Genomic DNA, 47,307 nt, shown 5'->3' on the forward strand with positions numbered 1-47,307 from the left:
CGGACGCGCAGGATGGTCAGCTGAGAAGTCGATTATCTCTTGACGAACAGCCTACTTACATTCTATTATTCAATTAATGAATTGAATATGAAAGGATGAACGAATATGGATTCTGTACCTGAGGCAATCCCTTCCGCAAAAGAATTTAAAAATGAACTATTTCAGCAGTTATCCCGTGTGGGGAAGTGCCTATCCAGCGACAAGCGGCTTGAAATCTTGAGTTTGCTTGCTCAGGGGCCTAAGTCGGTAGAGAAGCTGGCCCAAGTCACGGAGATGAGCGTGGCTAACGTATCCCGCCATCTGCAGGTTTTGCTCGATGCCAGGCTAGTGAAGTTCAGCAAGAAAGGTACATATGTCATCTATTCGTTGGCTGACCCTTCCATTGCCGCGTTTTTGTTTGCTTTGTGGCAAATTGGCGAGAGTCAGCTTGCGGAGGTTTCGCGGATTAGACAGGAATTTTCACACCACTATGAGGATGTGAGGACGCTTTCTTTAGAGGAAGCGAGGGCGAAGATAGAGACCGGAGAGATCATCCTACTTGATGTAAGATCGAGAGACGAATACGAGGCCGGTCATCTCTCGGGAGCCATCTCCGTACCGATGGAGGAGTTTGAACCTTATCTTCACAATCTGCCTAGGCCCGCTGAAGTTGTGGTGTATTGCAGAGGCCCCTACTGCATCAGTTCGACTCAGGCAGTTGCCAAGTTGCAGCGGGAGGGGATCACGGCGTACAAGCTGGAGGGGGGAGAGCATGAATGGCTGAAGGAAGCGAATTGATTAAAGAATACATTCATTCTCCTGAGAGACAGCAGCAGCTCTATCGAAGATCGCTAACGATCGTGATCATCGCCCAACTATTCGGCGGAGCGGGACTCGCGGCAGGCGTCACGGTCGGAGCACTGCTTGCTCAGGATATGCTCGGGACGGATAGCTTAGCTGGGGTTCCTTCGGCGCTGTTGACGCTGGGCGCGGCCTCGTCAGCACTGCTTGTCGGACGGCTTTCTGGGCGTCTCGGCCGTCGGGTAGGCCTAACCGCAGGTTTTTTTGCAGGGGGGATCGGCGCGATCGGAGTTGTATTTGCAGCTATTGCTGACAACCTTCCGCTTTTGTTTGCTTCGATGCTGATCTATGGCGCCGGCACGTCGACTAACCTGCAGGCGCGTTATGCGGGAACCGACTTAGCTCAGCCTAAGCAGCGTGCGAGAGCTGTTAGCTTAGCCATGGTATTCACGACCTTTGGTGCGGTTGCGGGGCCGAACCTGGTAGGGGTCATGGGACGATTAGCGACATCTGTCGGCGCCCCTGCTTTGGCGGGCCCGTTTATGCTGGCGGCAGTCGCTTTTATCCTGGCAGGTCTGGTGATATGGGCATTTCTCCGCCCAGATCCGTATATCGTCTCTAAAGCTATCGCCGAAGCGCATCAAGCGAATCCATCCAAAACGGCGGTTGATGCGGAAATCATGGCGCCAGCAGTCCGTAATCGGGGGATCATCATCGGGACGACCGTGATGGTCTTAACGCAGATGGTGATGGTCGCCATCATGACGATGACGCCTGTCCATATGAAGCATCACGGACATGGGTTGGGCGCGGTGGGCGTGGTGATCGGTATTCATGTCGCGGCGATGTTTCTGCCTTCCTTGGTAACGGGAGTTCTCGTGGACAAAGTCGGGCGTACGTTCATGTCCTACGCATCGGGGATCACGCTGCTGCTAGCCGGACTGCTTGCCGCATGGGCGCCGGCCGATTCGATGGTCTGGCTCATCGTCGCTCTGGCGCTGCTCGGACTCGGTTGGAACTTTGGTCTGATCAGCGGCACTGCGCAGATCATCGATGCGACATCCCCGGCTACGCGCGCCAAGACGCAAGGAACAGTAGATGTCCTTGTATCCTTGGCGGGGGCATCGGGCGGAGCGTTGTCGGGCATGGTCGTCGCCAATTCCAGCTTTGCCTTCCTCTCTCTTGCGGGCGGGTTCCTGTCACTGCTGCTGATCCCGGTTATGATCTGGTTGCGCAGGGATCGGTCGATAGATCAAAACGAGAAGAGATTAGCACAGTGATCTAGTGTTATAATCACGCTAGACTGACGGAATTAGAAGGGTGATAGACATGAGTGTAATTCGTTTGGAGAACGTCACTAAGAAATATGAAGAGTCCCTGATCTTTCGCGATATCTATTTTCGCGTGACCCAAGGAGAGCGAATCGGCCTTATCGGGCGGAACGGTGCCGGTAAGTCGACGGTTTTTAAGCTGATTATGGGTAAAGAAGAGCCAACGTTCGGAAAAGTGGACATAGATCCGCAGGTTAAAGTAGGGTACTTCTCCCAATTCTCGGAAATGCGCGGAAGCCTATCCGTACAGCAAGAGCTGGAAATGTGCTTCGAACAGGTTGTTCTTATCGAACGGGAGCTGCAGGAAGTTGGAGAAAAGCTGGGTTTGGTCACCGAAGACGGTGAAATGGATAGGCTGTTGACGAGGCAGGCAGAGCTATTCGAACAAATGGATCATTTGGATGGCTGGAACGTATCTGTCGAGATTAACACCGTTCTTACGAAGCTGGGGTTCAACGAGAGATCGCGCCATCAGCCTATCGACGAATTGTCCGGAGGTTGGAGAAACCGTGCTGCGCTTGCCAAGATGCTCATCGAGCTGCCTGATGTTGTTTTGCTCGACGAACCGACGAATTATTTGGATATGGAAGGTATAGCATGGTTGGAGCAGTGGTTGTATCGGTTCAAAGGCGCTATGATTCTAGTGTCACATGACCGGCAATTTATTGACAAAGTAGTCACGCGAACGATAGAGATCGAGAACTATCATTTTCAGGAATACGAAGGGAATTATACGGACTACATTCGCAAAAAGAAGATGCGCAAGAAGGAATTGGACCGCCAGTTCGAGTGGGAGGAAGATCTTCTTCTCATGGAGTCAGAAGCCATTGACAGCCGTGCAAGCAAAAAATCTTCAAAGGACCGTCTCTCCCGCCAGCTGGCGGATAACAAAAAGCGGATAGAGCCGCATCCCGTAAATGTTCTAATCACTGATATTTATGAGAAATTGCGCTTTCCGGACAAGCTGTGCGAAGTCAAGAATATTGGGCAGACCTACGATGATCGGCAAATCTTTCAGAACGTCAGCTTCGACATTCAGAAGGAAGACCGTTTAGTCATCGTTGGCCCTAACGGAAGCGGGAAGTCCACGCTCATTAAGGTGCTTACGGGTCAGGAGAAGCCTGAATCCGGCGAGGTGATTTGGGAGAAAGGCGTCAGCTACGCCTACTTCAACCGGATGTGGGAGGAGCTTAATCCTAAGGATACCGTCAGCCATGCGGTGAATACGTACGGTCTGGGATTGGATGCCCCGCGGAAAAAGGTGAACAAATTCCTATCCATGTTGCAATTCTCTGAGATGGATCTGAGCAAGTTCATCGGCAACCTGTCCGGCGGACAGAAGGCCCGGGTCGCGCTAGCGAAATGCCTTCTCTCCGGTGCGGCAGTCATCATATTGGATGAGCCAACCAATCATCTGGATTTAACGAGCATTCAGGTGATGGAGCAGGCGTTGATCCATTTTCCCGGCGCCGTCATAACGGTAAGTCATGACCGGTTCTTTATTGACAAAATTGGGACGAAAATGCTGGTTTTCGACCCGGCATTGGGAATAAGCGAGCAGAGTCTATAGGACAGAGGGATGGCTCCTATTATCATAGGGGCCATCTTTTTAATGTCCACTCCTAACTACCGCACCAACGTCCTTCCGGTCGTACGCTTCTTTTCACCAATGAAAAGCTCTGCGAGCAACAGATTCGGTATCCAACAAATCCAGGCGATAACGAAAAAAGTATCATTCGTATCGGTCAGTCCCAGAAATACCGCAGCCAGCGCTGTATAAATCCGTAGGGTGATTGCCGCACAGCTGAGCGCGTAATTACGTACCATCCAGCGGCCGTGATCGGCCTTGTCGCGATCGACGATGATGCTCTTTAGACTGCGGAAGAGTGTGTAAAGCCATAGGACTGACAGCGATCCGAAGCCAAGTTGCGCGAACCAACCGCCATTCGCATAGAAAGCTAAGTACAGACCAGTTAAGCCCCCGATTGTAATCATTGTGGAGTACATATAGCCGATCAAACGGTGAATGTTCGGAGCATGGTGGCGAAGCTTCTTGATAAACTGTAGCCAGCCTATTGCAAGTGCCACTCCAGCCGAGATGGCATGAGCCCAGAGGATGTTGTACCACAAATCGGGCAAACTGCCTTTTCCCGTTACGAACGGTTGCTTATGGAGGTGGTCTGGTGTCCCGTACATGACCAAAGCATAAGCTCCAATTGCCAAAGCCAAAAAAGCTAATACTCCAAATGCCCAAGCGCGAATCGTACTTCGTTGTACTCCCATTATTCATCCCTCGCATTCGGTCTTTTTATCATTGAGTTGATTCTATCATCAAGGTGAACATCTTCAAAAGCGACCTCAGACGGAGTGAAGGCCCCACCCAAAGTCGGGGATGGAGCTGCAATGAAGCCTTTTTTAGGGGGCATTTTTATAAATCACTTTATCTTGAATAAATAACTTAACACGTGTTAAGTTATTTACTGAAGTTAATTGTAATTATAGGAGATAACCCATGGACAGCTCAGCTATTTCATTAAGGGAACTAAAAAAGGCTAGAACCAAAGTGGCCTTGTATGAAGCCAGTTTGTCACTAATAGGAGACAAGATGTTTCGAGACATGATGCTCGACGATATTTGCCGCAAAGCGGAGGTATCCCGGGTTACGTTCTTTAAGTTTTATCAGAAAAAGGAAGACTTGCTCGTTTATTTTATGCGTGTTTGGTTAACGGAACGTATCATTGAGATCGAAGCGGAGGGTAAACGCGGGTTCTCGGTTATCCAGCATGTGCTTCATAAAGTGGCGGAAGAGACGGAGGAAAGAGCGGGATTAATGCCAAGCTTGATATCTTTTCTGGCAGAAATGAACATGCATCCTTGCATGCCGGAATTGAGTGAGGCAGAGGTTCATCTGCTGTTCCCTGATCATGTGGAAGTTGGCGCGCAGACACCTGATATGTTCAAACTTTTTCATCGCTGCATGACGGAGGCGGAGGCAGAAGGAAAGCTAAGAAAAGAATTTACGGTAGAAACAGCGGTAAAGGTTTTGTTTACGGTGTTTTACGGAGCATTTCTGACCGCTCAACTATATGGTTCCAAGGATATTAAGAGCTTTTATAACACCCATTTACAATTGCTTGAAAATAGGTAGAAGGAGCGATGAATACATGAGCAAAGTAATTCCGGGCAGATTTACGGCGCAGATGGATGGTCCTTTCGTTGTCTTTATCATCGGGATGAGAGTGAACAAATTGTGGGCTCTTCATAAGTGGCTGCCTGTGGCCAAGGCAATGAGTCCGATGCTTCAAGAATTGTATCGCAACCCTGAATTAGGCTTTTTGGATGCCAGTTTTCATCTCTCTTGGCGAGGCGTGACCCTTGTCCAGTATTGGAAAACGTTTGAGCAATTAGAGTACTATGCTAGGCATGGTGCAACCCATTTAGAAGCGTGGCGTAATTTTAATAAAAAGGTTGGAACGGACGGCGCGGTTGGGATCTACCATGAAACTTATCTGATTCCTGAAGGAAATTACGAGTGTGTGTATAACAACATGCCTATCTCTGGTCTTGCAAAGGCAGGAAGTCACGTCCCCGCTGTCGGAAAACGAGAAACGGCAAGCAGAAGGCTTGGGCGGGATGGAGAGCCGGCCGTTCCAACACCTTCTAATCCGGTATAAGTGATTTCGGCTGTAGATCGAATTGTCGGTCATGTTCCGAATCAAGACAATGCTTTGGATGCTCTTGCTGCTTGGAATTCAAGGCTGAATAAACATGTGCCAGATCCAGCCACCCTGGGAAAACCAAGTCATGTAAGCAGGTAAACCTGATCTTTGTTAACGTCGGTGTAGATCTTGGAGCGAGGTCGATATTCTGAAGCTTGAGGTTCAAGACTCGAGCTAAGTCATATTTCGACCATCATTATTTGGGTTCTCGAGCTGCTCCTGCTAAGCATTTATGGCTATAAATCCGTCAGATCTTATATTGGCAGTCGAAATTCACGTCGTAATACATATGGATATTAGTTGTGCGGTTTTGTAGGCTGTGATAGTTTGCCTTTGGGCAGGCTGCTGCAGCCTTTTTGTTTTGCGAAAGTCTTGAATTTCAAAACTTAATGAATAGCAAAAGAACCCCAAAGAAGGGGTTCGAAGAAGTGCTATGATGAAATAAAGCGGCTTGAACATCGTCCGTCTAAGCCCTCTTTTTCGGGTCAACTGGACGACTCTTCTTTAGCTCCAACTCCTCGTTATGGATCATACGATCTTGTTTAATGAAGAGGAACGGGATGAAAATACAGCCAATAATAAGGAGTGCCCGGTTCAAGCTCCAACGTCGTTGCACAAAAGCTTGCACCGCTGTTAAGATGTAAAGCACGAACATCACACCGTGAAACATACCTCCGATGGAAACGAGTTGAGGCTGGTCCAAAAAGTATTTAAACGGCATGGCTATAAGTAGAAGGAAAAGATAAGAAATACCTTCAATGTAGCTTGTTAGACGCAAACGTCCTAAGGATGTGGTTAGTATAATAATCGCTCCAATCTCGTTTTCAACGTTTAAATTAAGAGGTCAAATCGAGTTCTAATACGACAGGACAATGATCGCTGCCCAATATTTCACAGTCAATTTGTGCATCAATGATCTTAGGACCTAGTCTCGTAGAAGCAAGGAAATAGTCGATTCTCCATCCCACATTCCGCGCTCTTACGCCTGGCATATTAGACCACCACGAATAAACGTCTGTCCGATCTGGGTAGAGGTGTCGGAACGTATCGATAAATCCTGCATCTAGCAATTCCGTCATTTTGCCGCGTTCCTGCGGGGTAAAGCCCGAATTATTGAGATTCCCCTTCGCATTCTTGATGTCAATTTCATGGTGGGCAACATTCAAATCGCCGCAAACGATAACGGGCTTTTGGGCGTCCAATTGCAAGAGGTAGCTGCGAAAACGATCTTCCCACTCCACCCGGTAATCCAACCTAGAGAGATCACGCTTCGCATTAGGTGTGTATACGGTCACAAGGTAGAAATCGTCGAATTCCAACGTGAGTATCCGACCCTCCGGCTCTTCGTTCTCCTCCATACCATATCTCACTGAGAGCGGTTGAATTCTTGTGAAAACGGCGGTGCCGGAATACCCTTTTTTCACTGCATAATTCCAATATTGTGTATAGGCTTCGCCCAGTTCTAGGTTAATTTGTCCTTCCTGCAGCTTCGTCTCTTGAAGACAGAATATATCTGCATCCGTTTGTCCGAAATAATCAATAAACCCTTTATTGACACATGCTCTTAACCCATTAACGTTCCAGGATACTAGTTTCATTTTCATCTTTTCCCCTTGCTTCTTACCGTCATATATAGTTCAGTTTACCATAAGTTCATCCTCGTCGGCGATTTCTGAGGATCGGGGAAACTTTATCCATCCTTGCTTTCGCAAAAAGGCTAAAGGACGTTCTTCGTCTGTGGATATTATACGAAATCAGCATAATATAAGAAAATAGCGTACCAAACTATCAGCAGTATTGATTTATTTTTTCACTGGCATGCGTGATATACTGTATTTATCCGATTAAGTTCATGGGTTTAATATATAAAGGGAAGGCGAGGTTTTCTTATGACGAAAATTTATAGCAATTTGACAGAGTTAATCGGTAATACGCCGCTGCTCGAGCTCTGGAATTATAATAATCGGCATGGACTTGAGGCCAAAGTCGTTGCGAAGCTGGAGTATTTTAACCCGGCTGGCAGTGTAAAAGATCGTATCGGTTTCGCAATGATTAAAGAGGCTGAAAAATCAGGAAAGATCAATAAAGAGACTGTCATTATTGAGCCTACCAGCGGAAATACAGGAATCGCTCTTGCTTTTGCAGCGGCTGCGCTAGGGTATCGGTTAATCATTATATTGCCAGATTCTTTTAGTATAGAACGCAGGAAATTATTAAAGGCTCTAGGTGCAGAACTTGTTCTCACTCCAGCCTCTGAAGGCATGTTAGGCGCAATTCGAAAAGCAGAGGAATTAGCTGCCAAGATGCCAAACTCATTTATACCGCAACAATTCAGCAATCCAGCCAATCCGGAGATTCACAGAAATACCACGGCCGAAGAAATATGGAAAGATACAGACGGTAAAGTTGATATTTTTATCGCGGGAGTTGGTACGGGAGGGACGATCACGGGTGTGGGTGAGATACTGAAACAGAGAAATCCATCCATTCAAGTGATAGCCGTCGAGCCCGCGGATTCACCCGTTTTGTCAGGTGGCAGTCGTGGCGCACATCATATTCAGGGCATCGGTGCCGGGTTTGTTCCAGATAATTTCAAAAGTTCAGTTGTCGATGATATTTTTACAGTGAGCAATGAGGATGCCGTAATGACGGCCCGTGAACTGGCCAAAACGGAAGGTCTGCTGGTCGGTATCTCATCCGGCGCAGCTGCTTACGCAGCAAGTGAAATTGCCAAACGACCAGAGAATAAAGGGAAGACTATCGTGGTTATCCTGCCAGATACCGGTGAGCGGTATTTGTCTACGAATCTATTTGATGAGTAATAAGTTATAAAGCAAAAGAAAGACCAGGAATCCGCGGTAGATCTCTGGTCTTTTTGTGTTCAGCGGTTTTGAAGGAACTTGCCTTAAAGCCGCCTAATGCGATGCGACCGCGAACGTTTCTTTCTCCTTTTCGATCACATGCTTCTCTTTGCTCATGGCAAAAGCGGCTGCTAAAGCGAGTACTGCAGGGATAAGTCCCCACGCAAATGTGGCCACGATGGAGGAGGAGAGTCCTTCTGATATTTTCCCGAGGACTTGCTCCGGAATTTGAGTGCGAGTCGCCGGGTCAAGCAGAGCATGCGGGTCTTTAAAGTCTAAACCCTGCGGCATCGCGGATTGACCGTTCCCTGCAAAGGCATCCGATAAATGCCGGGTTAACGAATGGCTTTGAATAATACCGAAGATGGTGATTCCGATCGTCATGCCGAGTGAGCGAAGGAAATTCAGCGTAGAGTTCGCAGCCCCTCGTTGACTGGCAGGTACGGAATGAATAGCAGCGTTACTGAGCACAGAGAATGAAGCGCCGATTCCCAAGCCGACTAATATCATATAGGCCGTGATAAGCAAACGCGACGAAGCTGGGGTCAACGTAATCAGCAGTGCCATACCAGCCACAAGCAAAATGAGGGTGGAGATCAGGATGGCTCGATATGAAAATTTACTAATGAGGAAGCCGCCTGCGGTAGCTGTAACTACAGTGCCGAGCATCATAGGCAGAAGTACGAGACCGGAGTTCGTTGCACTTCCACCGAGAACACCTTGAATGAAGATCGGAATATAGACAGATGCCGTAATAAAGGCTGCGCCGCTTAACATCGCGATCGCATTGCTTGCCGAATAGAGGCGATCCCGAAACATCCGGAAGGAGATGATCGGTTCCTCTGCCCGCGTCTCCGCATAGAGGAAAATAACCGCGAGAAGAGCAAATCCAGTAAATAAGCTAATGATCTGAGCGGAGTTCCAGGCAAATTGCTTACCGCCAAGCTCCATGGCAAACATTAAGCAGACGATGGCACCTACAAGCGAGAATGCGCCGGCCCAGTCGATACGTTGTTTAGCATGCTGGAGGGATTCTTTATAGAAAATGGCAATCATCAGGAAGGAAATCAATCCAAGCGGTAAATTAATATAGAAAATCCATTCCCATTTGATATAGTCGGTCATATAAGCGCCAAGGAGCGGCCCGAAGATGCTGGACATACCGAATACCGCTCCAAACAATCCCATTAGCTTGCCTCTGCTTTCCGGTTTAACGGCATCGAACATGATTGTGAAAGCGATGGGTACCAATGCGCCGCCGCCAATGCCTTGTATAGCCCGGTACAAGCTTAACTGTACGATTGAGGTAGCTGTTCCACAAAGAGCAGATCCTAGCATAAACATTAAGATACCAAAGATGAAAAAACGCTTACGTCCATACATATCCGATAATTTACCAAAAATCGGCATTCCTGCCATTTCAGCGACCATGTAAGCCGATGTGACCCAAACGAACTTATCGAGTCCACCGAGGTCTGCGATAATGGAGCCCATGGCGGTTGCAACGATGGTATTGTCCATCGAAGCCATTAGAATGGCTAGCAGTAATCCGGCTATAACAATGCCGGTTTGATTCGTTGATTTCGTCATGTGATCATTTCCCTTCTTTACTCATTCATTTGTATAAACCGATTATAAACAAGTAACCCTGACAAGAGTCTGTCAGGGTTGAAAACCGAGTGTGGAAAAGAATTGTGGAAAAGAATGTTTTGTAGAAGTAGTCTATGAAATCGTCTTACGCTTCGGAAAGAGCGTTCGGTAAAGTAATAAATGGATAGATTGCAAAAATAAATAGATCGGTATGGAATAAACGAGCTGATACCCGTGCTTGTAATGAAAAACACCAACGAGTACACTAAGCCACTCGACACCTATGCCCATAGACGTCCAGAGTAAGATGTAGGGTATCGTGTAAAAACCGCGTACACCCCATTTTTCGTAAAAATAAATAAATATATAACCAAATGGTGCATACATCAAATAGGAGAAAATATCAAACGGCTGATAACGGGATTCGTCACCCACATCGTAGAAATCAAAGGGCGGGACGGCAATGGTATGATCAAACATAAGACCAAAAACGACCCCAATCAACAAATTAAACAAGCTCTGTGTTAAGGTAAACTTTTTCGGTAATAGCCAAATAGCAAGGGTCCCTATGACAATAATCGCAATGACGAACCATTCATTTCCGTTAAATCTATTATCGTAAATGATTACGTCGTTCATAGAGATTGCTCCTTTTGCTGTAGGTGTTGTAACATACGGCCGATCCAATAACTGAGAACCATCATTGATACAATGAGTAAGCATTCATAGAAAATGTTCCATCTCTCATAGGTTAATGCACCATTGAATCTTAGGAATTGGCCTGTGCAGAAGAGATAAGAGAATGTATACAGAGAAATGCCTACTTTTGTACTTCGTTTCCATGTGGTCAGGTAGACATTGGCAAAAGTGAGAAGAGTTATTGAAAAGGTGAAGTCCCTATGTAAAATCATCGAAAGGAATTCAGGAACCTTTCTGCTGAGTTGGAAAACTTCTAAAGTATCACTAAGAATCGTTAATTTGTTAATATCCACGACAGCTAAGAGCATGTAAAGCAATACGTTCGTTATGATAGACAACTTATTGGGCAGGAAAGCGAATATAAGGATACTAAACCAAACAAAAAGCAGGCAAATGACTAGAATCAAGGCAGGGCTCCTTTGCGACAAAATAGTCGAATAGCGTAAAAAGATGCAAATCAGTATTGACTCCTATTTTTACCTTTATTGCGTTGTTTAAACCATCTATTAGGTGGGAGCAGTTGACCTCTAAGTAAACAAAAAAGATTGCCTTCAACCCTTCCTTTCTTGGCCAGGTGGTTGGCAATCTTTTCAGTTCGGACAAAATCCTGGAGTCTTAGCGTATAACTGCTTCGTGAAGCGGGGATCCAGCTTGGCAAGTTCATTGAAATAGTTGCTAATCGAGTGATTAGCGGTGACGGAGCCTCTTTGAAAAGTTAATTCAACTCCCTTTTTTACATGAATATAATGATAAACCTGATCCGTTCGAGGAGATTTATAAATGAAGGGCGGAAGTAAAGGGACGAAGTCGTTGGTATTATAGATCCGATAGTGAGGCCCGGTCCTGCGGTCGAAAAGACTAGCGAATGCCTGATTTCCAACGCGCGGTGAAGCATAAGTATACACGGAAGGATTTTTAAATTTCGTGTTTGTGGAAATATCGGCCGCGCATAAAGCAGCGAGAGCTCCTCCAAGACTGTGGCCTGTGATGTATAGCGTTTTCTCCGTAGAAAGTTTGTTTAGTGTTGTCACAATCGATTTGCGGGCTGATCGGTAGATGTCGAGAAAACCCTCGTGTACGAGGCACTGCTCTTTGGAGTAAGGAAACTGGGTTTGCCTAGCAATGGCATCGGAAATCCAATCGGAAGTCGTATGCGTGCCTCGAAATACGATGACAATTTGTCGATCAGATTCGGCAATAAAGCCGAAAAACTTTTTTTCACTCAGGATGGAAGTCGCCTTGAAGGAGGAAACCATCCGGTAATCGTTTGGCAAGATAACGCTTTCGGGACCATTTTCAAATTGACCATAGCTTTGGCTGCACATAGCTGCTAGAAAGATAGCCGTCCGTGTATCTAATGAGTTGCTGAGCATAAGTCCATTCCTCCATACACACAGGATGCCGTTTCCCTATATATATGAAAAGATTGGACACCTGTCCTCGGACAATGGCCTATTTTCTAGAAAGCATTCAGCTGGCAGACCCTATCAGGTATAATAGGCGAAGGAAGGTGGGGATACATGTGTTAAAACGCTTTTTTTCGTATTATCGGCCCTATAAGCACTTATTTATTTTGGATTTTACCTGTGCGGTTGTGGCTGGGCTCCTAGAACTGGGTTTCCCGCTTGCTGTTAATCAGGTCGTTGATAAATTGCTTCCTGCCGGGAATTGGAATTGGATTCTTTGGGCTTGCGCGGGTTTGCTTGCTGTCTACGGACTCAACACGGTGCTAAATTTCATAGTCACGTATTGGGGGCATAAGCTAGGGATTAATATCGAGACGGATATGCGAAAAAAGATGTTCGATCATCTGCAGAAGCTCTCATTTCGGTTCTACGACAATAACAAAACGGGTCAATTGATGTCCCGAATGGCAAACGATCTGCTTGAAATAGGTGAAGTTGCGCATCATGGTCCGGAGGACTTGTTCATTGCGGTAATGACGCTGATCGGTGCACTTCTGCTTATGCTTCATATTAATATGAAGTTAGCGCTCTTAACCTTTGTTATCGTCCCATTTTTGCTATGGATAGCGGTGTATTTTAATCAAAAAATGACCAAGACGTTCCGTCGAATGATGGGTGACCTCGCCGATATTAACGCAAGAGTCGAAGATAATATTGGAGGGATTCGTGTCGTTCAAGCTTTTGCAAATGAGTCCTATGAGAAGAAGCTGTTTGAAGATAACAATGGACGGTTCCGGCTGACAAAGCTGCTGTCCTATAAAATTATGGCGTGGAATGTCTCGCTGAGTTACATTTTGATGCGTTTGGTAACGGTTTTCGTCCTTATTTGCGGCACTTGGTTCGTAATCGACAAGCAGATTACCTATGGTGAATTTATTGCTTTTGTTCTCTTAACGAATGTTTTTCTAGGCCCTATTCAGAAAATTAATAATGTCATTGAAAGCTACCCAAAGGGAATTGCCGGCTTTAAACGGTATGTGGAAGTCATTGATACGGAGCCTGAGGTAGCTGATCAGCCGAATGCTGTGAAGGTTAGTCATCTCGAAGGTCAAATTACGTTCGACTCTGTGTCATTCGGCTACGGGGATGAAGCCCGTGTATTGAATGAGATCAGCTTATCCATTCGCGCGGGAGAAACCGTTGCTTTCGTGGGACCATCGGGCGCTGGGAAGACCACGATCTGCAGCTTGCTGCCCCGATTCTACGATGTGAGCGCGGGCAGCATTTCCATTGATGGCCTCGATATTCGCGGCATCCAGTTGGAGTCGCTGCGCCGTCAGATCGGCATCGTGCAGCAGGATGTGTTCCTGTTCTCCGGCACGTTGCGGGAGAACATTGCGTACGGCAAGCTTGGCGCGACGGATGAGGAAATCTGGGAAGCTGCGCGGCGCGCGCAGCTGGCGGGTTATATCCAGACGCAGCCGAAGGGGCTGGATACGGTTGTCGGAGAGCGCGGCGTCAAGCTCTCTGGCGGTCAGAAGCAGCGCCTCGCGATCGCGCGGATGTTCTTGAAGAATCCGCCGATTCTCATCCTCGATGAGGCGACGTCGGCGCTCGACACGGAGACAGAGTCGGCGATTCAGCAGTCGCTGGCCGAGCTGTCGCGTGGCCGCACGACGCTAGTCATTGCTCACCGGCTGGCGACGATCAAGAATGCCGATCGTATCGTCGTCGTGACGGAGCAAGGCATTACCGAGCAGGGCGGACACGAGGAGCTTATCGCTGTGGGCGGTGTGTACAGCCGCTTACACCAAGCGCAGTTCAGCTCTTAAGCCGGGTTGCAGCGAACTAGCTTTGGTTAGTTTCGTTGCGGCCTCTTTTTATTTCCAAGTATAGGATAGAACTTCCAAATGAATCGTGATAAACTATGAAAATAGTTATCTACCATCGGTGAATAATAGAACGAGGTGACAATAGTTGAAGTCGATAATTCGGTGGCTGTTGCTTGGCTTATTTACACTCGTGTGCATTTTCTTTCTAAGCAATATCCGTAATGCCTTCTTATCTGCGCAGCCGGATCAGATTCGGGTCGCAATAGGTCCGGATACGAGCATCCAGAAAATAAGTGAGCAGCTGCCTGGCAGTCAAGTTCTAAATGAAAAAGCGGGCATACTGTCTGTTCCTTATGGAAAGTCGTGGGACTATATCGGAAAGACATTGTCGATCAAAGGCATATTTCGTGCGACCACTGTGCCTCTCGAGCATCCCATTATTTCCTGGCGTTATTACGGTTATTCACTGAAAGAGCAAATCAAAGGATTCGCACAGGGGGATTTAGGCAAATTCCGCAGTCCTTTCAATAGAAAAGAGGTTGCTGTTCTTGGGGAACTCCCCAACATGCTTCTTCGTACATGCACTTATTTCATTCCTGGTTTATTGCTCGCGATTGTGCTTAGTGTGATATTTGCGATGATAGCATCCATGTTCCGCCGATTAGGTGCCTTGATGGATGGTACGCATGGCCTACTTGTCGGCTTGCCTGATTTTTTCTTAATCGTTCTCATCCAATTGGGGGCGATCTATGCGACGAAATATTTGGGGCATTTTGTGCTGCTTATTGTTCAAGTCGGCGATAAAACGCCGTTCCTCATCCCGTTTCTTACGATCGCACTGATTCCCTCGGTCACCATCTACGGCACCCTTCGCATTGCGATTGCGCGTGAGCTTGGGCAGGATTATGTCGTTACCGCATTAGCCAAAGGGTTAACCCGCAGAGAGGTGCTCGTTTCTCACGTTATGCGAAATGTAATGCCTGATTTGCTGGCAATCTTGCCCAAAGCGACCACTTTGGCACTCGCCAGTATGGCTGTTGCGGAAGCAATCTGCGGAATCTCAGGTTTGGGAGGCTTTATTGTATCCCCAGCTTTACAGAGTGTTTCTTCCATGTCGGCTATCTGTATGGCGCTTGCACTAGTCGCTATGGCTTTTCATGTGTTCTACGCACTCTTGCGTAGGAAGTTTATTGTTCGTACAGGGGAGGCGGTTTGAAGATGATGAAACGCTCCTCAACGGCTTACTACTGTTCGATTGCACTCATCGTGCTCATTCTGCTTGTGATGATATTCGGCACATGGCTTGCGCCCCATGGGATTACGCCAGATGACAAGATTAATATGATCCAATATCAAGAGGACGGTAAAACGAGATACAGCATTCCGCCATATGCGCCGAACAGCACCTTCTTGCTGGGCACCGATCATAGGGGCTTTGATGTGCTGAGCTTATTGCTGAACGGGTTGAAATATACATTGGGTACGGCGTTAGCGTTAACCTTGTTTCGCTTTGTTTTTGCCCTCCCATGGGGATTGTGGAGCGGAACCACAGGCAAAGGATGGGGCATTCTTCGCTCCATGCAGTGGGTCGTTTCCTCGATGCCTGCGTTTGTCTTCTTGTTCCCGCCTTTAGCAGGTATGTACTTTGGGCTGCGGCTTGATCAAGGGCTGAAGGCAGACCCGCATTACCAGCTGCTGTTCTCGGTTACTTTTGTCAGCCTAGTCACATTCATTGGGATATTCCCTTTAGCCCATCAGGTGGCAGATCGGACACGTTATTATAATGAACGGCTATTTATTGAAGTGTCCCGTTTGATGGGCGGTTCTTTCTTCCACCGAACGATGCGACATTTGGCTCCCTGTATGAGAAATGAAATGTTGTTCATCTTCCTAAGCGAATTCATGCAGGTGCTCTTCTTGTTAGGCCAGTTGGCTGTATTTAACATTGTGCTTGGCGGCATTGAGACCATTGGTGATAGCGATGCTGGCTATTCCATCGCCATCACCACATCGGGTGAATGGTTATCGCTAATCGCCTATGGCTCAAGGTACATTCGACTGCATCCATGGATTATTCTGAGTGCAGGGACCAGCTTCGCAGGACTATTCCTGGCACTGCAGTTTTTCTTGAATCAGCTCAAACGCCGCTACGGCAGTGAACGTCAATTGATGTGAAGAAGAGAAGGTCGGGGTTCCATCCTAAGGATGAGCTCCCACCTTTTTCCATTTTAATTATTGTAATGAGCTGAGTCGAATGTCCAATCTAGCAGCTACACCTGCAGGGTTAGCATCACTACGAGGTCCGCCAAAGTTAAAAGCGATGATGACGATGTCATTACGGCCCCGTCTCAAGAACCGGCGTACGTCGAAGGTACGGCCTGTGTTGTAGAATGAAGGGGTGTTCTGTGGTGCATCATAGACCACCGGCACGCCGTTGATGATTACAACTGCGAAATTGTCGACCGATAAGAAGAGGGTTGCGGCGAGAATGGCTCTCCGCTGTGAGAGCGAGAATCGTGTTGAAATGACGGCATTCTCAGCACTCATATTGCCGGAGAACCACACATAGTTGGCGTTAGTAACTGGTACCCATGCGGGATTACGGGGAATGATCTGGGCGTTGAACCAAGAGTTATCTGTTCCAATCGAGATCGTGCGTTGGCTCAGAAAGCGGCCTGCTCCATAGTCTAGATAGTTTATTGGCAGCCATTAATCGCGGCATATAATAGACCAACAAAAAAGCTTAGTCCAGGCCCGCGCGGCTGCTTCTGGCTAAGCTTTTTCCATGTTAATTACTTATTATTTCTATTATCACTTTGTCGTTTTTTCATGACATTATTCACTAAGTTTTGAGTTGCGTCTTGTGTGGATTCTGCTACATTTTCAATGGCGTTCTGTACATAATTCATTGCGGATTGAACCCCGTTTTTAAAAATACTCGTTTTGTTTACATCAACGTTATTCGTATTGTCAGACATCGTTCATACCTCCAATAATATTCTAGAGAGACAGTCGATTGATTCATTATGCTTTCTCACATCTGGTAGACATACTCCAAAAGTTGATTTTTGAGCTATTTAGTTTTCATGAGGTAGATGAGCTATAGCGGTTAGCGATGTTGCATTTTCTACAACAATTCACACGCCAAAAGGCTATTCTGCACCCTGAAGTTGCATTTTGTGCAACATCTCGAGCCCATTTGCAGCATAATGGCAAATATTGGAGCAAATTGTTGTACATTATGCAACAACGAGGGGAGAGAGGTGAGATTTTGGCAGCAATTGTTGCACTTTTTACAACAATCGACGGACTCCTAGATGTCATATGTGAACTCTCGTTTGACATTACCTATTGATCTTATCGTCTTCCGTAGTCTCGTTTAACTCTTGCTCTGCATCCATATCAGCTGCAGCATCGAAGACATTTTCTTTTGGCACCTGAGTCATATCTTCTTTTTGCTGCACCCAATAACCGACGTTCCGGTACCAATACTGAAATGAATCATCCAATTGTTGCTCTCGGTTGCGATCCTCGTTAACATCGGAATCAACTTCTAACCCCTCCCCGAGAAACACGTTATTGCGAATCTGTTTTTGATTACTATCATCAGATGTATTCACGTTGAATTTCCCTCCTTGTATGGATTAATCTGCATAGATAGGGACCGGTTTATTCAATTGTTATTGAACTCTTAATGTCCAGAAGTAAATTTAAGGCCGAGAACGCCAACTAAAATCAGAATCATGAACAAAATCCTTGTTAAACTAATGGGTTCATCTAGAAAAAGGGTGCCGATAATAATCGCACCGACAGCGCCAATTCCGGTCCAAGCCGCATATGCTGTGCCGATGGGAAGAGTTTTCGTGGCTACCGCTAGGAAATAGAAACTTACAATCATCCCTGCGATCGTAACGGCGGAAGGAACCAAACGTGTGAAACCATTAGAAAATTTCAATGAGATCGCCCATACTACCTCAAATACACCTGCAATGACGAGATATAACCATGCCATGATGAATCACTCCTCTTGAAATTGTTATACATACCTACTTAGTCGCAAAAAAAGGGAAAAGCCCGGGAGTTATATCGCTAAGCGATATGACTCCCGGGCTTTTCCCCCTCCGTGACACAGCGTATTCGCTGCGTGTTTCCCCTTGGACCAGTCTGGCGATGAACGCCACGGAACCCTAGAAAACGACATGCCGTTATTATAGAACGGCTAACATGCGATGTCAAGTTACAAGAATTAGCATGTTGGGATAACTACTCTTGCTCGCTTCTCAGTACTCGCTTGTAGATCTCAATGGCCATAGCTCTCGATAGCCGCCGCGGTTAAGTGTATTATCGTAATCGCTTAGTTTATAGCGAAAATATTACTCGCCTAACGTGAAAGGACACAGTAGGTTCTTGGTCAGGAACATAGCGGTAATCATTTGCAGGATGTCTCCGAAATGAATAAAAGCCCTGAAAGCTGCTCTTTCGAGCGGGGCTTGTCTGGGCTTTATTCATGAATCGTACAGTAATTTACTTGGATTCAGCAGTTAATTGGTTGTAGATATCATCCCACAGAACACGTCGGGCTGATACATACCGCTTCGCGTAATAAGATTGGCTAAGTTTGCTTTTCACTATACCTTCATCGGATGCAGAGTGAACGAATTCACCGTCTCCAAGGTAGATACCAACGTGAGAAATACCTTTGCCGCCGCTTGTGTCAAAGAACACAAGATCACCTTTACGAAGATCTTTTTTGTCAATCCAGTAGCCTTCGTTATTTTGAGATGATGAGCTATGAGGAAGATCAATGCCGAATTTGTCGAAAACGTATGCGGTGAAACCAGAGCAATCAAAACCCTTTGTGGTCGTTCCCGCCGTTCTGTACGGAATTCCTAGCAATCCGTCAACCGTTTCATCCAAAGTGGATTGTGACGCAGACACACTTCCTAAACCTACACTCAAAAACAAAACAAGACTAAAAACAAGAGCAACAATCTTTCTCAACTGCTTGTCTCCTTCCGGTGCCTACGAGGTTAGCTGGAGGGTTCGGTTGAAGGTTCCCTATGATCCCTGTCTTGCAAGATCAATTCACCCGGTGTGGTTCCCCCGTTTCCCCAAGAAATGAGGAATTCGGCATGAAATATTTGGTTTTTTTTGATGCTAGTCCTTGTAATTCGTCATAAACATTTAAAATCCTCCTTTTCTATGAGTCTACTCATTAAAATATGCAAGTTTATTAGGAAAATAAACAAAAAAAAGCCCCTTTTGCAAGGGGGGAGAAGAAAATGTGCTAATTTCAGCTTATTTAAATGCACTTAGCCGTTCATTTTGGCAGATAGAAGCTGATATTGGGAAGTTATGGCCCACATTTGGAAGAAAATGTGGAATAGCGGGAAGAGCTGATAAATGATTAGCGCTACCAGACCTGCCCATATGTAAGTTGCTGTGACTGTGACCCCTGCCAATAGTCCCGAGGCAAGTAGGAGGATGAGCGCAAGCCCGATAATAGGAAGCAAACTGCGAACGAAAGTGATGACAGTGGACAAAATGCCAAGTTTGGCTGCGATCGCGAACTGCACATACATAAAAAGCAGATGTAAGAGAAAGCCATAGACCAGCAAGCCCAGAAGCCAAGGCAGCAATTGGAGGGCTGCTTGCTCATACGATGTGGTATGTGCGAATTGCCTCTGCGCCTTGGGAAACAGCCAAATGAGCGGTAGCAAGGAAAGCGAGATTCGGACGACATATGCGATTAGGAATGGGAGCATGAGCTCCTTGATACCTCGGAAAAAGCGGTAGCCGGCATTTTGCTGGGAATGGGTCAGCGAATAGTAGACGCCGCTATTTAGCATGGGGGTGAGCAGCATGCGCATAACAAGTAGAGCAGCCAGCCAGCAGAGGTAAGAATGGGTAAGATCGGTTTTGACCAGTTGGAACTGTCCTTCTGCTAGAAATAGCTGCAGCGCTTGCTTCGGCTGCTCGCCACCTGGATAGCGGTGCATGAGAGGGACGAGAACACCCTGTACAAGCTTATACAGCAGGATGCCCCAGCCCATCTGATACAGGAACAAGACGATCGTGGCGAAAGGTTGCCGTAATGCCGCCCTGAAGCCAGACTTGATATAAGTTGCCACAGTTGTCCCTCCTTAGAGTTTTGCTTTAGCAAAACTGGCATCGTAAGCATAACCTGAGTTTTCCGTAGGAAAACTTTCTTCGTAAGCATATGCCTAAGAGTATTGGATAAGCCTAGCCGCTTACCAAGCGACCCAGCCGAAAATGGCTTGCAGGAATTGAATGATGCCGAGATTCCAGCGGATTTTCCACTTCGTATCCACTTGGGTTTGCATAAAATTATTAATATGTTTATTTTCCAGCACGAGCGAGTAATTAGGATCAATTCGAACCCAGTCTACAGGAGTCTTGTGGGTAAGTTTGAACTCAATACTGCTTTCTTTACCATCCCACGTTTTATCCAGCACAGTGCCATCTGAGAAATGGAATTGGATCGGCACCTCGGACGAATTGCCGCCTTTTTTGGAGATGAGAACGGTACTTTCGTACGACTCTGCCCCTTTGCTGCCCGCGGATTTGACGCGAATGCTCTCCACGGTGTAATCCATCATCATGGCGCCGTAAACATATTGATTGAAGAAATCATCCCACTTCGTTTTGGTCACTTCTTCGACAACGTTCTGGAAGTCCTTCGTAGAAGGATGTTTAAATTCCCAACGTAGGAAGTAAGTGCGCATAATTTTATCCATCGTTTTGGTGCCAACCTGCTTCTCAATGGCTTTAAGTACGAGCTTGCCTCGTGTGTACACATTCTCTGCGTATTGATCATGTCCCGCATAAGCCCACGAGTTCTGATTCAGGGTGTGTGGAGATGTAATAAAGCTGGATTCGACAGGTAAATTAGGGGATACCCCGTACTCCGATTCCATGACCTTGTCCTCCGCATAGGAGGTAAAGCCCTCATCCAGCCAAGCTTCTTCGAATTCATTGCTAGCTACCATTCCATAGAAGAACTGATGTCCAATCTCATGAACAACGACACGTTCTAGCTCTAGATCAGGTTTCTTGTCGCTAGCATCCCACGACGTTACCAAAGTCGGATATTCCATACCGCCTACACCGTTGCCTCCTGGGGGAGGTACGACAATCGAAAGGGTCGAATAGGGGTACGGTCCGTACCATTGACTGTAGCGGGAAAGCGCCTTTTTGGCGGCATACATATAGCGGTCCTTCAAGTCCTGATGATTGGGATCGAGATAGAGCTTGATCTTGACCCCGGGTATTTGTGCGGTCGAGTAGGGTTCTTCCACATAAACGAAATGAGGCGATGCCGACCAAGCGAAATCATGCACATCATCGGCATAAAATTGGTACGTCTTCATCCCGTTGTCGGTCACAGCAGGCTTAACCGGGAAACCGGTAGCTGCTACGATGTAGTTCGCTGGCACTTGAATTTTCACGTCATACATCCCGAAATCAGCATAAAATTCCGAATTTCCATGGTACTGGTGGAGATTCCACCCCGGCTCCGTACGTCCTCTTGTGCCAACACGCTCATAGGCAGCAACTTTAGGGAACCATTGTCCGGCCATGACGAAGTCATCCACATAGCCCATTCTTGCGAAGGCGGAAGGCAGCTTGACGAGGAATTCCGTCTTGATCGTGACCTGCTCCCCGGCACCTACCGGTTTAGGCAGCGGGATTTTGAGCAGCGTATGATCGTCCTTGTTGCCGTCATCGGGCTGCACGAACGCCATGCGCATAGTGAGATCCTCACCGTCAACCGTTTTCACAGAAAGCAACTTCATGCTGCCACTGCTGTCTGCCTTGGCCTCATCTTCACGCAGCTTACCACCTGATTCGCGCATAAACGTCGTTTTCTTTGAGGCAAAAGCATTGGGATACAAATGGAGGTAAAGCTCTTGTACAGGAACGGTTCCTGGATTTTCCCAAGTCAACGTTTGCTGTCCATTGAGCTGCCTCGTTTCGGGCGTGTAAGTAACGCTCATGTGATACTCCGCAATACGATAGCTAAGCGCTGTTGGCGCTTGCTTCTCTAATGGCTTGCCGCTATCTGCAGGCTGCATGTCCGGCGCAGGAGCAGACTTTTCATCCTTAGAGACGACTGGAACGGCCAATTTACTTGCAGATGGGAGCAAATTTTCAGACAGCAGGACAGTGCCTGCTGCAAGGAGCATGACAACGAACCATTGAACCTTGCGGTTTTTGAATAGAACACTCATGATATCCACCCCGCCTAAACAAGCATCTACAGCATGTATATGTAGACAACCTAGGGAATATTTCTGAGGTTGGAAAAGAATTGTTAGAAGGAGGGGGAACGAAGTGGCTAATCAATGAGTCTATAAGGTATAAGGGGTGTGGAAATCGATGAATAAATTTAGAAAAGTGATCGTTATTTTGAGCTGTTTCGTTGGTCTGATTGTTCTCATGACTGTGCTTTCTCAATGTTCTTGGTTTCCTAAAGCGGTTAATGTACAAACTCCGGTGCAGGTTACGCCGTCAGCCGAGCTTGATAAGGCCAAGGTAAGTCCACTTTTTCAAAGCGGCAGCTATCAATTGCAGGGGGAGAAAGGAAAGATCGGCCTCTTGAGTCCAGGCGGTTATAAGGTCAATACGCCTAATAAATATATGTGGCACATATGGAAGCAGGAGGAGCCTCTGACAGGGAAGAAATTCCGCGTTGAAGCAGTGAGTGTTGCGACTGGAGAGAAACGGCAGGTTCTGTTGCAAAATAATGCTTTAGTCGGGGAAATGAATTGGCCGGGAACGGCACCGATCAATGGAGCGGATGCGGGGTTCCCCGTGCTGATGAGGTTCGGTGATCCGGGGTTATGGCGTTTGGATGCTTTTATAGATGAAAGAGCCGTTGGGAGTATCACGGTAGAAGTGAAGTAGCGGAGCTGCAACCAGCAAACCGACTCCAAGAGCGCCACCAACAGCAACCAGCCCTTGTTCTGGAGGGTGACTTTAGCTACAATGAGAGCAAAGCGTCATTTTAACATTACGAAGACTGGAAGGTGCCCTCATGGAAGCGGATAAAAAGAAGCTGGCCTTAAATATAGTAAGTTCTAAAGTGAATCATAAAGGATTCGGTGCCGGAGCAATAGATTTAAGCAACGTATCTGGTGTCATTATTGACGGGGATGAAGCCTATCTGGACGAAGGTACTCTTCATGCCAAAAGCAAAATCGAAAAAGGCATCAAATTCTCAACGAACAAAGAAGACGTGCCAAATGGCCGTAAAGCTTGGATCGTTTGGGTAGCGGTAGATCGTACGGAAGAAGGAGCCTACTACGCTGGAATGACAGCTTGCGAAATGTTAATCGACACCGAAGCTCGCAAAGGATGGAAAATTCTGGCGGAGCACGTAAACAAGATGGATGCTGCAATGAAACGTAAATTCATCTTCGACGGCTTGGATGACAAGGAGCGGGCGCTGCTCAAAAATCAGCTAATTGGGCACAACGAAGAGTGGTGGAATCGCTCGGATCAAGCATTGAAAGATGCACTTTCCTAAGCGATCCAACGCAAAAACCGAGATTATGAACATTATGTGTCATCCATTGTTACGTTTGGGTGAACCGAGTATACTAGACCCTAGTGTATGTTACCTCATATACTAGGACAGCAAAAAGGCAGACTAAGACGCGCTTAGTTCTGCCTTTTTGTGTAGATAAGAAAGTATAAGTTTTATACTTTTGCTTCGCATCTACCTTGACAAACGCGCTCGTCCCAGAAGGACGACGGAGTCGTTTATCCTTGGTTCCATGGAAACGGGCGGATCAGTCGTTCCACCAACGTTTGATATCATTCCACCAAGAGCCGTTTTGCCCTTTGGGCGTGCCCTTTGGATCATTGTTCGTAGCTGGCTTCGCGGGTTTGCCTGTACAGTATGTTGTCGGCTCCGTGCCAATCAGGAATGCCTCCATATGTGAGTTCGGACAGTCTTCATTGGACAGCTTGCCGCTCACTGGATCAATATAGACACTGCTTACCCCTTCAGGAATCGGGAACAGCTTGGGCGGTATCGCCTCTAAGGTTTGTTCCGTGAATTCCGCGAAAATAGGTGAAGCCAAATGAGACTCTACCGTGGAAATATCCCTGCTCTTGTCATAGCCGACCCATACGGCGGTCGCGAGCTCAGGTGTGAACCCAACTAGCCATGCATCGGTGTCTGTCGTACCGGTTTTGCCGGCTATAGGACGCTTAATTGTACTGGCTACGCGATTGCCGGTGCCGCCCTCTTCGAACACGCTCTCCATTAGATTCGTCATCACATAGGCGACAGCCGGATCAAGCACAGGCTCCGCTTTCGGGGCCGCTTCATATAGAATTTTACCATTCGCATCCTCTATACGCACAATCGCCGTCGTCTCCTGATGAACGCCTTGATTCGCAATCGTACCGAACGCTGACGCCATTTCGAGAGGGCTTACTGGGAAGGAACCCAGAGCCAGTGACGGCAGCGGCTTCATCGGAGAGGCAATGCCCAACTTCCGGGCCAGATCGATAACCTTCGCTGGACCGACATCCAGAATCGTATGCACCGCATAGATGTTGTCCGACTTCGAAATCGCCTGCCGCATATCAATATTCGCATTCGCATACTGATCGTTGAAGTTGCGGGGTGTGTACCGTTGACGGCCTTCATCGTAAGTGAACACCGTCGGCTCACTTTTTACCTGCGTCACAGGTGTATAGCCATTTTGCAAAGCGACCATATAAACAATGGGTTTAAAAGAGGACCCCGGCTGTCTCGTATTCGAGAGTGCGCGGTTGAACTGATTCTCGGAATAGTCGCGACCCCCGACCATCGCTTTGATTTCTCCCGTCCTTGGGTCGATTGCTACCAGGGCGGCTTGAAGGTCTGTTTTACCCGTGAGTTGCTTGGTAATAACACTCTCAGCGATTTGCTGCGCATTTTTATCGAGAGTCGTGTAAATGCGAATGCCGCCTTCATCGAACTGCTCCTCGGGTATGCCCAGCTTATCCGTTGCCAGTGCTCGCACATAATCTCGGAAGTAGGGGGCTGCGGCTGGTTTTTTCTTCGTAAGCGGCTGAATCGTCAGCTTCTCTTTGCCTGCGGCGTCAGCGGCGCTTTGTGTAATGAAGCCACCGCGCACCATCGTTTGCAGGACCACCTTTTGCCGATCCATTGCATTCTTTAGATCATAATACGGTGAGTAGTAACGAGGTCCTTTAGGGACCCCGGCGATCATCGCGCTTTCCGCCAACGTTAATTCACTGGCATGCTTGCCGAAGAAAAGCTCGGAGGCCGTTTCGATCCCATACGTCGAATGACCATAGTAGATTTGATTCAAATAATTCGTCAGAATTTCATCCTTCGTCAGCTGCATTTCCATTTGGATAGCGAACACGGTTTCCTTGATTTTGCGCGACCAAGTCCGGTCATGATTTAAATATAAATTCCGAGCTAATTGCTGAGTTATCGTGCCTGCACCTTGCACCTTAGCCATGGCTTGTACATTGACAACAGCGGCCCTGGCCACAGCCTTCACATCCACGCCGAAATGTTCATAGAAATGCTGATCCTCCACAGCGAGAGTTGCTTTAATGAGATAAGGCGATATTTCGCCCAGTGAGACGACCTGTCGATTTTGCCCGGAATAGAAGGTGTCAATCAGTTCGCCATGGGTATCGTACATTTGGGAGGTTTGCAGCATTTTGGTGACGGGCAGCGTTTGAGCACGCAAATAGACCAGACAGCCAGCGGCAACGATGAGGAGCAGGACGCAGGAAGTGAATAGGAATGAGAACATCTTTTTGATACGACGCATCCAGCGCATAGACGCAGGTACCTCTTTATCCCTAGGTGCTTGTGGTGTGCCTGTGGATGGCTGACGATGGTTCTCGTTCTCGGACATCTCTTCTTACCTCCTTTCTCCATGCTCTAAAGCCTTATTACCCAGTATGGAAAAGCATGGCAGTCCGTATTCAACGAATTGTAAATATTTTTTGTTAAATGGTGAAAAAACCTAGGAAAATATTGCATTTCGGGGGTAATGAACTATAATACAATTTGTGCGTTGATAAAGGATAAGTTCGTAACTTAACTTGCTTCGCATCAACCTTGATAAGCTCACACGTCAGAATGGACGGAGTAAGCCGTTATCCTTGGTATAAAATGACTGGAAATAACAGCGCCGCTTCGCATGACTTTTTGGGCTGGTGGAACACTGTTAGAGATAACGAATGTCAGGATTTATTCATTCCAATATAGCAGCGAAAGAAGGTATAAACATGGAACTGTGGTACACAGAGAAACAAACGGATAGCTTCGGCATTACAGCTAAAGTAAAAGAGACATACGTGAGAGAGCAAACGGACTTCCAAGACCTTTCGATGATCGAAACCGAAGAATGGGGAACCATGCTTACCCTGGACGGTATGGTTATGACAACGGTAAGAGACGAATTTGTTTATCATGAAATGGTTGCGCACCCTGCGCTTGTTACCCACCCGAACCCAGAGTACGTGCTTGTAGTAGGCGGCGGCGACGGCGGAGTAATCCGTGAAATCATGAAGCACCCGAAGGTGAAAAAGGCTGTTCTTGTTGATATCGACGGTAAAGTAATTGAGTACTCCAAAAAGTACCTGCCAACCATTGCCGGCGAATTAGATAACCCTCGTGTAGAAGTTATTGTTAACGATGGCTATATGCACATTCACGATCACAAAAACACCTACGACGTTATCATGGTCGATTCCACTGAGCCTGTTGGTCCAGCTGTCGAGCTGTTCTCCAAGGGCTTCTACCAAGGTATCTTTGATGCGTTAAAAGAAGACGGGATCTTCGTTGCACAAACGGATAACCCTTGGTTCAAAGCAGACCTGATCCAAACGGTTAACCGGGATGTCAAAGAAATCTTCCCAATCGTTCGTGTGTACAGCGCGAACATTCCTACGTACCCAAGCGGTCTATGGACCTTCACGATGGGCAGCAAAAAGCACGATCCACTGCAAGTGGAGGAAGCGGCAATTCCGGAATTCCCAACGAAGTACTACACACCACGCCTACATAGAGCGGCATTCGTGCTTCCTAAATTTGTAGAAGATTTGATTAAATAGTGAAATTGAACCGCCGGTTGTTTCCATGCTTGTCACGGGGACGCTGGCGGTTTTTGTTTTGGCGGCTCTAGGTGGGTCATCTTTGTACTTGGTGCTAACTGTCTTTGTTTCTGTTCGAACACTTACTGTTGCCGTCGCAGCTCTCGGCGTCAGGTGTTTCAACTCTTACTGACACCGTCGCCTTGCTCGACAACAGGTGTTCCAACCCATACTGTCACCATCGCTCGTGCTCGGCCTCTGGTGTTCCAACTCCCACTGTCGCCGTCGCCACGCTCGGCAGTCCCGTATCCCAGCTCTACGCCCCTGGTTTGCCCCCTCAGCCAACTTACCTGCATTTTGTGCATCAAATTGGCTCGAAAATCTTTTTTTCAGTCATTTAGCTGCAAAAAGTACATTAAATTTCAGCGGAAGGGGCCCAAAACGTAAAAATGGCTCAAATTTGATGTAGGAAATGCATCTTCTCACATCAATTCCAACCATTTTGTCAAAAAAGCCTGCACAAAATACATCTAATCCATTTTCTCAGGAAATAAGTGGGTTCTAATTTCCCGAACTTACATAGTAGCGAATTCGATGATTCCCTCGCTATGTGCGCTGATCTCCCGTAATACATTGAATTTAGCGAACCTTTCATATAAACTAATACCTAACTTGCCTTATTTGACATAAGGTGCAAACAGGTATTGCAGAATAGGAGAATAACGGACCATGACGGCTAAAGAGCGCGTGCGGATCCGAATTGAAAGTCGAAGCGGGAGCGAGACAACCGTGCAGAAAGCACGAGGGGATCTTTATCGTAAAGGCAATCACACGTACATCCGCTATGAAGAAGAGCCGAACGAGCTTGGACGAACAGTGACGCTCATTAAGCTGGAAGACAATCAGATACGAATCGTCCGCCAAGGAGATGTGCAAGCTGAGCAGACATTTCTGCCCGGTGAAAAGAGGATTGGTTTTTATCAAACACCTCAAGGTAGATTGGAACTCGAAATCGAGACACATGAGCTGACCTCGGAAGCCGTGCATGGCATCGGTATCACAAGGTGGAGCTATGATTTATATGCATCAGGCACTCATGCGGGAACATACAGGATCAAGTTGTTAATTCAGGAGGAGTAAGACGAATGGATGTACTAAACGAAGTCAAAGCCATAGTTAAACAAGCCATAATAGAAGCAGTTACAGCTGCAGGTATCGTGGACGCGGCGCAAATACCGGAGATTATTCTAGAGGTCCCGAAAGAAAAAACGCACGGGGATTTCGCGACGAATATCGCGATGCAGCTAACCCGAATTGCTAAGCAGAACCCAAGACAAATTGCCGAGCAGATTATTGCTAACCTGCAAAAGGATAAAGCCAATATCGCTGAAGCGGAAATTGCGGGGCCTGGTTTTATTAATTTTAAAATGAACAAAGTGTACCTATACCCAGTTATTGAAAATGTTCAAAACATGGGTGGTCGGTACGGTGCGACGAACGTCGGCCAAGGGCTTAAAGTGCAAGTGGAGTTCGTTAGCGCGAATCCAACGGGTTCTTTGCATTTGGGACATGCTCGCGGAGCAGCAGTGGGCGACGTGCTGTGCAACGTACTCGATCTGGCTGGATACGACGTATCCCGAGAGTACTATATCAATGATGCCGGCAACCAAGTGATTAATTTGGCCAAATCAATCGAAGCCCGCTATTTGCAGGCTCTCGGACAAGAAGCAGAGATGCCGGAAGACGGATACTTCGGTGAAGATATCAAAGGCTTTGCAGCTGATCTTGCTGCGGAAGAAGGGGATCGCCTTCTAAGTTTGCCAGAAGATGAGCGTCGTGCTTATTTCCGCACCTATGGGCTGAAAAAAGAACTCGATAAAATCAAACGCGATTTGGGTCGTTTTGGTGTTCATTTCGACAACTGGTTCTCCGAGACGTCGATTTATGAAGATAACCTCATTCCACCCGTTCTCCAAGAGCTGCGGGATAATGGGCACATATATGAAGAAGAAGGCGCGACCTGGTTAAACACAACACCACTGGGTGACGACAAGAATCGCGTTCTGATCAAGAATGACGGTTCCTTTACGTACCTTACTCCGGATATTGCCTATCATCGCAATAAATTTGGGCGTGGCTTTGATCGTTTGATTAATATTTGGGGCGCGGATCATCACGGCTACATTCCACGGATGAAAGCGGCAATGACGGCGCTTGGTTTTGAATCGGATCGCCTCGTTGTGCTAATTGCCCAAATGGTGAGCCTTTTCCAAAATGGGGAAAAGGTGAAAATGTCCAAACGGACTGGCAAAGCAGTCACGATGGAAGATCTCATGGACGAAGTCGGCGTAGACCCGATTCGTTATTTCTTCGCGATGCGCAGCATGGACTCGCATTTGGACTTTGACATGGACTTGGCGGTTTCCCAGTCTAATGAGAACCCTGTGTTCTATGTGCAGTACGCACATGCACGGATTTGCAGCATCTTCCGTCAGGCGGAAGAGCAGAATATCCAGGTGCTGCCGCTTGCACAGGTAGACCTTACCCAGCTTACGTCGGAAGCTGAGTTTGACTTGCTGCGCAAGATGGGCGAGCTTCCGGAGGAAATCGCCATTGCGGCCGATCAATATGCGCCGCATCGGCTTATCCGCTATGTTTATGAACTGGCGAGCCAGTTCCATAGCTATTACAGAGGCCACTATGTCATCACGGATGACGCGGCCTTGACCCAGGCGCGCCTCGCCTTGCTCGGCGCGCTTCGCATTACCTTAGCCAACACACTTCGCGTAGTTGGCGTATCCGCCCCAGAGCGGATGTAACATCCGCTCTACAAACTGAAGGGACGATCCCCATGTCTACGATGACATGAGAGATACGTCCCTTTTTTTGTTAATACCAGAAGTAAAGTCTGGTGGACTATAACTTGTTGAGCATCTACTTTGACAAACGTTTCCCACCAAGAAGACGTTTATCCCGCCATTTTAGAGTGTGGGCACACCCTAGCGCATTTTTTCTAATTTGTTTTAAGTCCTTTTATTCTTAGCATGCGAGTGGAATTGTTGTGAAATGTACAACAATTTCCCTGATATTTCGCTCTAAGCCGAGAATTGTTGTATTCCGTGCAACAAAATAGCTGTATTTCGCCCGAAATGTCCATTTTTGGGCGAATATGCTGTATTTTGTGCAATATTAGCAGGATTATCGTAGATTATGATGACTAAAGTTGCACTTTGTACAACTTTATATCATCTGGCAGAATGTGTCGGCGGGTTTGCTCCCGCACTTGCTCCCGCACTCGCTCTCGCTCTATATCACTTGCATCGGCTCTCGCTCTTCGCACTCGCACTCGCACTCGCTCCCGCCTCAAACCTGCCGCGCCGCCCGGATCGCGCGCCGAGCGTTCAAATGCCCAGGCTTCCAGCGCGTGCTCCCTCGCTTGCTGAGACCGGTCGTGCAGCGGCGCAGCGCATTTTTAATCTGCAGCGGCGACATCGGCTTGATCGATAACATCAAAGCGATGACGCCGCTGACATGAGCGGTGGCCATCGAAGTGCCACTTAGCTCGTTGTATTTGCCGTTAAGCCAGGACGAGTAGACTCGCTCGCCTGGTGCGTAAATATCAATTTGCTTTCCGCGGTTGCTGAAGGGGGCGATTTTGCCTAGCCGCGTTGTGGCTCCAACGGAGACAACCTGGGGGAAGCGGGCGGGGTAATCGACCGTTTTCTTTTTACCGTCATTGCCGGATGAAGCCACGATGACTTTACCTCTGTAGTACGCATTCAAGACTGCTTGCTCGAGAGAACGGTTGTATGTTTTCATACCGAAGCTCATATTGATAATATCAAGGTCGTTATGAACACACCAATCGATGCCCGCAATAATGTCCGAGACATAAGCGCTTCCTGCGTAGTCAAAAGCTTTTACCGGATGAACGATAGCTCTAGGAGCAACACCGACAATCCCTGTATGGCGGCCAGCTGCCGCGATCGTTCCGGCGATATGCGTGCCATGCCCATTGTCATCATAGGGCAGCATACTGCGGTTTAGTAAATTGATGCCCCGTGATATCGAATTGCGTAAGTCAGGATGATTGTAATCGATTCCGGTATCAATGACGCCGATCCGAATATTCTGACCTACCGATTTGTTCCAGACTTCAGGTGCGCCTACTTGATCGATGCCCCAAGGTATCGTGTGATAGCCCGATAAATTGCTTGATCGTCTGGAGGTAGTTTTGTTGCTCATCGCTTGGTGAACGGATATCTTGGTATCCTCTTCGATGATTGGCACACCGGAGATACCTCTGAGCTTAGTGTCGGGACGAAGCGTGCAGGAGAAGGCGTGAATGATGTTTAGGTCGCGGACCTTGGAGAGGTTTACGAACTGAGATTTCATTCGTTTCAGCGCTGATTTGCATGCGTAGTAGTCCTTGGCCGATGAGAAATGGATGATATGCTTCTTGCCAGAACGCTTGGTGAGACCGATTTCCTCATGAAGCAAATGAAGAAAGGTGGCTATATCCATCGTGCCATCCCCCCATGACAGCTTAGAATCGAATCTCCCCTATCTTATGTACAGGTCACCTCGAATGACCGTGTTCTCGCCTTTATAGAAATAAATGGGTACGAAGCCGTGTCAGATGCGTAGGTTTTACATAGGATAAATAGAGAGGCGCGGGCAGGAGTGTCTCTTTCTCAGGTAGTGGAACGGCTGTGATTCATTCACACCGCTTCCTTAGGATACAGTCACAAGCGGAGGGGGACCTTCGCTTGTATTCATTTTAGGGGGAACGCTTTCTTCCTTGCGACGGGGTGTATAAGGCATCTGTTTGAAAGGTTTCTAAGTTGAAATGAAAGTATTAATTTTATACGCTTACTCCGCATTAACCTTGACAAACACGCTTGCGTTCAAGACGACGAAAATAGTTTATCCTTGGATAGTTGCATTTTTAGAAAAAATAGGTTTTACTTAATGAAGATATTGGATAAGGTAGATAGAAGAACTGAAGATGACGATCACGATCGAAAAGGATGTGCCTTAGATGAGTAGCGAATACACACTCAAAATCACCACAGAGCAAGCACGCGAAATGCCCATGGTGGATTTGGCGTTTGAATTACTGAAGTCGGCGAATACGCCGTTTTACTATCGTGACCTGATGGCTGAAATTGCTAAAATAAAAGGGCTGTCCGAGCAGCATGTTATGCAAGTGATTGCCCAACTATATACGGAAATCAACATCGATGGACGTTTTGCTTGCGTAGGTACGAACCTATGGGGTTTGAAACGCTGGTATCCTGTCGAGAAATCAGACGATGCGGTTGGTAACGCGAAGCGTCCAAGAATCATTAACGACGAAGATGACGATCTGGATGAAGACATCTACGCGGAGGAAGAAGATACATACGCAGAGGAAGATGAGTACGATACATTTGGTACCGAAACCGAAGAGGAAGAAGCGGAAGAGGATACTGAATTCTTCGAAGATGAAGAGATCGAAGAGGATCTTGGCGAAGCGGGTATTGAAGAATCAGACGAAGATAGTGATGACGATTTAGATGAGGATTCCGATGAGGATGACGAGGAAGACGATTTGGATGAAGAGGCTGAAGACGACAAATAACTTGTCTTGACAGTCCCTATCTGTTCAGAGTAAACTATTGCATGGGCTTTAAAAGAATCTTAACAATTCGCTCAAGCGTTCAAAAAGTGCCCCGTCACTACGGGTGTCACTTTTTTTGTTTTTTTAGTGTTTTTTTGTGTTTTTTCACTTTATTTTCATGAAAACCCCTATTTAGCAGAAGCTAATGCTTACAAAGTCATTTTTCTGGCAAAAGATAAGCTTATGCCTTACGTCGTAAGTTTCTTAGTAGATAAGAAAGTTTAAGTTTTATACTTTTGCTTCGCATCTACCTTGACAAACGCGCTCGTCCTTGAAGGACGACGGAGTCGTTTATCCTTGTATTACCAACCATACTAAAACTCTAGGAGGCGTACATAGTGACAAAATACATTTTCGTTACGGGAGGCGTAGTTTCATCCCTTGGCAAAGGAATTACAGCAGCGTCTTTAGGGAGATTGCTCAAAAACAGAGGCTTGAAAGTTACGATTCAAAAGTTTGACCCTTACATTAACGTGGATCCGGGAACGATGAGTCCTTACCAGCACGGTGAAGTGTTCGTAACCGACGATGGGGCAGAAACGGATCTGGACTTAGGTCATTATGAGCGTTTTATTGATATTAATCTTTCCAAAAGTTCCAACGTAACCTCAGGCAAAGTTTACTCCTCCGTTATTACCAAAGAGCGCAGAGGTGAATATCTGGGTGGTACGGTACAAGTGATCCCGCATATTACGAACGAAATCAAAGAACGTGTGATTCGCGCTGGTCGTGAAGCTGGGTCCGATGTTGTAATTACTGAAATTGGTGGTACGGTAGGAGATATCGAAAGCTTGCCGTTCCTGGAAGCTATTCGTCAAATGAAAAATGATATCGGCCGCGAGAATGTCATGTATATTCACGTTACGCTGATTCCTTATATTAAAGCAGCTGGTGAAGTGAAGACGAAACCTACGCAGCACAGTGTAAAAGAACTGCGCGGGCTAGGGATTCAACCTCACGTTATCGTTTGCCGTACGGAGCATTCCTTAACGGAAGATATGAAGCGTAAGTTAGCTTTATTCTGTGATATCGATCCTGCAGCTGTCATTGAGTGTAAGGATGCAGAAACCTTATACGAAGTTCCGATGATGCTTCGCGAGCAAGGGCTTGACGATTATGTTGTCAATCACCTGAAACTGCGTACGAACGAGCCGGATATGAAGGAATGGGAAAGCCTTGTTCGTAAAGTTAAATCATTGACGAAGAAGACCGAAATTGCGATTGTAGGGAAATACGTTGCGCTGCATGACGCTTACCTAAGTATTGTTGAAGCACTAGGTCATGCCGGCATCGATAATGACTCCGAAATTAATATTCGTTGGGTGAATGCTGAAGAAATTTTTGAGCATAACGTCCATCAGCTTCTTTCAGGTGTTCAAGGTATTCTTGTACCTGGTGGATTCGGTGATCGTGGTATTGAAGGTAAAGTGGAAGCGATCCGCTATGCCCGTGAAAAGGAGATTCCATTCTTCGGAATTTGCTTAGGTATGCAGGTTGCTGTTATTGAATATGCGCGTTCCGTTTCAGGATTGGATGGCGCGAACAGCTCCGAGATTAATCCTACAACGCCTTATCCGGTCATCGATCTACTGCCAGAGCAGAAGGATATCGAGAATTTAGGCGGTACAATGCGTCTTGGTTTATATCCTTGCAAAGTTGTTCCGGGGTCTCTTGCTGAGCAGTGTTACAATGATGAGCTTATCTATGAGAGACATCGTCACCGGTATGAATTTAACAATGAATACCGCGAATTGATTGAATCTGCCGGTTTGCGCATTTCCGGTACGTCACCGGACGGCCGATTGGTTGAGATGGTCGAGCTTCCTGGTCACCCTTGGTTCCTAGCTGTTCAATTCCATCCGGAATTTACATCGCGTCCGAATCGTCCGCAGCCTCTTTTCCGTGAATTCGTTAAAGCCGCTCAGTTGATCGCGCGTTAATTCTTGCTGTAGCGGTTGTCCCTCCAGACAACCAACTTATTTGTAAAACTTTTCAATTAGTTCTGTTCCCTCAGAAGGAAATCGAAAATGAATAGCGAATACCTTTAGAAACATATACATGGGAATTTGTTATTCGTTTTCGGGAGGGAAATAGGCTGATGAAGAAAAAGGTATTGATTGTCGACGATCAAAATGGAATTCGCGTACTACTCATGGAGGTATTCAGTAACGAAGGGTACGATACCTATCAGGCCTCGAATGGCAAGTTGGCCTTGGAAATCGTGAAAAATTCTTCGCCTGATCTTATTCTACTGGATATGAAAATTCCTGGTATGGACGGTCTGGATATTTTGAAACATGTTAAAGCCATTGATGCATCGATCAAAGTCATTATGATGACAGCTTACGGCGAGCTCGATATGATTAAAGAAGCAACGGATTTGGGTGCGATTATGCACTTTACCAAGCCTTTTGATATTGATGAATTGCGTATGGCGGTCAATATGCAGCTTAATAATGAATCTAGCAGCGGTTTTGCAGTGGGATCCTAGTCATAGGGTCTTTTTTGTTGCCGAAATACGAGGGCTTGGTTATCATTTGAAAAGTTATGTGCTATAATAACTCAGGTATGACAAAGAGCGGTATGCGCATCTACTATAGGTTCTAGGAGGAAGAGAAACATGGCATTGGTTTCAATGAATGAATTTTTACCTAAAGCAAAAGCGAACAAATTCGCGGTGGGTCAATTTAATATGAACAACCTTGAATTCGCTCAAGCGATTGTGGAAGCTGCAATCGAATTGAAATCCCCGTTCATTTATGGTGTAAGCGAAGGCGCACTTAAATATATGGGCATCGAGTTTACAGTAGCAATTGCTGAAGCTGCAGCTAAAAAATCCGGTCTACCGATTGCTCTACACTTAGATCATGGCAGTTCCTTTGAAGTAGCAATGAAATGTATCCGTGCAGGATTCAGCTCCGTTATGTTCGATGGTTCCCACTATTCTTTCGAAGAAAACATTCGTTTGACGAAAGAAGTCGTAAAAGCTGCTCGTGCAATGGGCGTATCCGTTGAGGGTGAGCTTGGAACAATTGGCGGCGTTGAGGACGACATCTCTGTTGATGAAGAGCACGCTAACCTTGCAAAACCAGAAGAAGCTATCCGTTTCTACGAAGAAACAGGTGTTGACTGTCTGGCTATCGCTGTAGGTACTGCACATGGTATGTACGCAGGCGAACCTAACATTCACTTTGATATTATTGAAGCAGTTTCCAAAGCAATTCCAGTTCCTGTTGTTCTTCACGGTGGATCCGGCGTTCCTGACGAAATGATTCGTAAATCTATCGCAGCAGGCGTTGGCAAAATCAACGTTAACACAGAGAATCAAGTGGCATGCACAGAAAGCATCCGCGCGGCTCTGAACAAAGATGCTAAAATTTATGATCCTCGTAAATATCTCACCCCGGCTCGTAATGCTATGATCGAAGTAGTAAAATCCAAAATTCAATTGTTCGGAAGCAGCAACCAAGCTTAATTCCAATTGTATAGTCAGGGTAGGAAATGCAGTAGGGCACAGACGGAAGATAGACGAAAGAATATCGTCCGTCTGTGTCATTACGTGCGTTTCCTTCTTCTATTTTTTTGCGCTTATGTTCTCTGAGAGAACCATAGCTATTTAGTTTGTGAAGCCGCTTTTTTATATGGATTTATAAGAAATTATTAAATTTATATGCTCATTCGCTTGATTTTTGACGATCGCTAGTCTTAAAGGACGCAGTGGAGTCGAATATCTTTGGTAAAGTTTGTGTTGGGGTAGGTTGCATTTGTTTGCTTTGATTTACTACTTAGTAAGTAGGCACCTGGTTTAGGGGGAGAATCATGTTGGAAAAATTAATGGTGGTCGGGGGACGTCCACTACGGGGAACAGTTCAAATTAGCGGGGCTAAGAATAGTGCAGTTGCACTCATTCCAGCCGCCATTCTTGCTGAAACATCGGTTACTTTGGATAATCTGCCTCATCTGAGTGATGTGGCTATATATACAGAAATTTTAACGGATTTAGGGGCTTCCATAGACTGGAACGAAGATCGGATGACGATTGACCCAAGTCGAATGAAGTCACTTCCGATGCCAAATGGCAAAGTAAAGAAGCTCAGAGCATCCTACTATTTAATGGGAGCGCTGCTCGGGAGATTTGGCGAGGCGACGATTGGTCTGCCGGGTGGTTGCAACTTCGAACCGCGTCCGATTGATTTGCATATTAAAGGCTTTGAAGCTTTGGGTGCCGAGGTTAGCAATGAGAATGGCGCATTAAAGATACGCGCCAAGGAACTTCGCGGTGCCAAAATATACTTAGATATGGCGAGTGTTGGAGCAACGATTAACATCATGTTGGCTGCCTCGCGAGCTAAAGGCGTTACGATTATCGAAAATGCGGCCAAAGAGCCTGAAATCATAGATGTGGCAACACTTTTAAACTCAATGGGTGCCAAAATTAAGGGCGCTGGAACAGAGACCATACGTATCGAAGGCGTAACAGAGATGCATGGTTGCCGACATTCCATTATTCCTGACCGTATTCAAGCAGGTACGTATATGATTGCTGCAGCGGCTACACGCGGCGATGTGACGGTCGACAATGTTATTCCTAAACATATGGAGGCTTTGACGGCAAAGCTTCAGGAAATGGGCGTACATATCTACGAAATGGATGAGTCCATTCGTGTTGTCGGTCAACCTGAATACGAAAGTGTTGATGTGAAAGCTTTAATCTACCCTGGGTTTGCGACGGATCTACAATCTCCGATGGCTAGCTTACTTTGCCAAGCTAAAGGAGTTAGCATATTAACGGACCACGTTTATAGTAATCGTTTCAAACATATTCCTGAGCTAGTGCGTATGGGAGCAAAGATGAAAGTCGAAGGACGCTCAGCCATCATTGAGGGCTCACAGCTGAGTTCTGCCAAAGTGAGAGCAACGGATTTGAGGGCAGGAGCTTCTCTTGTGCTTGCGGGCCTTAGCGTAAGAACAGGTGGCATCACAGAAGTATCCGGGGTTGAGTTTATTGATCGTGGTTATGAGAACTTGGTATTCAACTTATCTTCACTGGGTGCAGAGGTTTGGCGCGAGAGCGAGGAATAAAGTACCAAGTAACAGGCAATGCTAGAATCCAATTGAAAATTTAATAGTTTGGTGGTTGAAACATGAGCATGCAGCTTGCTGAGCTTGAAGTACTCAAGCTTACTGAATTATATAAACTAGCTAAGAAACATCAGATCCAATACTACGGTACGCTGAAGAAAAAAGAACTCATCTTTGCAATTTTACGTGCACAAGCTGCTGAGAGTGGTTTAATGTTCATGCAAGGAGTTCTCGAGATCCTTCAGGAGGGCTTTGGATTCTTACGTCCAATTAATTACCTTCCAAGCTCGGAGGACATTTATATTTCGGCTTCCCAGATTCGCAAATTCGATTTGCGTTCAGGGGACATTGTATCGGGTAAGTGCCGTCCGCCCAAAGAAAATGAACGATATTTCGGGCTTCTTCAAGTTGAAGCGGTGAATGGAGAGAAACCGGAAACGGCAGCAGAGCGACTTCATTTCCCTGCATTGACACCTCTTTATCCAGACACACGAATAACGCTTGAAACTGAGCCTAACAAGATTTCCATGCGTATCATGGATTTGCTTGCCCCTGTTGGATTAGGCCAACGCGGCCTGATCGTAGCCCCTCCTAAAGCGGGAAAAACATTGCTGCTGAAAGAAATAGCCAACAGTATTTCCACGAATTATCCAGAAATCGAACTCTTCGTTCTGCTTATCGATGAGCGTCCGGAGGAAGTTACTGATATGCAGCGTTCCGTCAAAGGTGAAGTAGTTGCTTCTACCTTCGATGAGCTTCCCGAAAATCATATTAAAGTCGCAGAGCTAGTTCTAGAACGCGCGATGCGTCTAGTTGAACATAAGAAAGATGTTGTCATTCTCATGGACAGTATTACCCGGTTGGCTAGAGCCTATAACCTTGTGGTTCCTGCTTCTGGCCGGACGTTAACGGGTGGTATAGACCCTGCTGCCTTTCATCGGCCTAAACGTTTCTTCGGGGCCGCCCGTAATATTGAAGAAGGCGGCAGCTTAACAATTCTTGCTACTGCACTCGTAGAAACAGGCTCACGTATGGATGACGTCATTTATGAAGAATTTAAAGGTACAGGTAATTTAGAACTTCATCTGGATCGTAAAATGGCTGAACGCCGTATCTTCCCTGCGATTGATATTCGCAAGTCAGGCACTCGCCGCGAAGAAGCGCTTCTAGGTAAAGATGAGCTCGAGAAGGTATGGGCGCTTCGCAGAGGAATGAACGATTCGCATGAATATACAGAATCCTTCATTAAGAAGCTTGCCGATACGAAGACTAATCAAGAGTTTTTGGACTCTCTGGCTTCCCCTTCAGCAGGATCAACAGGGGCTAACAAAGGTAAAGTTAAGAATTCAGCTTCCTAAGCCTCAAGATACATTTTATTGGTAATATATCGTGTGAGATAACAACTTAATCGGTTTCGATTCATCCTGACAAACACGGTCGTCCTTAAGGACGACTTAAGTCGTTTATCCGTGACGCACAAAGAGGAGTACCGTTATGAATTTGGTTTATTCAGATTTACAGGGAAACGTTTTTGACCATCCTGATTTCTTGGCTCTTGGCCGAAACGCTGAAATGATAACAGAAATTTTGGAAGAAGAGTTAATTCCTCTGCCTGAGGGATCTACACTAGTCAGTCTTCCGTTTACACGTCCAGTAGGCATTGATGCCGCAACAGGCGATATGAAGCTGGTTGAGGGGGATTATCATGCCGTTGGTGCCTTGCTGCCGCAAGGCTTCACAAGGCTGCTGCTCCCTGGTTATGTGAAATCGGACAAGTCTAAAGCGCTGCCCCTTTTCGGATATACGGCTGTCGTTTGGAAAGATGATGGTTTCTATGTAGCCGCCCGTTTGACAGATAATCCTTATTACTGGAATCCCGTTCATTGTGATCCGACTGAGCTTGAGGTAGAGGTCAAACGACTGGTTGCGAAGTATCCGGATAATCGGTTATATGCGCATTTGTCCAACTGTGCACTGGGTTATGAGTGTCTGACAGCTTCGAATACGTTCCTTCAACGTTGGGAGGGTGCCGTTCCGGTCTCCTATTCCTGCAACGCGGGATGCTTCGGCTGTATTTCCGAACAACCGGATGAGAGTGGCTTCGTAGCGCCTCAGACTCGTATGAACTTCAAGCCTAAGGTCGAAGAGATCACTCAGATCATGCTCGAGCATCTGCGGACGCCTGAGAGTATCATCTCCTTCGGACAGGGCTGTGAAGGGGAACCAAGCACGCAAGCCGTGATTATTATCGATGCCATCAAGCAAGTGCGTGAGCAAACGAAGATGGGCTATATTAACATCAACACCAATGCAGGTCTCACGGATCATATCCGCGGCATTGTTGATGCTGGGCTTGATCTCATGCGGGTTAGTACGATTAGCGCGCTGGATGATCACTACAACGCCTACTATAAGCCAAGAGCTTATACGCTCAAAAATGTTGAGAAGTCTCTCCGTTACGCCACGGATAAAGGAGTCATAACTTCGATCAACTATCTAGTATTCCCTGGTGTAACCGATCGAGAAGAAGAGATCGAAGCGATGATCGAATTCGTGCGAAGAACGGGATTGAAATTGATTCAATTGCGCAACCTAAATATTGATCCAGAGAGTTACCTTGGCATTATCCCCAAAGCAAGAGGTGAACTGCTTGGGATGAAGCAAATGATTGAGATTTTTGAGCAAGAACTTCCTGATGTTGTGCTGGGTTCCTACTCGCATACTCCGAAGTTCTATACAAGTGATCGAACGGCCACTACGGTACTCTAAAAGAAGTCATCTACAGTCTTTTTTCCATTGCATCAAATCTCCCAAATATGATACAATGCATAAGTACGTCCATTAACTCTGTTTCAGCAAATGATTCAGGGCGGAAAGAGGTGAACCATCATGAAAGCAGGTATTCATCCTACTTATCATGCAACCACAGTGACTTGCGCTTGTGGTAACGTGTTCGAAACGGGTTCAATTAAGCAAAATCTTCGTGTTGAGATCTGCTCCAATTGCCATCCTTTCTACACAGGTAAACAAAAGTTTATCGATGTAGGCGGCCGTGTCGACAAATTCAAAAAGAAATACGGAATCTAATTGGCATCAATTACTTTGCTGCCAATCAGCATAAGACAACCTCCCTTGGTCATCCTAAGCTTAGGCTTAGAGTCCAATGGGAGGTGTTTTTATGTTTAGGGATCTGCTTCGGTTTACGGTTGCCATCTTACTCATCACAAGCTTAGTTGGCTGTGGAATTAATTCAGGTAACAAGAACCCACTGTCCGAGAATCCGAATTATAAAGCACAACATTACAAGCAAGATGGGTACTTGGGGCTTACCAGTGTCAATCCGAATGACCCCCTTAACCCTACGTATCATCATTACGAGGATGATTCGAATTTAATGAAGGCTGTGCTCTCACAGCTGCAAGGTATTGAGAAAACGAATATCACCATTAACGGACCGAACGCTAAAGTGAAAATAAAACCAAGACCATCCTTGACGCCTGCACAAGTGGAGGAGCTTCGCTCACAAGCTCAAATGGCGCTAAACACCAATATGCCGCGCTATAATGTGACCGTAAAAATGGTTCCCTAACAGGTAGATTTTCCCCTCGGTTGCTATTTGTAATTGAATCAGCTATACTATTTTTACCGTGCTAGATGGGGAGGTAGCGGTGCCCTGTAACTCGCAATCCGCTGTAGCGAGGTTGAATTCCTGTTAGCGGTACTGTGATGTGAGGTCTGGCTTTTACACGTGGTGTTGAGAGTCGGGTCCTTCGCAATGAATGCTCATGAACCCGGTCAGGTCTGGAAGGAAGCAGCCGTAAGTGAGATGTTTCATGTGCCGAGGGGTTGCCTGATTTGAGCCAACGGTAAGAGTTCGCTTGTATCACTTTATCAATAACAGGTGCACGGTTTTACTTTAATAAATGTGAACTTTCATAATAACATCTAACAAAACGCCAGTAACTAGGGCGTTTTTTCTTTTTTGCAAGGGAAGGAAAATTCTTGTTCTAGAGAGAATGGTTATAACATGTAGATTCATGTGAACGTTTGCACATTTTGCGATTCAATAGAGAGAAAGTGAAGGTGCTGCTGAAATGTCCATTCATGACCCTCAAGATTACATGGTATCCATCGATGAAATGCGGAAGCTATTCAACCATAGCATACAAACGGGTATGCTCGTTGTGGATGAGGACGGTAAGATCATTTTAGCAACAGATCAAGTATTGAAATACTCGGGCTATTCAGCCGAGGAAATAACGCATATCTCATTCCCTCAGCTTTTTAAAGTGAGGGCATCTTTGCGTGAGCTGTACGAATTTTACTTTAAGAACGATTCCAGTCCTGGGGAATGGCCGCATGGATTTTTAGTAGGCAAGAATGGTGAAACGATGTTTTATCAATTCTCGATGTTGAAGCTTATGCGCGGCGATAAGTATATGTATCTCTTGACCATGAAGCATCAGGATAGCTCGCAATTAAGCTTACTGCAGCGGTTCTCGGACGCTTTTTTGAAAGATATTAATTTAGGTGTGTTATTGATTAGTGTGAGTTTTACGCTTGTTGACGTCAGTGATCGAGCATGTCAGATTCTAGGGATGGATCGGGAGCATATTCTTAATAAGTCGTTAGATGAGATTTTTGCTACGATTCCGAGTCAGCATAAGCTTGTCCAACGAACGATTTTGAATGGTGCTGTAGTCCGCAATCATGCGGTTTCATGGACGAATAATGAAGAGCGGTTTGAGCTGCTGCTGGATTCTAATGTGCTCAAAGATAATCAAGGTAACATTGTAGGGGCTTATGTCATCTTCAAGGATGTCACGAATATGCGCTCGCTGGAAGAGATGGTTCAAAGAAGCGACAGGCTTGCTATGATTGGACAAATTGCTGCTGGCACAGCTCATGAAATTCGGAATCCACTAACTTCAATCAAAGGCTTTCTTCAGGTGCTTCGGCGCACTTTTGAAGTGAAAGGGATGGAGAGAGAACAGAGCTTCACGGTAGTCATGCTGGAGGAAATCAATCGGATCAACGAGTTGGTTAATGAATTTCTGCTGCTAAGTAAGCCCAAGCATGTTTCTTATGAGAGGATCGATGTGACCGAAGTGCTGCGAGGGATTTTGCCTATTATCAATAATGAAGCTATTCTTTACGATGTGAATCTTCAGTATGAGGCGTCATACCATTTGCCGGAAGTGATTGCTGATAAAGAGCTGCTCAAGCAGGTATTCTTAAATGTTTGTAAAAATGGCATCGAGGCTATGTCGGATGGAGGGGTTTTAACGATTTCAGAGAAAGTAGACACGGTAGAACGAAATGTCTGCATTGACATTCATGACACAGGTTCGGGCATACCGATGTTCGTCATTGACAAAATTTTTGATCCATTCTTCACAACCAAGGATACGGGTACCGGGTTAGGTCTTTCGGTGTGCCAGCGAATTATTCACGATATGGGAGGGACGATACGTGTATCTTCCAAGGGCTATGGAACGACGTTTACGATATCGATTCCTTATACTTGATCGTCTATTTCATCCCTAGGTGCGTTATAGTATAATGGATTCAGTCATTCCATGCAGGGATTATTGGAGAGGAACACTATGGCACATATTGCTCTGTACCGAACGTGGAGGTCTCAGACGTTTCGTGAAGTTGTCGGTCAGAAACATATCACGCAGACGCTGCAGAATTCTTTGCGAGAAAATCGCCTTACTCACGCTTATTTGTTCAACGGACCTCGAGGAACAGGTAAGACCAGTACGGCCAAAATATTAGCTAAGGCAATCAACTGCTTAAACGGTCCGTCAGAAGAGCCTTGCAACGCTTGTTCAGCATGTGAACGAATCACCGAAGGTGCTGTCATGGACGTTGTCGAAATCGATGCTGCCTCCAATCGCGGTGTAGAAGAAATTCGAGATATTCGTGATAAAGTGAAGTATGCCCCTACAGAAGTAAGGCAGAAGGTGTACATCATAGATGAAGTGCACATGCTTACTACCGAAGCTTTTAATGCCCTTTTGAAGACGCTCGAGGAGCCTCCGGCGCATGTCATGTTTATTTTGGCTACAACAGAACCGCATAAAATACCGGCTACGATTATTTCTCGCTGTCAACGCTTTGACTTTCGGAGAGTTTCGATGGAAGATCAAGTTCTGCGGCTGCAATATATTTGTGATCAGGAGCAGATCTCGGTTAGCGAGGAAGCTCTCCATTATATAGCGAGACTATCGGATGGCGGGATGCGCGACGCGCTAAGTCTGCTGGATCAGGCCGCGTCCTTTGCAACGGGTGAAGTTCAGCTCTCAGATATTTTGTCCATCACAGGTGGTGTCGCTTCCGATCAATTCAAGAAGCTCGTTCTTTACATCAAAGAGAAGAATCTTGGAGCTGCGCTTGAGCTCATCGATACTTTCATGCAGGAAGGCAAGAGCGCTGACAAATGTATTGAAAATTTGATTAATTACTTCCGTGATTTACTTATGGTTCGCATGGTGCCGAATTCATCTGTCATTACAGAACGTGTTTTTGATATGGGTGACCTTAGGGAAGTAGCGAATCACTTCTCACCGAGTGAAATGATGGCTATGATTGAGACGTTGAATCATTACCAGAGCGAAATGAAATACTCTGTACAACCTCAAACCCTGCTAGAAATATCCATTATGAAAATTAGCGGCGGTCACAGAGGGGCAGAGAGCAGTTCGTCTGTAGGTATCCCTGCTGAAGCAGGAGGACGTGTGCCTCAAGGTGATCTTTTTGCCCAAATGACTCAAAAACTTCAACAACTTGAAGAACAGATAGCTTCACTGGTAAAATCGGGAGTAACGGGTGCAGCAGCCGATTCCAATGCGAGGCAAGCAGCCTCTGCCAAAGTGCCGGTGGCCTCAGCTCCTTCGAAGAAATCAGGCATCAAGCTCGATGGTTACTTGAAAGCAGCGGAGAGTCCAGAAACCAAAGCTGCTCTTATGAAGTGGAGTCAAGTATTAGGCGATGTCAAAGAAAAGAAGATTACCGTACATGCTTGGTTCGTTAATGGTGATCTGGTGTCTATGCTTGATGATGTCGTACTCGTTGCCTTCAAGAATGAAATGCATCGCAATACAACGGAAAAACCAGAAAACAAAGTCATTATTGAGCAAGTGCTTACTTCGGTGCTTGGCAAGCCAATGCGTTTACTAACGATTATGCGCAAAGAATGGGACGACGCCAAGAATGATGCGGCTAGCAGCGCGCCAGAAGTGATGGAGCTAGTGGCTGATGGCGAAGGTAACGGTGCTGCTGTCAAAGAAGAATGGATTTCGGAAGCGATCCAATTATTTGGAGAAGAGCTAGTGACAATTAAAGAAGACTAAATATAAAGGAGCTATCCACGATGAATAACATGAACCAAATGATGAAACAAGTGAAGAAAATGCAAGAGCAAATGATGAAAGCCCAAGAAGAACTAGGTACGAAAATGATCGAAGGTACAGCAGGCGGCGGTGTTGTCACTTGTATCATCAACGGACACAAAAAAGTACAAAGCATCACAATTAAGCCTGAAGCTGTGGATCCGGATGATGTTGAAATGCTGCAAGATCTCGTACTTACGGCAGTAAATGATGCAATGTCCAAAGCCGAAGAAATTGCTAACAAAGATATGGGCAAATTCACAGGCGGTATGAATATCCCTGGATTGTTCTAAGACAACCGAGTGTAACGATTCTGAATGATGAAGGAGTCTTCCTTTGTATTACCCCGAACCGATAGCCAAGTTAATCGATGCTTTCTCCCGTCTACCGGGGGTAGGTCCCAAAACGGCAGGTCGCCTGGCTTTTCACGTTCTTCGCATGAAAGAAGAAGAAGTGATTGACTTCGCGAAGGCGCTTGTCAATGTGAAACGGAACCTTCACTATTGTTCCGTCTGTTGTAACATTACAGACGTTGATCCCTGCCGCATCTGTCAAGATAAGAGCAGGGACGGTTCCGTCATTTGTGTCGTACAAGAACCTAAGGATTTGGTCGCTTTGGAACGTACCAAAGAATTCGAAGGGTATTATCACGTGCTGCATGGTGCGATTTCCCCGATGGAAGGGATTGGACCGGATCAAATTCATATTGCGGAATTACTCAAACGTTTGGGTGATGAAACGGTGCAGGAATTGATTCTGGCTACCAATCCTAATATTGAAGGAGAAGCTACTGCCATGTACTTGTCCAGGTTAATTAAGCCATTCGGTCTTCGAGTTACGCGAATCGCGCATGGACTGCCTGTGGGCGGAGATTTGGAATATGCGGATGAGGTGACTCTGACCAAAGCCATGGAAGGGCGCAGGGAATTATAAAATAAGCTGCATGATAATCAGGGAGCTGCAAAGCTCTCTTTTTTTCTGCCCAAAAAGTATAATTAAAGTTCTAAAAACTCCTTTTCTCCCATATGGATAAATCAATCCGGTTATATGAGGAATGGAGGTATACTTGTGCGACCAGCGCTATTAGGAAAGTATGGGATGAAAAACCCAAAGACGAAAACCGTTCAAGAAGAACTGAAAAAGGACAAGCAGATGCTGATCCAAGAGATCCGTACGGCTCATGAGACTTGGGTGGCAGCTCAAGCGCATTTTGAATTTGCTTTGGACAAGGATCAAATTGATTATGCCATCTATGCGATGGAAGCTGCAGAAAAAAGATTTGAAATGCTCATTAAACAAGCCAAAAAGCTAGGGGTAAGTCTAATTGACAGTGACCGGTTAATGGAGGTGAAATAGGTGTATCTTAAATATGTCATATGGGGGGTGCTCATACTCTCATCTCTTATGCTAGTGTTCCTAATATTTCGTAGTCGCGGCGGAGGAAGGGTATTATCTGCACTGGGGCTGAATGTTGTTGTTGCAGCATTTCTCTTATATTCATTGAACTTATTGAGTACTTATACACAATTTGAACTCCCTATAAATACAGTCACTCTAGGGACAGTTACTGTTCTAGGCATTCCCGGGGTCTTACTTCTAGTAGGTCTAAAACTGACTTTGCTCTAGATGGAAGATCATTCAAGTAAATCATGTGTTGACTCCGTTGCAGCATCTGTGGTATCTTATAAAAGTTGCCGCTGAGACATGCGGGGATAAAGAAGTAACTTAAGAAAAACAAGTTGCAAATGAATTGTTAGTGTGTTATATTGGTCTCCCGGCTTTCGAAAGAGAGCAGGTTGAACAAGAGAAATTGATCTTTGAAAACTGAACAACGAGTGAGTAAGCAC

General features: G+C 46.3%; 45 protein-coding genes, 1 other RNA gene, 1 pseudogene and 2 riboswitches. Of the genes and pseudogenes, 30 read left to right on the top strand and 17 right to left on the bottom strand.

Features of this window, described 5'->3' with window-relative positions; translation table 11 throughout:
• The first annotated feature begins 105 nt into the window (after nucleotides 1-105).
• From G519_RS0125960 to G519_RS0125970, 3 genes are read left to right on the top strand one after another with little or no spacing between them, the layout of a single operon-like run.
• On the top strand, nucleotides 106-777 hold the full coding sequence (locus tag G519_RS0125960; RefSeq protein WP_036633770.1) for an ArsR/SmtB family transcription factor: 672 nt from the start codon (nucleotides 106-108) through the stop codon (nucleotides 775-777).
• Nucleotides 756-2,060 (top strand): MFS transporter, encoded by a 1,305-nt coding sequence (locus G519_RS0125965; protein ID WP_029197183.1) that lies wholly within the window; start codon nucleotides 756-758, stop codon nucleotides 2,058-2,060. Before G519_RS0125960 ends, G519_RS0125965 begins: the two co-directional genes overlap by 22 nt.
• Nucleotides 2,061-2,109: 49 nt before the next feature.
• Nucleotides 2,110-3,681, top strand: a complete 1,572-nt coding sequence (locus tag G519_RS0125970; protein ID WP_029197184.1) for an ABC-F family ATP-binding cassette domain-containing protein — start codon at nucleotides 2,110-2,112, stop codon at nucleotides 3,679-3,681.
• Between the two features lie 56 nt (nucleotides 3,682-3,737).
• Here G519_RS0125970 and G519_RS0125975 read toward each other — a convergent pair whose 3' ends face one another.
• A complete protein-coding gene (locus G519_RS0125975) occupies nucleotides 3,738-4,394 on the bottom strand; it encodes a DUF2306 domain-containing protein (RefSeq protein ID WP_051253691.1) in 657 nt (218 codons plus the stop codon).
• 229 nt (nucleotides 4,395-4,623) lie between these two features.
• Here G519_RS0125975 and G519_RS0125985 point away from each other — a divergent pair, with 229 nt between their 5' ends.
• Nucleotides 4,624-5,259, top strand: coding sequence for a TetR/AcrR family transcriptional regulator (locus tag G519_RS0125985; protein WP_029197186.1), 636 nt, complete (start codon nucleotides 4,624-4,626; stop codon nucleotides 5,257-5,259).
• 16 nt (nucleotides 5,260-5,275) lie between these two features.
• Nucleotides 5,276-5,785: a DUF4188 domain-containing protein gene (locus G519_RS0125990; protein WP_029197187.1), complete on the top strand. Its 510-nt coding sequence runs from the start codon at nucleotides 5,276-5,278 to the stop codon at nucleotides 5,783-5,785.
• 511 nt (nucleotides 5,786-6,296) lie between these two features.
• Here G519_RS0125990 and G519_RS44580 read toward each other — a convergent pair.
• On the bottom strand, nucleotides 6,297-6,608 hold the full coding sequence (locus G519_RS44580; protein WP_051253692.1) for a DUF3817 domain-containing protein: 312 nt from the start codon (nucleotides 6,606-6,608) through the stop codon (nucleotides 6,297-6,299).
• Nucleotides 6,609-6,666: 58 nt separating this feature from the next.
• Nucleotides 6,667-7,428 carry an exodeoxyribonuclease III gene (locus G519_RS0126010; protein ID WP_029197189.1) on the bottom strand — a complete coding sequence of 254 codons (762 nt, stop codon included), beginning with the start codon at nucleotides 7,426-7,428 and terminating at the stop codon, nucleotides 6,667-6,669.
• A 291-nt stretch (nucleotides 7,429-7,719) separates the two neighbouring features.
• Here G519_RS0126010 and cysK point away from each other — a divergent pair, with 291 nt between their 5' ends.
• Complete coding sequence (cysK, locus tag G519_RS0126015; protein WP_029197190.1) at nucleotides 7,720-8,652, top strand: cysteine synthase A; 933 nt, start codon at nucleotides 7,720-7,722, stop codon at nucleotides 8,650-8,652.
• Between the two features lie 93 nt (nucleotides 8,653-8,745).
• On the opposite strand, the gene G519_RS0126020 is transcribed toward cysK, so the two are convergent.
• The 3 genes from G519_RS0126020 to G519_RS0126035 all read right to left on the bottom strand — a co-directional run bounded on the left by G519_RS0126020 (nucleotide 8,746) and on the right by G519_RS0126035 (nucleotide 12,353).
• Nucleotides 8,746-10,281, bottom strand: coding sequence for an MDR family MFS transporter (locus G519_RS0126020; protein ID WP_029197191.1), 1,536 nt, complete (start codon nucleotides 10,279-10,281; stop codon nucleotides 8,746-8,748).
• 132 nt (nucleotides 10,282-10,413) lie between these two features.
• A complete protein-coding gene (locus G519_RS0126025) occupies nucleotides 10,414-10,920 on the bottom strand; it encodes a hypothetical protein (RefSeq protein ID WP_036633767.1) in 507 nt (168 codons plus the stop codon).
• 650 nt (nucleotides 10,921-11,570) lie between these two features.
• Complete coding sequence (locus tag G519_RS0126035) at nucleotides 11,571-12,353, bottom strand: lipase family protein (protein ID WP_029197194.1); 783 nt, start codon at nucleotides 12,351-12,353, stop codon at nucleotides 11,571-11,573.
• Between the two features lie 149 nt (nucleotides 12,354-12,502).
• On the opposite strand from G519_RS0126035, the gene G519_RS0126040 reads away from it, so the two are divergent.
• The 3 genes from G519_RS0126040 to G519_RS0126050 all read left to right on the top strand — a co-directional run bounded on the left by G519_RS0126040 (nucleotide 12,503) and on the right by G519_RS0126050 (nucleotide 16,393).
• Nucleotides 12,503-14,218 (top strand): ABC transporter ATP-binding protein, encoded by a 1,716-nt coding sequence (locus G519_RS0126040; protein WP_029197195.1) that lies wholly within the window; start codon nucleotides 12,503-12,505, stop codon nucleotides 14,216-14,218.
• 145 nt (nucleotides 14,219-14,363) lie between these two features.
• On the top strand, nucleotides 14,364-15,434 hold the full coding sequence (locus G519_RS0126045) for an ABC transporter permease subunit (RefSeq protein ID WP_029197196.1): 1,071 nt from the start codon (nucleotides 14,364-14,366) through the stop codon (nucleotides 15,432-15,434).
• 2 nt (nucleotides 15,435-15,436) lie between these two features.
• On the top strand, nucleotides 15,437-16,393 hold the full coding sequence (locus G519_RS0126050; RefSeq protein ID WP_029197197.1) for a hypothetical protein: 957 nt from the start codon (nucleotides 15,437-15,439) through the stop codon (nucleotides 16,391-16,393).
• A gap of 57 nt (nucleotides 16,394-16,450) precedes the next feature.
• On the opposite strand, the gene G519_RS50505 is transcribed toward G519_RS0126050, so the two are convergent.
• The 8 genes and pseudogenes from G519_RS50505 to G519_RS0126085 all read right to left on the bottom strand — a co-directional run bounded on the left by G519_RS50505 (nucleotide 16,451) and on the right by G519_RS0126085 (nucleotide 22,470).
• Nucleotides 16,451-16,765 (bottom strand): hypothetical protein, encoded by a 315-nt coding sequence (locus G519_RS50505; protein WP_127528236.1) that lies wholly within the window; start codon nucleotides 16,763-16,765, stop codon nucleotides 16,451-16,453.
• Nucleotides 16,766-17,010: 245 nt separating this feature from the next.
• Complete coding sequence (locus G519_RS0126055; protein ID WP_029197198.1) at nucleotides 17,011-17,196, bottom strand: hypothetical protein; 186 nt, start codon at nucleotides 17,194-17,196, stop codon at nucleotides 17,011-17,013.
• Nucleotides 17,197-17,562: 366 nt separating this feature from the next.
• Nucleotides 17,563-17,838, bottom strand: a complete 276-nt coding sequence (locus tag G519_RS0126065; protein WP_051253693.1) for a hypothetical protein — start codon at nucleotides 17,836-17,838, stop codon at nucleotides 17,563-17,565.
• 71 nt (nucleotides 17,839-17,909) lie between these two features.
• On the bottom strand, nucleotides 17,910-18,230 hold the full coding sequence (gene sugE, locus G519_RS0126070) for a quaternary ammonium compound efflux SMR transporter SugE (RefSeq protein WP_029197201.1): 321 nt from the start codon (nucleotides 18,228-18,230) through the stop codon (nucleotides 17,910-17,912).
• Between the two features lie 88 nt (nucleotides 18,231-18,318).
• Nucleotides 18,319-18,420, bottom strand: a riboswitch (guanidine-I (ykkC/yxkD leader).
• Nucleotides 18,421-18,525: 105 nt separating this feature from the next.
• Nucleotides 18,526-18,657 (bottom strand): annotated as a pseudogene (locus tag G519_RS53100) (FAD-binding domain-containing protein); the annotation flags it as partial.
• Between the two features lie 85 nt (nucleotides 18,658-18,742).
• Nucleotides 18,743-19,219 carry a C40 family peptidase gene (locus G519_RS0126075; RefSeq protein WP_029197202.1) on the bottom strand — a complete coding sequence of 159 codons (477 nt, stop codon included), beginning with the start codon at nucleotides 19,217-19,219 and terminating at the stop codon, nucleotides 18,743-18,745.
• A 3-nt stretch (nucleotides 19,220-19,222) separates the two neighbouring features.
• Nucleotides 19,223-19,361: riboswitch (cyclic di-AMP (ydaO/yuaA leader) on the bottom strand.
• A 169-nt stretch (nucleotides 19,362-19,530) separates the two neighbouring features.
• A complete protein-coding gene (locus tag G519_RS0126080; protein ID WP_029197203.1) occupies nucleotides 19,531-20,349 on the bottom strand; it encodes a hypothetical protein in 819 nt (272 codons plus the stop codon).
• A gap of 120 nt (nucleotides 20,350-20,469) precedes the next feature.
• Entirely contained in the window at nucleotides 20,470-22,470 is a 2,001-nt protein-coding gene (locus G519_RS0126085; RefSeq protein ID WP_029197204.1) for a M1 family metallopeptidase, read from the bottom strand.
• A gap of 148 nt (nucleotides 22,471-22,618) precedes the next feature.
• Between G519_RS0126085 and G519_RS44585 the strand changes: the two genes are divergently transcribed.
• Both G519_RS44585 and G519_RS0126095 read left to right on the top strand, forming a co-directional pair.
• Nucleotides 22,619-23,146: a hypothetical protein gene (locus G519_RS44585; RefSeq protein WP_051253694.1), complete on the top strand. Its 528-nt coding sequence runs from the start codon at nucleotides 22,619-22,621 to the stop codon at nucleotides 23,144-23,146.
• Between the two features lie 130 nt (nucleotides 23,147-23,276).
• Nucleotides 23,277-23,768, top strand: a complete 492-nt coding sequence (locus tag G519_RS0126095) for a YwhD family protein (protein ID WP_029197205.1) — start codon at nucleotides 23,277-23,279, stop codon at nucleotides 23,766-23,768.
• A 265-nt stretch (nucleotides 23,769-24,033) separates the two neighbouring features.
• On the opposite strand, the gene G519_RS44590 is transcribed toward G519_RS0126095, so the two are convergent.
• Complete coding sequence (locus tag G519_RS44590; RefSeq protein WP_036633769.1) at nucleotides 24,034-26,136, bottom strand: transglycosylase domain-containing protein; 2,103 nt, start codon at nucleotides 26,134-26,136, stop codon at nucleotides 24,034-24,036.
• A 376-nt stretch (nucleotides 26,137-26,512) separates the two neighbouring features.
• On the opposite strand from G519_RS44590, the gene speE reads away from it, so the two are divergent.
• A complete protein-coding gene (gene speE, locus G519_RS0126105) occupies nucleotides 26,513-27,340 on the top strand; it encodes a polyamine aminopropyltransferase (RefSeq protein ID WP_029197206.1) in 828 nt (275 codons plus the stop codon).
• A 158-nt stretch (nucleotides 27,341-27,498) separates the two neighbouring features.
• On the opposite strand, the gene G519_RS0126110 is transcribed toward speE, so the two are convergent.
• Nucleotides 27,499-27,684, bottom strand: coding sequence for a hypothetical protein (locus tag G519_RS0126110; RefSeq protein WP_029197207.1), 186 nt, complete (start codon nucleotides 27,682-27,684; stop codon nucleotides 27,499-27,501).
• A gap of 364 nt (nucleotides 27,685-28,048) precedes the next feature.
• On the opposite strand from G519_RS0126110, the gene G519_RS0126115 reads away from it, so the two are divergent.
• A complete protein-coding gene (locus G519_RS0126115; protein ID WP_029197208.1) occupies nucleotides 28,049-28,459 on the top strand; it encodes a YwiB family protein in 411 nt (136 codons plus the stop codon).
• 5 nt (nucleotides 28,460-28,464) lie between these two features.
• Nucleotides 28,465-30,138: an arginine--tRNA ligase gene (argS, locus tag G519_RS0126120; RefSeq protein ID WP_029197209.1), complete on the top strand. Its 1,674-nt coding sequence runs from the start codon at nucleotides 28,465-28,467 to the stop codon at nucleotides 30,136-30,138.
• A gap of 544 nt (nucleotides 30,139-30,682) precedes the next feature.
• On the opposite strand, the gene G519_RS0126125 is transcribed toward argS, so the two are convergent.
• A complete protein-coding gene (locus tag G519_RS0126125; protein ID WP_029197210.1) occupies nucleotides 30,683-31,843 on the bottom strand; it encodes a S8 family peptidase in 1,161 nt (386 codons plus the stop codon).
• A gap of 517 nt (nucleotides 31,844-32,360) precedes the next feature.
• Between G519_RS0126125 and rpoE the strand changes: the two genes are divergently transcribed.
• The 16 genes from rpoE to G519_RS0126200 all read left to right on the top strand — a co-directional run bounded on the left by rpoE (nucleotide 32,361) and on the right by G519_RS0126200 (nucleotide 47,086).
• Nucleotides 32,361-32,942, top strand: coding sequence for a DNA-directed RNA polymerase subunit delta (gene rpoE, locus G519_RS0126130; RefSeq protein ID WP_029197211.1), 582 nt, complete (start codon nucleotides 32,361-32,363; stop codon nucleotides 32,940-32,942).
• A 377-nt stretch (nucleotides 32,943-33,319) separates the two neighbouring features.
• Nucleotides 33,320-34,921, top strand: coding sequence for a CTP synthase (locus G519_RS0126135; protein ID WP_029197212.1), 1,602 nt, complete (start codon nucleotides 33,320-33,322; stop codon nucleotides 34,919-34,921).
• A gap of 158 nt (nucleotides 34,922-35,079) precedes the next feature.
• Nucleotides 35,080-35,472: a response regulator gene (locus tag G519_RS0126140; RefSeq protein WP_029197213.1), complete on the top strand. Its 393-nt coding sequence runs from the start codon at nucleotides 35,080-35,082 to the stop codon at nucleotides 35,470-35,472.
• A gap of 129 nt (nucleotides 35,473-35,601) precedes the next feature.
• Nucleotides 35,602-36,456 carry a class II fructose-1,6-bisphosphate aldolase gene (fba, locus tag G519_RS0126145; protein WP_029197214.1) on the top strand — a complete coding sequence of 285 codons (855 nt, stop codon included), beginning with the start codon at nucleotides 35,602-35,604 and terminating at the stop codon, nucleotides 36,454-36,456.
• 347 nt (nucleotides 36,457-36,803) lie between these two features.
• A complete protein-coding gene (locus G519_RS0126150) occupies nucleotides 36,804-38,063 on the top strand; it encodes a UDP-N-acetylglucosamine 1-carboxyvinyltransferase (protein ID WP_029197215.1) in 1,260 nt (419 codons plus the stop codon).
• A gap of 62 nt (nucleotides 38,064-38,125) precedes the next feature.
• Entirely contained in the window at nucleotides 38,126-39,421 is a 1,296-nt protein-coding gene (rho, locus tag G519_RS0126155) for a transcription termination factor Rho (protein WP_029197216.1), read from the top strand.
• Nucleotides 39,422-39,557: 136 nt separating this feature from the next.
• Complete coding sequence (locus tag G519_RS0126160; protein WP_029197217.1) at nucleotides 39,558-40,832, top strand: radical SAM protein; 1,275 nt, start codon at nucleotides 39,558-39,560, stop codon at nucleotides 40,830-40,832.
• 120 nt (nucleotides 40,833-40,952) lie between these two features.
• The gene (gene rpmE, locus G519_RS0126165) at nucleotides 40,953-41,150 is read left to right on the top strand and encodes a 50S ribosomal protein L31 (RefSeq protein ID WP_029197218.1); all 198 of its coding nucleotides are present in this window, start codon (nucleotides 40,953-40,955) and stop codon (nucleotides 41,148-41,150) included.
• A 91-nt stretch (nucleotides 41,151-41,241) separates the two neighbouring features.
• The gene (locus G519_RS0126170; protein ID WP_029197219.1) at nucleotides 41,242-41,652 is read left to right on the top strand and encodes a hypothetical protein; all 411 of its coding nucleotides are present in this window, start codon (nucleotides 41,242-41,244) and stop codon (nucleotides 41,650-41,652) included.
• A gap of 56 nt (nucleotides 41,653-41,708) precedes the next feature.
• An RNA gene (gene ffs / locus G519_RS48495) (signal recognition particle sRNA large type) lies at nucleotides 41,709-41,972 on the top strand.
• A gap of 185 nt (nucleotides 41,973-42,157) precedes the next feature.
• Nucleotides 42,158-43,591 carry an ATP-binding protein gene (locus G519_RS0126175; RefSeq protein WP_084160345.1) on the top strand — a complete coding sequence of 478 codons (1,434 nt, stop codon included), beginning with the start codon at nucleotides 42,158-42,160 and terminating at the stop codon, nucleotides 43,589-43,591.
• 78 nt (nucleotides 43,592-43,669) lie between these two features.
• On the top strand, nucleotides 43,670-45,421 hold the full coding sequence (gene dnaX / locus G519_RS0126180) for a DNA polymerase III subunit gamma/tau (RefSeq protein WP_029197221.1): 1,752 nt from the start codon (nucleotides 43,670-43,672) through the stop codon (nucleotides 45,419-45,421).
• Nucleotides 45,422-45,441: 20 nt separating this feature from the next.
• Nucleotides 45,442-45,753 carry a YbaB/EbfC family nucleoid-associated protein gene (locus G519_RS0126185; protein WP_028555044.1) on the top strand — a complete coding sequence of 104 codons (312 nt, stop codon included), beginning with the start codon at nucleotides 45,442-45,444 and terminating at the stop codon, nucleotides 45,751-45,753.
• 43 nt (nucleotides 45,754-45,796) lie between these two features.
• Nucleotides 45,797-46,393, top strand: coding sequence for a recombination mediator RecR (gene recR, locus G519_RS0126190; RefSeq protein ID WP_029197222.1), 597 nt, complete (start codon nucleotides 45,797-45,799; stop codon nucleotides 46,391-46,393).
• 165 nt (nucleotides 46,394-46,558) lie between these two features.
• Nucleotides 46,559-46,816 carry a DUF2508 family protein gene (locus G519_RS0126195; RefSeq protein ID WP_051253696.1) on the top strand — a complete coding sequence of 86 codons (258 nt, stop codon included), beginning with the start codon at nucleotides 46,559-46,561 and terminating at the stop codon, nucleotides 46,814-46,816.
• Between the two features lie 48 nt (nucleotides 46,817-46,864).
• Nucleotides 46,865-47,086: a pro-sigmaK processing inhibitor BofA family protein gene (locus G519_RS0126200; protein ID WP_051253697.1), complete on the top strand. Its 222-nt coding sequence runs from the start codon at nucleotides 46,865-46,867 to the stop codon at nucleotides 47,084-47,086.
• Nucleotides 47,087-47,307: the final 221 nt, after the last annotated feature.

The sequence above is a fragment of the Paenibacillus alginolyticus DSM 5050 = NBRC 15375 genome, from assembly GCF_000422905.1.
Classification (GTDB): domain Bacteria; phylum Bacillota; class Bacilli; order Paenibacillales; family NBRC-103111; genus Paenibacillus_E; species Paenibacillus_E alginolyticus.

Coding starts and splice junctions, on each gene's coding strand:
- argS (WP_029197209.1), top strand. CDS start 28,465: ATGGATGTACTAAACGAAGTCAAAGCCATAGTTAAACAAGCCATAATA.
- G519_RS50505 (WP_127528236.1), bottom strand. CDS start 16,765: ATGAGTGCTGAGAATGCCGTCATTTCAACACGATTCTCGCTCTCACAG.
- G519_RS0126195 (WP_051253696.1), top strand. CDS start 46,559: ATGAAAAACCCAAAGACGAAAACCGTTCAAGAAGAACTGAAAAAGGAC.
- G519_RS0125970 (WP_029197184.1), top strand. CDS start 2,110: ATGAGTGTAATTCGTTTGGAGAACGTCACTAAGAAATATGAAGAGTCC.
- G519_RS0126095 (WP_029197205.1), top strand. CDS start 23,277: ATGGAAGCGGATAAAAAGAAGCTGGCCTTAAATATAGTAAGTTCTAAA.
- G519_RS0126110 (WP_029197207.1), bottom strand. CDS start 27,684: ATGCACAAAATGCAGGTAAGTTGGCTGAGGGGGCAAACCAGGGGCGTA.
- G519_RS44590 (WP_036633769.1), bottom strand. CDS start 26,136: ATGTCCGAGAACGAGAACCATCGTCAGCCATCCACAGGCACACCACAA.
- G519_RS0126055 (WP_029197198.1), bottom strand. CDS start 17,196: ATGTCTGACAATACGAATAACGTTGATGTAAACAAAACGAGTATTTTT.
- G519_RS0126200 (WP_051253697.1), top strand. CDS start 46,865: ATGCTAGTGTTCCTAATATTTCGTAGTCGCGGCGGAGGAAGGGTATTA.
- G519_RS0125990 (WP_029197187.1), top strand. CDS start 5,276: ATGAGCAAAGTAATTCCGGGCAGATTTACGGCGCAGATGGATGGTCCT.
- G519_RS0126050 (WP_029197197.1), top strand. CDS start 15,437: ATGATGAAACGCTCCTCAACGGCTTACTACTGTTCGATTGCACTCATC.
- G519_RS0125985 (WP_029197186.1), top strand. CDS start 4,624: ATGGACAGCTCAGCTATTTCATTAAGGGAACTAAAAAAGGCTAGAACC.
- G519_RS0126020 (WP_029197191.1), bottom strand. CDS start 10,281: ATGACGAAATCAACGAATCAAACCGGCATTGTTATAGCCGGATTACTG.
- rpmE (WP_029197218.1), top strand. CDS start 40,953: ATGAAAGCAGGTATTCATCCTACTTATCATGCAACCACAGTGACTTGC.
- G519_RS0126185 (WP_028555044.1), top strand. CDS start 45,442: ATGAATAACATGAACCAAATGATGAAACAAGTGAAGAAAATGCAAGAG.
- speE (WP_029197206.1), top strand. CDS start 26,513: ATGGAACTGTGGTACACAGAGAAACAAACGGATAGCTTCGGCATTACA.
- G519_RS0126115 (WP_029197208.1), top strand. CDS start 28,049: ATGACGGCTAAAGAGCGCGTGCGGATCCGAATTGAAAGTCGAAGCGGG.
- G519_RS0126125 (WP_029197210.1), bottom strand. CDS start 31,843: ATGGATATAGCCACCTTTCTTCATTTGCTTCATGAGGAAATCGGTCTC.
- G519_RS0126035 (WP_029197194.1), bottom strand. CDS start 12,353: ATGCTCAGCAACTCATTAGATACACGGACGGCTATCTTTCTAGCAGCT.
- G519_RS0126025 (WP_036633767.1), bottom strand. CDS start 10,920: ATGAACGACGTAATCATTTACGATAATAGATTTAACGGAAATGAATGG.
- G519_RS0126010 (WP_029197189.1), bottom strand. CDS start 7,428: ATGAAACTAGTATCCTGGAACGTTAATGGGTTAAGAGCATGTGTCAAT.
- fba (WP_029197214.1), top strand. CDS start 35,602: ATGGCATTGGTTTCAATGAATGAATTTTTACCTAAAGCAAAAGCGAAC.
- G519_RS0125975 (WP_051253691.1), bottom strand. CDS start 4,394: ATGGGAGTACAACGAAGTACGATTCGCGCTTGGGCATTTGGAGTATTA.
- G519_RS44585 (WP_051253694.1), top strand. CDS start 22,619: ATGAATAAATTTAGAAAAGTGATCGTTATTTTGAGCTGTTTCGTTGGT.
- dnaX (WP_029197221.1), top strand. CDS start 43,670: ATGGCACATATTGCTCTGTACCGAACGTGGAGGTCTCAGACGTTTCGT.
- sugE (WP_029197201.1), bottom strand. CDS start 18,230: ATGGCATGGTTATATCTCGTCATTGCAGGTGTATTTGAGGTAGTATGG.
- G519_RS0126160 (WP_029197217.1), top strand. CDS start 39,558: ATGAATTTGGTTTATTCAGATTTACAGGGAAACGTTTTTGACCATCCT.
- G519_RS0126170 (WP_029197219.1), top strand. CDS start 41,242: ATGTTTAGGGATCTGCTTCGGTTTACGGTTGCCATCTTACTCATCACA.
- G519_RS0125960 (WP_036633770.1), top strand. CDS start 106: ATGGATTCTGTACCTGAGGCAATCCCTTCCGCAAAAGAATTTAAAAAT.
- rpoE (WP_029197211.1), top strand. CDS start 32,361: ATGAGTAGCGAATACACACTCAAAATCACCACAGAGCAAGCACGCGAA.
- G519_RS0126140 (WP_029197213.1), top strand. CDS start 35,080: ATGAAGAAAAAGGTATTGATTGTCGACGATCAAAATGGAATTCGCGTA.
- rho (WP_029197216.1), top strand. CDS start 38,126: ATGAGCATGCAGCTTGCTGAGCTTGAAGTACTCAAGCTTACTGAATTA.
- G519_RS0125965 (WP_029197183.1), top strand. CDS start 756: ATGGCTGAAGGAAGCGAATTGATTAAAGAATACATTCATTCTCCTGAG.
- G519_RS0126085 (WP_029197204.1), bottom strand. CDS start 22,470: ATGAGTGTTCTATTCAAAAACCGCAAGGTTCAATGGTTCGTTGTCATG.
- cysK (WP_029197190.1), top strand. CDS start 7,720: ATGACGAAAATTTATAGCAATTTGACAGAGTTAATCGGTAATACGCCG.
- G519_RS0126175 (WP_084160345.1), top strand. CDS start 42,158: ATGTCCATTCATGACCCTCAAGATTACATGGTATCCATCGATGAAATG.